The 55,805-nt window shown below is 62.2% G+C and carries 57 protein-coding genes and 2 tRNA genes (1 of these 59 only partly in view); 19 read left to right on the top strand and 40 right to left on the bottom strand.

Translation table 11 applies throughout. The features are described from left to right. The 3 genes from LPB73_RS08300 to tuf form a co-directional block, all read right to left on the bottom strand. On the bottom strand, positions 1-944 hold the 5' portion of the coding sequence (locus tag LPB73_RS08300; protein WP_231080279.1) for an ArnT family glycosyltransferase. The gene continues 529 nt to the left of window position 1, outside the view; 944 of the gene's 1,473 nt are visible here — the first part of the coding sequence; it begins with the start codon at positions 942-944; its stop codon lies off the left edge, out of view. Between the two features lie 443 nt (positions 945-1,387). Then, positions 1,388-1,463 (bottom strand) — tRNA-Trp (locus LPB73_RS08295). A 382-nt stretch (positions 1,464-1,845) separates the two neighbouring features. Beyond that, a complete protein-coding gene (tuf, locus tag LPB73_RS08290; protein ID WP_184517871.1) occupies positions 1,846-3,036 on the bottom strand; it encodes an elongation factor Tu in 1,191 nt (396 codons plus the stop codon). 174 nt (positions 3,037-3,210) lie between these two features. On the opposite strand from tuf, the gene LPB73_RS08285 reads away from it, so the two are divergent. After that, positions 3,211-4,434: a serine hydrolase domain-containing protein gene (locus LPB73_RS08285; protein ID WP_231080278.1), complete on the top strand. Its 1,224-nt coding sequence runs from the start codon at positions 3,211-3,213 to the stop codon at positions 4,432-4,434. Between the two features lie 177 nt (positions 4,435-4,611). Here LPB73_RS08285 and LPB73_RS08280 read toward each other — a convergent pair whose 3' ends face one another. Then, positions 4,612-5,379, bottom strand: coding sequence for an SDR family NAD(P)-dependent oxidoreductase (locus LPB73_RS08280; RefSeq protein WP_231080277.1), 768 nt, complete (start codon positions 5,377-5,379; stop codon positions 4,612-4,614). A gap of 42 nt (positions 5,380-5,421) precedes the next feature. Then, the gene (locus LPB73_RS08275; RefSeq protein WP_231080276.1) at positions 5,422-6,159 is read right to left on the bottom strand and encodes a histidine phosphatase family protein; all 738 of its coding nucleotides are present in this window, start codon (positions 6,157-6,159) and stop codon (positions 5,422-5,424) included. A gap of 135 nt (positions 6,160-6,294) precedes the next feature. On the opposite strand from LPB73_RS08275, the gene LPB73_RS08270 reads away from it, so the two are divergent. Further along, a complete protein-coding gene (locus LPB73_RS08270) occupies positions 6,295-7,080 on the top strand; it encodes an SDR family NAD(P)-dependent oxidoreductase (protein WP_120293134.1) in 786 nt (261 codons plus the stop codon). 29 nt (positions 7,081-7,109) lie between these two features. Here the strand turns inward: LPB73_RS08270 and LPB73_RS08265 are convergent, their stop codons facing one another. The 5 genes from LPB73_RS08265 to LPB73_RS08245 form a co-directional block, all read right to left on the bottom strand. Next, complete coding sequence (locus tag LPB73_RS08265; protein ID WP_231080275.1) at positions 7,110-8,351, bottom strand: MFS transporter; 1,242 nt, start codon at positions 8,349-8,351, stop codon at positions 7,110-7,112. 119 nt (positions 8,352-8,470) lie between these two features. After that, positions 8,471-9,382: a DMT family transporter gene (locus tag LPB73_RS08260; protein WP_256461283.1), complete on the bottom strand. Its 912-nt coding sequence runs from the start codon at positions 9,380-9,382 to the stop codon at positions 8,471-8,473. A 162-nt stretch (positions 9,383-9,544) separates the two neighbouring features. Further along, positions 9,545-10,456: a DMT family transporter gene (locus LPB73_RS08255; RefSeq protein ID WP_231080273.1), complete on the bottom strand. Its 912-nt coding sequence runs from the start codon at positions 10,454-10,456 to the stop codon at positions 9,545-9,547. Between the two features lie 119 nt (positions 10,457-10,575). After that, positions 10,576-11,637 (bottom strand): phosphotransferase family protein, encoded by a 1,062-nt coding sequence (locus LPB73_RS08250; protein WP_068731551.1) that lies wholly within the window; start codon positions 11,635-11,637, stop codon positions 10,576-10,578. A 22-nt stretch (positions 11,638-11,659) separates the two neighbouring features. Further along, positions 11,660-12,895, bottom strand: coding sequence for an acyl-CoA dehydrogenase family protein (locus LPB73_RS08245; RefSeq protein ID WP_120293126.1), 1,236 nt, complete (start codon positions 12,893-12,895; stop codon positions 11,660-11,662). 269 nt (positions 12,896-13,164) lie between these two features. Here LPB73_RS08245 and LPB73_RS08240 point away from each other — a divergent pair, with 269 nt between their 5' ends. Together LPB73_RS08240 and LPB73_RS08235 are read left to right on the top strand one after the other, a co-directional pair. Beyond that, a complete protein-coding gene (locus LPB73_RS08240) occupies positions 13,165-13,836 on the top strand; it encodes a TetR/AcrR family transcriptional regulator (protein ID WP_231080272.1) in 672 nt (223 codons plus the stop codon). A gap of 85 nt (positions 13,837-13,921) precedes the next feature. Continuing rightward, positions 13,922-14,653 (top strand): YkgJ family cysteine cluster protein, encoded by a 732-nt coding sequence (locus LPB73_RS08235; RefSeq protein WP_231080271.1) that lies wholly within the window; start codon positions 13,922-13,924, stop codon positions 14,651-14,653. A gap of 114 nt (positions 14,654-14,767) precedes the next feature. Here the strand turns inward: LPB73_RS08235 and LPB73_RS08230 are convergent, their stop codons facing one another. Further along, the gene (locus LPB73_RS08230) at positions 14,768-15,001 is read right to left on the bottom strand and encodes a hypothetical protein (protein ID WP_231080270.1); all 234 of its coding nucleotides are present in this window, start codon (positions 14,999-15,001) and stop codon (positions 14,768-14,770) included. A gap of 196 nt (positions 15,002-15,197) precedes the next feature. Here LPB73_RS08230 and LPB73_RS08225 point away from each other — a divergent pair, with 196 nt between their 5' ends. Beyond that, on the top strand, positions 15,198-15,812 hold the full coding sequence (locus tag LPB73_RS08225) for a hypothetical protein (RefSeq protein ID WP_414716904.1): 615 nt from the start codon (positions 15,198-15,200) through the stop codon (positions 15,810-15,812). Between the two features lie 30 nt (positions 15,813-15,842). Here LPB73_RS08225 and LPB73_RS08220 read toward each other — a convergent pair whose 3' ends face one another. The 3 genes from LPB73_RS08220 to LPB73_RS08210 form a co-directional block, all read right to left on the bottom strand. Further along, a complete protein-coding gene (locus tag LPB73_RS08220) occupies positions 15,843-16,010 on the bottom strand; it encodes a hypothetical protein (RefSeq protein WP_158596884.1) in 168 nt (55 codons plus the stop codon). 509 nt (positions 16,011-16,519) lie between these two features. Beyond that, a complete protein-coding gene (locus tag LPB73_RS08215) occupies positions 16,520-17,647 on the bottom strand; it encodes a serine hydrolase domain-containing protein (protein ID WP_231080268.1) in 1,128 nt (375 codons plus the stop codon). Positions 17,648-17,910: 263 nt separating this feature from the next. Beyond that, a complete protein-coding gene (locus LPB73_RS08210; protein ID WP_231080267.1) occupies positions 17,911-18,813 on the bottom strand; it encodes a LysR family transcriptional regulator in 903 nt (300 codons plus the stop codon). 210 nt (positions 18,814-19,023) lie between these two features. Between LPB73_RS08210 and LPB73_RS08205 the strand changes: the two genes are divergently transcribed. From LPB73_RS08205 to LPB73_RS08190, 4 genes are all read left to right on the top strand, one after another. After that, the gene (locus LPB73_RS08205) at positions 19,024-19,494 is read left to right on the top strand and encodes a (2Fe-2S)-binding protein (protein WP_231080266.1); all 471 of its coding nucleotides are present in this window, start codon (positions 19,024-19,026) and stop codon (positions 19,492-19,494) included. Positions 19,495-19,504: 10 nt separating this feature from the next. After that, positions 19,505-21,754 carry a xanthine dehydrogenase family protein molybdopterin-binding subunit gene (locus LPB73_RS08200; RefSeq protein ID WP_231080265.1) on the top strand — a complete coding sequence of 750 codons (2,250 nt, stop codon included), beginning with the start codon at positions 19,505-19,507 and terminating at the stop codon, positions 21,752-21,754. 1 nt (position 21,755) lies between these two features. Beyond that, positions 21,756-22,592 (top strand): SDR family oxidoreductase, encoded by an 837-nt coding sequence (locus LPB73_RS08195; RefSeq protein WP_231080264.1) that lies wholly within the window; start codon positions 21,756-21,758, stop codon positions 22,590-22,592. Between the two features lie 71 nt (positions 22,593-22,663). After that, a complete protein-coding gene (locus LPB73_RS08190; RefSeq protein ID WP_231080263.1) occupies positions 22,664-23,080 on the top strand; it encodes an ester cyclase in 417 nt (138 codons plus the stop codon). A gap of 265 nt (positions 23,081-23,345) precedes the next feature. Here the strand turns inward: LPB73_RS08190 and LPB73_RS08185 are convergent. From LPB73_RS08185 to LPB73_RS08165, 5 genes are all read right to left on the bottom strand, one after another. Then, positions 23,346-23,419 (bottom strand) — tRNA-Gly (locus LPB73_RS08185). 1,152 nt (positions 23,420-24,571) lie between these two features. After that, entirely contained in the window at positions 24,572-25,366 is a 795-nt protein-coding gene (locus tag LPB73_RS08180) for a MetQ/NlpA family ABC transporter substrate-binding protein (RefSeq protein WP_414716875.1), read from the bottom strand. A 46-nt stretch (positions 25,367-25,412) separates the two neighbouring features. Beyond that, a complete protein-coding gene (locus tag LPB73_RS08175; RefSeq protein WP_068732062.1) occupies positions 25,413-26,078 on the bottom strand; it encodes a methionine ABC transporter permease in 666 nt (221 codons plus the stop codon). After that, positions 26,068-27,189: a methionine ABC transporter ATP-binding protein gene (locus tag LPB73_RS08170; RefSeq protein WP_231080261.1), complete on the bottom strand. Its 1,122-nt coding sequence runs from the start codon at positions 27,187-27,189 to the stop codon at positions 26,068-26,070. The genes LPB73_RS08175 and LPB73_RS08170 overlap by 11 nt, the downstream gene beginning before the upstream one ends. A gap of 207 nt (positions 27,190-27,396) precedes the next feature. Then, the gene (locus LPB73_RS08165; protein WP_231080260.1) at positions 27,397-28,359 is read right to left on the bottom strand and encodes an aliphatic sulfonate ABC transporter substrate-binding protein; all 963 of its coding nucleotides are present in this window, start codon (positions 28,357-28,359) and stop codon (positions 27,397-27,399) included. A gap of 423 nt (positions 28,360-28,782) precedes the next feature. Between LPB73_RS08165 and LPB73_RS08160 the strand changes: the two genes are divergently transcribed. The 3 genes from LPB73_RS08160 to LPB73_RS08150 all read left to right on the top strand — a co-directional run bounded on the left by LPB73_RS08160 (position 28,783) and on the right by LPB73_RS08150 (position 31,337). Beyond that, positions 28,783-29,691 (top strand): aliphatic sulfonate ABC transporter substrate-binding protein, encoded by a 909-nt coding sequence (locus LPB73_RS08160; RefSeq protein ID WP_231081107.1) that lies wholly within the window; start codon positions 28,783-28,785, stop codon positions 29,689-29,691. 33 nt (positions 29,692-29,724) lie between these two features. Further along, positions 29,725-30,540 carry a MetQ/NlpA family ABC transporter substrate-binding protein gene (locus tag LPB73_RS08155; protein ID WP_374725652.1) on the top strand — a complete coding sequence of 272 codons (816 nt, stop codon included), beginning with the start codon at positions 29,725-29,727 and terminating at the stop codon, positions 30,538-30,540. Positions 30,541-30,662: 122 nt separating this feature from the next. Beyond that, positions 30,663-31,337, top strand: a complete 675-nt coding sequence (locus LPB73_RS08150; RefSeq protein WP_231080259.1) for a peptidoglycan recognition protein family protein — start codon at positions 30,663-30,665, stop codon at positions 31,335-31,337. 3 nt (positions 31,338-31,340) lie between these two features. On the opposite strand, the gene LPB73_RS08145 is transcribed toward LPB73_RS08150, so the two are convergent. Beyond that, positions 31,341-32,162: an aspartate dehydrogenase gene (locus LPB73_RS08145; RefSeq protein ID WP_231080258.1), complete on the bottom strand. Its 822-nt coding sequence runs from the start codon at positions 32,160-32,162 to the stop codon at positions 31,341-31,343. A gap of 314 nt (positions 32,163-32,476) precedes the next feature. On the opposite strand from LPB73_RS08145, the gene LPB73_RS08140 reads away from it, so the two are divergent. Then, positions 32,477-33,313 carry a siderophore-interacting protein gene (locus LPB73_RS08140; RefSeq protein WP_231080257.1) on the top strand — a complete coding sequence of 279 codons (837 nt, stop codon included), beginning with the start codon at positions 32,477-32,479 and terminating at the stop codon, positions 33,311-33,313. Positions 33,314-33,344: 31 nt separating this feature from the next. Continuing rightward, the gene (locus tag LPB73_RS08135; protein ID WP_231080256.1) at positions 33,345-34,823 is read left to right on the top strand and encodes a GH1 family beta-glucosidase; all 1,479 of its coding nucleotides are present in this window, start codon (positions 33,345-33,347) and stop codon (positions 34,821-34,823) included. A gap of 1 nt (position 34,824) precedes the next feature. Here the strand turns inward: LPB73_RS08135 and LPB73_RS08130 are convergent, their stop codons facing one another. From LPB73_RS08130 to LPB73_RS08110, 5 genes are read right to left on the bottom strand one after another with little or no spacing between them, the layout of a single operon-like run. Further along, entirely contained in the window at positions 34,825-35,670 is an 846-nt protein-coding gene (locus tag LPB73_RS08130; RefSeq protein WP_231080255.1) for a phosphodiesterase, read from the bottom strand. Next, on the bottom strand, positions 35,670-36,731 hold the full coding sequence (locus LPB73_RS08125) for an ABC transporter ATP-binding protein (protein ID WP_231080254.1): 1,062 nt from the start codon (positions 36,729-36,731) through the stop codon (positions 35,670-35,672). Before LPB73_RS08125 ends, LPB73_RS08130 begins: the two co-directional genes overlap by 1 nt. Beyond that, on the bottom strand, positions 36,728-37,513 hold the full coding sequence (locus tag LPB73_RS08120; RefSeq protein WP_231080253.1) for an ABC transporter permease: 786 nt from the start codon (positions 37,511-37,513) through the stop codon (positions 36,728-36,730). Before LPB73_RS08120 ends, LPB73_RS08125 begins: the two co-directional genes overlap by 4 nt. A gap of 3 nt (positions 37,514-37,516) precedes the next feature. Further along, positions 37,517-38,332 (bottom strand): ABC transporter permease, encoded by an 816-nt coding sequence (locus LPB73_RS08115; RefSeq protein ID WP_089264758.1) that lies wholly within the window; start codon positions 38,330-38,332, stop codon positions 37,517-37,519. Between the two features lie 42 nt (positions 38,333-38,374). Continuing rightward, on the bottom strand, positions 38,375-39,382 hold the full coding sequence (locus LPB73_RS08110) for an ABC transporter substrate-binding protein (RefSeq protein WP_231080252.1): 1,008 nt from the start codon (positions 39,380-39,382) through the stop codon (positions 38,375-38,377). 210 nt (positions 39,383-39,592) lie between these two features. Here LPB73_RS08110 and LPB73_RS08105 point away from each other — a divergent pair, with 210 nt between their 5' ends. After that, a complete protein-coding gene (locus LPB73_RS08105; protein WP_120293092.1) occupies positions 39,593-40,006 on the top strand; it encodes a hypothetical protein in 414 nt (137 codons plus the stop codon). Positions 40,007-40,014: 8 nt separating this feature from the next. Here LPB73_RS08105 and LPB73_RS08100 read toward each other — a convergent pair whose 3' ends face one another. After that, complete coding sequence (locus tag LPB73_RS08100) at positions 40,015-40,284, bottom strand: hypothetical protein (protein ID WP_231080251.1); 270 nt, start codon at positions 40,282-40,284, stop codon at positions 40,015-40,017. A 171-nt stretch (positions 40,285-40,455) separates the two neighbouring features. Beyond that, entirely contained in the window at positions 40,456-40,704 is a 249-nt protein-coding gene (locus tag LPB73_RS08095; protein ID WP_089264761.1) for a hypothetical protein, read from the bottom strand. A 220-nt stretch (positions 40,705-40,924) separates the two neighbouring features. Here LPB73_RS08095 and LPB73_RS08090 point away from each other — a divergent pair, with 220 nt between their 5' ends. Further along, entirely contained in the window at positions 40,925-42,070 is a 1,146-nt protein-coding gene (locus LPB73_RS08090) for a GGDEF domain-containing protein (protein WP_231080250.1), read from the top strand. A 73-nt stretch (positions 42,071-42,143) separates the two neighbouring features. Next, complete coding sequence (locus LPB73_RS08085) at positions 42,144-42,416, top strand: hypothetical protein (protein ID WP_231080249.1); 273 nt, start codon at positions 42,144-42,146, stop codon at positions 42,414-42,416. Between the two features lie 8 nt (positions 42,417-42,424). Here the strand turns inward: LPB73_RS08085 and LPB73_RS08080 are convergent, their stop codons facing one another. Genes LPB73_RS08080 through argE form a run of 4 tightly spaced genes read right to left on the bottom strand, consistent with a single transcriptional unit; the run spans position 42,425 to position 45,701 of the window. Next, positions 42,425-43,033: a glutathione S-transferase gene (locus tag LPB73_RS08080; RefSeq protein ID WP_231081105.1), complete on the bottom strand. Its 609-nt coding sequence runs from the start codon at positions 43,031-43,033 to the stop codon at positions 42,425-42,427. A gap of 8 nt (positions 43,034-43,041) precedes the next feature. Further along, entirely contained in the window at positions 43,042-43,467 is a 426-nt protein-coding gene (locus LPB73_RS08075; protein ID WP_231080248.1) for a GlcG/HbpS family heme-binding protein, read from the bottom strand. A 48-nt stretch (positions 43,468-43,515) separates the two neighbouring features. Next, positions 43,516-44,526: an NAD(P)H-quinone oxidoreductase gene (locus LPB73_RS08070; RefSeq protein ID WP_231080247.1), complete on the bottom strand. Its 1,011-nt coding sequence runs from the start codon at positions 44,524-44,526 to the stop codon at positions 43,516-43,518. Beyond that, a complete protein-coding gene (argE, locus tag LPB73_RS08065; protein WP_231080246.1) occupies positions 44,523-45,701 on the bottom strand; it encodes an acetylornithine deacetylase in 1,179 nt (392 codons plus the stop codon). Before argE ends, LPB73_RS08070 begins: the two co-directional genes overlap by 4 nt. A gap of 39 nt (positions 45,702-45,740) precedes the next feature. Here argE and LPB73_RS08060 point away from each other — a divergent pair, with 39 nt between their 5' ends. Further along, positions 45,741-46,394 (top strand): DUF1028 domain-containing protein, encoded by a 654-nt coding sequence (locus LPB73_RS08060; RefSeq protein WP_231080245.1) that lies wholly within the window; start codon positions 45,741-45,743, stop codon positions 46,392-46,394. A gap of 11 nt (positions 46,395-46,405) precedes the next feature. Here the strand turns inward: LPB73_RS08060 and LPB73_RS08055 are convergent, their stop codons facing one another. The 7 genes from LPB73_RS08055 to LPB73_RS08025 form a co-directional block, all read right to left on the bottom strand. Then, positions 46,406-47,554, bottom strand: a complete 1,149-nt coding sequence (locus LPB73_RS08055; protein WP_231080244.1) for an ABC transporter ATP-binding protein — start codon at positions 47,552-47,554, stop codon at positions 46,406-46,408. Next, the gene (locus tag LPB73_RS08050; protein ID WP_089264767.1) at positions 47,538-48,353 is read right to left on the bottom strand and encodes an ABC transporter permease; all 816 of its coding nucleotides are present in this window, start codon (positions 48,351-48,353) and stop codon (positions 47,538-47,540) included. Before LPB73_RS08050 ends, LPB73_RS08055 begins: the two co-directional genes overlap by 17 nt. Then, positions 48,350-49,204 (bottom strand): ABC transporter permease, encoded by an 855-nt coding sequence (locus LPB73_RS08045; RefSeq protein ID WP_093762116.1) that lies wholly within the window; start codon positions 49,202-49,204, stop codon positions 48,350-48,352. Before LPB73_RS08045 ends, LPB73_RS08050 begins: the two co-directional genes overlap by 4 nt. Before the next feature lie 78 nt (positions 49,205-49,282). Continuing rightward, the gene (locus tag LPB73_RS08040) at positions 49,283-50,320 is read right to left on the bottom strand and encodes an ABC transporter substrate-binding protein (protein WP_116661736.1); all 1,038 of its coding nucleotides are present in this window, start codon (positions 50,318-50,320) and stop codon (positions 49,283-49,285) included. A gap of 175 nt (positions 50,321-50,495) precedes the next feature. Then, positions 50,496-50,906: a RidA family protein gene (locus LPB73_RS08035; RefSeq protein ID WP_231080243.1), complete on the bottom strand. Its 411-nt coding sequence runs from the start codon at positions 50,904-50,906 to the stop codon at positions 50,496-50,498. 11 nt (positions 50,907-50,917) lie between these two features. Then, positions 50,918-51,421 (bottom strand): flavin reductase family protein, encoded by a 504-nt coding sequence (locus LPB73_RS08030; protein ID WP_231080242.1) that lies wholly within the window; start codon positions 51,419-51,421, stop codon positions 50,918-50,920. Then, the gene (locus LPB73_RS08025) at positions 51,418-52,878 is read right to left on the bottom strand and encodes a 4-hydroxyphenylacetate 3-hydroxylase family protein (protein ID WP_089264772.1); all 1,461 of its coding nucleotides are present in this window, start codon (positions 52,876-52,878) and stop codon (positions 51,418-51,420) included. Before LPB73_RS08025 ends, LPB73_RS08030 begins: the two co-directional genes overlap by 4 nt. A gap of 91 nt (positions 52,879-52,969) precedes the next feature. On the opposite strand from LPB73_RS08025, the gene LPB73_RS08020 reads away from it, so the two are divergent. Beyond that, on the top strand, positions 52,970-53,917 hold the full coding sequence (locus tag LPB73_RS08020; RefSeq protein WP_068732018.1) for a LysR family transcriptional regulator: 948 nt from the start codon (positions 52,970-52,972) through the stop codon (positions 53,915-53,917). Here the strand turns inward: LPB73_RS08020 and LPB73_RS08015 are convergent. Beyond that, positions 53,885-54,814 (bottom strand): 2-hydroxyacid dehydrogenase, encoded by a 930-nt coding sequence (locus LPB73_RS08015; protein WP_231080241.1) that lies wholly within the window; start codon positions 54,812-54,814, stop codon positions 53,885-53,887. The two genes, LPB73_RS08020 and LPB73_RS08015, sit on opposite strands and share 33 nt — an antisense overlap. Beyond that, positions 54,811-55,266 carry a type II 3-dehydroquinate dehydratase gene (locus tag LPB73_RS08010; RefSeq protein WP_089264774.1) on the bottom strand — a complete coding sequence of 152 codons (456 nt, stop codon included), beginning with the start codon at positions 55,264-55,266 and terminating at the stop codon, positions 54,811-54,813. Before LPB73_RS08010 ends, LPB73_RS08015 begins: the two co-directional genes overlap by 4 nt. Between the last annotated feature and the right edge of the window lie 539 nt (positions 55,267-55,805).

The following is a 55,805-nucleotide window of genomic DNA, read 5'->3' as shown; positions in this document are numbered from 1 at the left end:
AAGAGATCGTGTTTCGGCCGCCGACGTTGACGTAAAACGATTGTGACTGAGGGTACGATCAGTATCGAGGCCGGCAGAGTTTCGACAATGATGCTTTTCAGAAAGTCAGTATGGTCGTGCCACCAGTCAAGCTCAACGACGACTTTAAGGCGCGAGTGCGCTAGCCACAGATCTATATCGCCCTTCTGCTGATGCACGGCGAAATACCATGCTGCGATGACCAAACCAGCAAGCAGGTTGGTTATGAGGAATGCAGGAATCTGCTTTCGATCTTTAAGCAGTAAATAGACGCCTACACCGAGCCCAAAATAAGCGGCCGGTTGAGGGCCTTTAGTCAGCCCTGCCAACGCTACCAGAACTGCGACGCTCAGCCACCGCGAGACATTCATAGACTCTTTGCTGGTGCCGATCCACCAAACATAGAAGGCCGCGAACAGCAGCACAGAGAGGACGATCTCGGGCTCTGCATTGATGAACTTTGGGGCAACGAGAGGCATCGAGATCCAGCTGAAGGCACCGAATATCGCTGCGGCCTTGCCGGCCTGCGTTTTGACCAGTAGGTAGACCAAGAATGCGCCGGCAAGAAAGAACGCTAAGTGAGGAATGCGTAGCGACCACAAGGTAACTCCACCGGTTGCCTCACCGACCAAGCCGGTAATCCATGAAAGAAGAACGGGACGTTCAGGGAAGCGCTCGCCATAGATGAATGGCGTGATCCAGTGGCCATCTTCAGCGGCGCCGCGCGCTAGGGCAATGATGCGACCTTCCTCGAGATTGGACGCTCGGATGATAGTTGCCGGGATTGCTTGGACGAGAAACAAGCCGGCGACCCAAAGCAATGGCCACGGGGAATTATCGAGCGATCTAGCCTTCGCCAGCATCCACTGGCCCGGTCGAAAAACTTGGTGCCAGAATTGAATCCGGCTCGCGCTATCACCGGTCATTGATATCCCCATGCCCTACGTGGCACGTCAAACACAACCAGAGGTCGCGGGCAAGGCTTCGTTACGGCTGGTGCGCCTAATTACAATAGTTCACGACCGTCGCTGCTCTTGTGGCGGGCGGGTCCCAAAGGTGAAGGCGATGGCCTGATCGGCCCAGGGATCACGCTGCGCGGCCTCCGGCACACGTGGCGGTCATCCTGCGGGGATCAGCTACGACGGGCGAACCATTGCCGACGCTCTTGGAGAGGCCACCATTGAGATGGCCAGGCACTATGCCAAAGGAGCCGACCTCAAGCCGAAGATGCGTGGCGTGGTCAGATCTCTTGAGGCGGAATGGGACAAACGGAAAACGAAAACTGTCAAACCGGGTCTATGAACCTGTCAAACCTTGAGCGACAGAACGCCGGACGAGAAATATTTATGTTACTATTCAAGTACTTAAATGGCAGGGGCGGTAGGGCTCGAACCTACGACAACCGGTTTTGGAGACCGGTACTCTACCAACTGAGCTACACCCCTACAGGAAAACGGCGCACCGTCATTTCCGCGCCGTTTGAAGCATATGCGACGCCTGATTTGCAAGAGGCGAAGCGAACACCACCCCTTAAACCCGATTATTTTGCGGCATCTGCCGGCAACCGTTTGGCTGGCATCGCGCATTCACGATTCAGGCCAGTACCGGGGGCGTTTTCAAAGACGCAACGTGTCGGCGGGTTGCCGCAGACCTTGTCGAGATTTTTGAAGCCGACGCATTTTTGGTCCGGCCCTCGATAGCCGGGACCGCCCTTGCACCCGCAGCCCTCACAAGCAGGGCGTTCGGGGCATGCCGCGTGGCCAACGGACATCGGCCACGCGGATAATACCGTGAATGCGAGCACAGAAACGAGCGCTCGCAGCCACATTACTCGATGATGCTAGCGACGACGCCTGCACCGACGGTGCGGCCGCCTTCACGGATGGCGAAGCGCAGCTTTTCTTCCATCGCGATCGGCACGATCAGGTGCACTTCCATGGCGATGTTGTCGCCCGGCATCACCATTTCGGTGCCTTCCGGCAGATGCACAACACCGGTCACGTCGGTGGTGCGGAAGTAGAACTGCGGACGGTAGTTGGTGAAGAACGGCGTGTGACGGCCACCCTCTTCCTTGGTGAGGATGTAAGCCTCGGCCTTGAACTTGGTGTGCGGCTTCACCGAACCCGGCTTGCACAGCACCTGGCCGCGCTCGACGTCTTCACGCTTGGTGCCGCGCAGCAGCGCGCCGATGTTGTCGCCGGCCTGGCCCTGATCGAGCAGCTTGCGGAACATTTCAACGCCGGTGCAGATCGTCTTCTGCGTGGCGCGGATGCCGACGATTTCGATTTCCTCACCGACCTTGACGATGCCGCGCTCGACGCGGCCGGTCACGACCGTACCACGGCCCGAGATCGAGAACACGTCTTCCACCGGCATCAGGAACGGCTGGTCAACCGGACGCTCCGGCTGCGGGATGTAGCTGTCGACATTCTTCATCAGTTCGAGAATGGCGTCGTGACCGAGCTTCTGATCCGAGTTTTCGAGAGCGGCCAGCGCCGAACCCTTGATGATCGGAATATCATCGCCCGGGAAGTCGTACTTCGAGAGAAGTTCGCGGACTTCCATTTCCACGAGCTCGAGCAGTTCCGGATCGTCGACCATGTCGCACTTGTTCAGGAACACGACCAGCGCGGGAACGCCGACCTGGCGGGCGAGCAGGATGTGCTCGCGGGTCTGCGGCATCGGGCCGTCAGCGGCCGACACGACCAGGATGCCACCGTCCATCTGCGCGGCGCCGGTGATCATGTTCTTCACATAGTCGGCGTGGCCGGGGCAATCGACGTGGGCGTAGTGGCGGTTGGCGGTCTCGTATTCGACGTGAGCGGTCGAAATGGTGATGCCGCGGGCCTTTTCCTCGGGCGCCTTGTCGATCTGGTCGTAAGCGGTGAACGTGGCACCGCCCGTCTCTGCCAGCACCTTCGTGATCGCCGCCGTCAGCGACGTCTTGCCGTGGTCAACGTGACCGATCGTACCAATATTGCAGTGCGGCTTGTTACGTTCAAATTTTGCTTTGGCCATAGATCCACCTGTTAAGCCACGCCCGTGCGCAGCACCAAACCGGCGGCTGGTTACAAGGGAAAACGGCCCTGTTCAAGCCCGAACTTCTGGGCCAAGCTCGTCCAACCATGCCGGCGAGCCCCCTATGTAAGCCGGCAAATGACAAGATCAATCAAAGCACTATCGGGAGCCCCCATGAACGCCCAAACTGCCGCAAAACACGCCATTTCCCTCGAGACCCCCGAGCTGCCGCAGGCCCGGCCGGAAACGCTGGGATTGTCATCAAACCGTCTTCAAATCATGTCGGACGCGTTCAAGCGCGAGATCGACAAGGGCACCACGCCGGGCGTCACCATGCTGGTCTCCCGCCGCGGCCAGATCGGCTATTTCGAGGCCTTCGGCAAGCAGACTCCAGACGGCGGGACTGCGATGTCGCGCGATAGTCTGTTCCGCATCTTCTCGATGACCAAGCCGATCGTGTCATTGGGCATCATGCAGCTGGTCGAGAACGGCCATATCCTGCTCAACGACCCCCTCGCCAAATACATCCCCGCATTCGCCGACACCAAGGTCGGCGTCGAGCGCAACGGCGCGCTCGAACTGGCGCTGCCGCTGCGCCCGATCACGATCCAGGACCTGCTGCGGCACACGTCGGGCATCTCCTATGAGATCACCGGCAACGGCATGGTGCAGCGGATGTACCAGAAGTCGAATCTGCGCAATCGCGACATCACCAATGAAGAACATGCCAAGATCGTCGCGGGTCTGCCGCTGATCTGCCAGCCCGGCACCGAATGGAATTACAGCCGCTCCACGGATATTCTCGGCCGCGTCATCGAGGTCGTGTCCGGCAAGTCGCTGGGCAACTATCTCACCGACAACATTCTGGCGCCGCTGCAGATGGCCGAGACCGGATTCCACACCGCGACATCCAACAAGGATCGCATCGCGCACCCCTTCCCCACCGATCCCTGGACCGGCGAGAAAATCGCGCTGTTCGATCCGCTCGAAATTCCGAAGATGGAATCCGGCGGCGGCGGACTGGTATCAAAGACCATGGACTATGCGCGCTTCTGCCAGATGCTGCTCAACGGCGGCACGCTGGACAGCAACCGCGTGATCGGCAGCCGCACACTGCACCTGATGGCGTCTAACCATCTGACGCCCAGCGTGAAGCTGGAAACACATCTCGTACCGCCCGGCCACGGCTTCGGGCTCGGCTTCGCGGTGCGCACCGACGATGGGCTGGCACCTTACGCAGGATCGAAAGGGCAATTCTTCTGGAGCGGCGTCGCCGGCACGTTCTTCTGGATCGATCCGCAGGAAGAGCTGTTCGCGGTGTTCATGTCGCAGGGCCCCGGCCAGCGGGAGTATTTCAGGACGCTGATCCGGAGCCTGGTCTACGCGGCGGTGGAGTGACGACGTAGTCGTCATTCCCCGCCACTCCAATTGGAGTGACTGAGGATGAGCGCAAGTCGGCATAGCCGACTGAAGCTCAGACCCGGAATCCCGATGTGTTCATCACTTCGAGATTCCGGGCTCAGTCCCGCCGCCTTCGGCGCCGGTCCCGCCCCGGAATGACGGGCCTGCGGCCCGTCAACTAATCGTAGCCCCGCCGTCGATCACCATGGTCTGGCCGGTCATGAAATTCCCGGCTGTCGATCCGAGGAACACCGCGGCGCCCGCGATCTCATCGGGGATGCCGATGCGCAGCAGCGGCGAGCGTGCGGTGGAGGCCTTGAGGTTCTCCGGATTGTCCCACAGCGCTTTCGCAAAGTCGGTCTTGATGAGGCCGGGCGCGATGCAGTTCACACGGACATTGAACTTGCCGTATTCGCAGGCGAGATTGCGCGCGAGCTGCATGTCAGCCGCTTTCGAGATCGCATAGGCGCCCAGGATCGTCGAGCCTTTCAACCCGCCGATCGACGACACGATGATCACCGAGCCGTCCTTGCGTTCGATCATGTCCGGCACGACCATGCTGGTCAGCCAGTTGTTGGCGACGATGTTGTTGTCGAGAATCTTGCGGAACTGATCGTCGGAAATGCCGGCCAGCGGCCCGTAATACGGATTCGATGCGGCGTTACACACCAGCACGTCGATCTTGCCGAACGCCTTCTTGCTCTCGTCGACGAGGTTCTGCAGGTTCTCCTTGCTGGAGATGTTCGCGGCGATGGCCACCGCCGTCCCCGCGCCGAACTGCGCGTTGATCTCCTTCGCCACCTCGTCGCAAACATCCTGCTTGCGCGACGAGATCACCACCTTGGCGCCGTGCTCCGCCATGCGCTCGGCAATGGCGCGGCCAATGCCACGCGTCGAGCCGGTGATGACGGCGGTTTTTCCGGTCATGTCGAACAGGTTCATGTCTCTCTCCCCTTGATCCGGCATGAGCCGGTTGTTTTTGATTTACGCCAGTTTCGTCGGTGTCACTTCCGGCCCCGCCGGCTGATGCATCGCTGCATGCGACGGATCGGCGATCCAGGGCTGCTGGTTGACCATCGGGATGCGCCAGCCACTGTGGCCGTCGCTGGCGAGATGATCGAGCCGCGTCACCGAGCAGTTGTCGATGGTGAAAGCGAGACCGCGATCCGGCTGATCGTTGAGCGCAAGACCGATGGCCGCCTTGATCGTGCCGCCATGCGCCACTGCAATAATATCCTTGCCGGCGTTCTCGACATTGATGCGCTCGATGCCACGGCGCACGCGGTTGTAGAGGTCCATGAAGCTTTCGCCATTCGGCGACGGTTCATCGATGGGCGCGAACCAGTAGCTGCCGACATTGATGGGACGGCTGGCGAAGAACGCGGCGCGGTTCATGCCCTGCCAGTCGCCGAGATGCTGTTCGGCGAAATCCGCTTCATGCGGCATCGCGTCGGGCTTCGGAAATCCTGCGGCCCAGATCGCACTCGCCGTCTGATGCGTGCGCTTGAGATTGCTGGCGACCCAGACGGCATTGCGTGGCAGGATCTTGCCGACCGCATCGAACACCACGCGGTCGCTGCAGTCGCAGTCCATGTCCTTCTGGCCGTAGATGTTGCCGCCGTCACTCCGCACCGGGGCGTGTCGCACCCACCACCACCGCGTCGCCGTCACACCTTGAGGGACTGTATGCTGCGCCACGAACGGTTTCTCGGCGTTGGACATCGTGACCACCCTTCAATACTGTTTCATCCGTCCTACGTCAGAGCGCGAAGCGCCTCAAGCATCTTCGCAGCTTGGCACGCATCATTGAATTCCATATGGCGGCACGCCGCACAAAAAACATACAGGGAGAGAGTTATGGGCCGCCTCGCAGGCAAATCCGTCATCATCACCGGCGCAGGCAGCGGCATCGGCCGCGCCGCAGCGCAATTGTTCTCGCTGGAAGGCGCCAAGCTCATCATCGTCGACCGCAGCGAGAGCGTGCATGAGACCGCCAAACTTGTGAGCGATGCCGGCGGCACCATTGAAGCGATCACGGCGGATGCCGGTTCCGAGAGCGATGTGAAAGCCTATGTCGAAAAGGCGCTTTCAAAATACGGCAAGCTCGACGCGATCTGGGCCAATGCCGGCATATCAGGCGGCCTCGTGCCGCTGCTGGAGCAGACCGTCGAGCAATGGCAGGAGATCCTGCGCATCAATCTGATCGGGCCGTTCCTCGCAATCAAGCATTCCATGCCGCATATGGTGAAACAGGGGCACGGCTCCATCGTCCTCACCGCCTCTGTCGCAGGCCTGAAGTCCGGCGCCTCCGGCCATCCCTATGCGTCGAGCAAGGCCGGCGTCATCAGCCTGGTGCAGACCACGGCCTATTCGCTCTCCGGCACCGGCGTGCGCATCAATGCGGTGTGCCCCGGCCTGATCGAGACCGGCATGACCAAGCCGATCTTCGACAATGCCAAGGAGCGCGGCACGCAGGGCAAGATCGGCCAGCTCAATCCGCTGAAGCGCGCCGGCCAGCCGCATGAACTCGCGGCGATGGGATTGTTTCTGGCGAGCGACGAAGCGTCCTATGTGAATGGCCAGGCGATCCCGGTGGACGGCGGCCTCACGGCCTCGATGCCTTACGCGGGCAAACCAATCTAAGACGGAATGCGGGATGGGTTTGGCTTCGCTCAACTCATCCTGCGATCCAGAACAACTGCTGCGTTCGTCGCCCGCGGGGCGGCCAGCACAGCAAGCGCCGAGGCCACCTGAATGGCGACGCCGATGAAAATCGGTGTCGCGTAGCCGCCCGTAAGGTCGCGCAGAAGCCCCATGGTTGCCGGCCCACAGGCATTGATCACGCCGGCAATCCCGATGGACAGCCCGAGCACCACGCTGAACGCGTTCGACGGGAATTCGCGCTGAACGATTAGCGCCGGCAGCGTGATCAGATTGCCCATCGAAAAGCCGAACACCGCGCAGGCAAGGTATAGCCCGGTCGTGCTGGTCGATAATCCCAATACGCTCAGTGCCGCAGCCTGGCTGAGGATCGATACCGCGGCAGCGCGGCGTGGGTCGACGCGGTCGGCAACGAGACCAAGCGTAATGCGCCCGACCAGCGACATGGCCGTTGTGAGCGAGACCGCACCGCCCGCCGACTGAAATCCGATTACCGGCGTCAGGATCGATATCTGATGCACGATGAACGCAACCTGCACCAGGATTGCGAACGTGAATGGTGCGGTCAAGCTCCAGAAGCCGGGATCGCGCAGGAGGTCTGCACGTGACAACGGCGGAGCCGCATGTACAGCTTCGGCAATCCGCCGTTCCCCTGCGCGCGGGAATCGAACCATGATTGCCACGACCGGCACGAGCACGATCGCCAACACGGCGGCGGCGATATCCAGCGCGTGACGAAATCCGGTCGCTTCGACCAGCAGGACCAGACCGGGCATCAACAAGATGCCACTGAACGTCGCCCCGGTGAAGGTGAGACTGATCGCCAGGCCGCGCTTGCGGTCGAACCACGCACCGACGATCGCCGCAGCGGTGATCGTCCCGAGGCCGACCCAGGCCAGCGCGAGCACGACAAAGCCCGCATAGAGATGCAGCAGGGAGTCCGCCGATGCCAGCAATACAAGACCTGTCGCAAGCGCGGCGACGCCCACAAGGACCAGACGGCGCGGCCCGATCCAGCGCAACAGATCGCTGACGAACATCGATAGCAGGGAGCCCAGTACGAGACAGAGCGTACTTCCCGTTGCGATTAGCCCGGTCGGCCAATCGTTGAGGCGGCGGAGTTCGGCGACATAGATGCCCTGCCCGTACAGGCCGAAACCGAAGATCGAGATCTGGACCAGAAACAGGGCGGCAACAATCCGCCAGCCCATATAGCGCAACGACGTCTCGTCAGCCGGATCGGTCTCGGCCATCGCATGCGTTTGCATTTCCCCACCGCCGCGCTCAATGCGTCCCCATAGAACGCTACCTATGATTGCGGCGCCATGCCATCGCGGCGTATCGGCGCGCGGTCAAGAAATAACGCAGACAGTTACAATCCGTCAGGCGGAGCGTTCGACGAATTCGTCGCCAGCAAACGGTCGCGGACGCGCTCGCGGTGGAACGTGTAGATGCCGGACAGCACGATCACGCTCGCGCCGAGCACCATCATGGCGTCGGGCACATCACCGAAGACCAGATAGCCCAGCAGCATCGCGTAGAGCATCTGCGAATAACGCATCGGCGCGACCGACGAGACATCGCCGACGCGCAGCGCGAGGATGACGCACTGGAATCCGATCAGCGTCATCACTGCCGCCAGCGCCAGCAAAGCGAGCGAATAAAACGATAGCGCAGTCCAGTCCCCGTGCAGCAGGGTGAACACTGCCCCAGCCAGGGTCACCGCAACGGCGGTGAGAAAGGTCACGAACAGCGTGGGAATTTCGGCCGGGATGCGTTTGGTGACGAGATCGCGCGTGGCGTAGAACAACACCGACAGCAGCGCCACCAGCGTGAACTGGCTGAACCCCTCGGCGCCCGGCCGCACGATGATCAGCACGCCGACAAAGCCGGCGGCAATCGCCAGCCATCGGCGCCACCCCACCGGCTCGCCCAGGATCAGCACCGCGCCGCAGGTCATCACCAGCGGCAGCGATTGAACGATGGCGGTCACATTGGCGAGCGGCAGCGCGCTCACCGCGACCAGGAACAGCGCCGAGCCGCCGATCTCCCCGGAGATGCGCAGCGCCACCGACGGCACGAACAGCAGCCGCAGCGGCCGTAGCGCGCCCTGATGCACCGTCAGCGCACCGATCATGACGCTGGCGAACAGCCCGCGCAGCATCATGACCTGGCTGAAATGCATCTGCACGGTCAGAAATTTGGCGATCGCGTCGTTGACGCTGAAAGTTGCCATGGACACAGCCATCAGCAGGCTGCCGCGCAGATTGGGAGAGAGAGGCAAGACGATCCTGGGTGAGTTACGGTCAGAGCGGACAGGCTCCGAACAGAGCAAGACTCAGGCCAAATGATTGCGCCTCGTGTGCACGAAGACGGACGTGCGAGCCAGATGGCTCACGCGTCCCTGCCATTCACTGCGCGCCGGACTGATGGCCCGGCGCCAAGCCTACAACCCATCCGGCGGCATGCTCGGCGCACTGGCCGCCGGCAACCGGTTGCGAACACGCTCGCGATGAAATGCATAAATACCGGACAGCACGATAACCGACGCGCCGAGAACCATCGGGCCGTCCGGCACATCGCCGAACACGAGGTAGCCAAGCAACATGGCCCACAGCAGTTGCGAGTACCGGAACGGCGCAACAGCGGAGATATCGCCGGCGCGCAGCGCCAGGATCACGCACTGATATCCAATCAGCACCAGCACAGCGGCAAGCGCCAGCAGGCCGAGCGACCGGTTCGAGGGCGGCGTCCAGCCACCGAGCGGAACGAGCAGGATGGCGCCAACGATCGTCACAACGATCGTGGTCAATAACGTGACGAACAGTGAAGGGATTTCGGCCGGAATGCGCTTGGTCGCGAGATCGCGCACGGTACAGAACGCGACCGACAACAACGCCAGCAGCGAAAACTGGTTGAAGCCCTCCACGCCGGGCCGGACCACAATGAGAACGCCGACGAAGCCCGCAGCGATCGCCAGCCAGCGCCGCCAGCCCACCTGCTCACCGAAGATGAGTGCCGCACCGAGCGTGATCGCGAGTGGCAGTGATTGAAAGATCGACGATACGTTCGCAAGGGGCAGATGTGCGAGCGACGCCAGAAAAGTCACGGTGCCGCCGATCTCGCCGAATACGCGCAGCGCCACAGACGGCACGAACAGGATGCGCAGCGGACGCAGGGCCTTCCGCTGGGTGGCGAGCGCGCCGATCAGCACGACGGCGAACAGACCGCGCACCAGCATCACCTGGCCGAAGTTCATGTGCAGCGTCAGGAATTTCGTGAGCGCGTCGTTGAGGCTGAAGCCGGCCATGGCTATGGCCATCAGCACGCTGCCGCGAAGACTGGGAGAGAGAGACAAGTGCGTTTCCAGGTCGATCGACGCAGCAGCACTTGCTGCGGCCGGCCCTCTTAGCGGGGCATCTCTGAAGCGATCATGAAAGAGGCGCGATCCCCAGTCGGTCGCGCCTCTTCAATCGTTTATTTCGCGCCCGCGAGCTGCGCGTATTTCCACGACGCCTGCGCCAGCGGCACGGTGCGCTTGGCAGACTCCATCGCCTTGGCTGACGACGCGGTGCCATCGCGAACACGACCGGCAATGCCCTGCAGAATGCCGGTGAGCCGGAACAGGTTGTAGCAATAGTACCAGTTCAGATCCGGCACGCTCTTGCGGCCGGCCTTGTCGCAATAGATCTTGGCGGCCTCGTCCATGGTCGGGATGTTGAGCGCCTTGAAGTCGAGCCCGTCGAGGCCCGGCATGATCCACTGCATCAAAAGATAGGTGAAGTCGGCCATCGGATCGCCCAATGTCGACAACTCCCAGTCGAGCACCGCCTGCACCTTCGGCTGCGTCGTATGGAACACCATGTTGTCGATGCGATAGTCGCCATGCACCACCGACACCCGCTCCTGCTCCGGCACGGAGGTCGGCAACCATTCGATCAGCCGTTCCATTTCCGGAATGAGCTGCGTCTCCGAGGCGCGGTACTGCTTGGTCCAGCGATCGACCTGACGCGAAAAGTAATTGCCGGGACGGCCGAAATCGCCGAGCCCGATTTTCTCGGGATCGTAGCTGTGCAGTTGCGCCAGCGTCTCGATCTTCGCCGTGAAGATCGCGCGGCGATCTTCCTTCGGCACCGTTGGCAGCGCCGGATCCCAAAATATCCGGCCGTCTTCCATCGACATGATGTAGAACGCCGAACCGATGACATTGTCATCGGTGCAGAGTGCGTAGGCCTTGGCGACCGGGAAGCCCTGCTTACCCAATGCCGCAATCACCTTGTATTCGCGATCGACGGCGTGCGCCGATGGCAGAAGCTTGCCGAACGGCTTGCGCCGCATCACGTAGGATTGCTTCGGCGTATTCAGCCGATAGGTCGGGTTGGACTGTCCGCCCTTGAACTGCAGGACGGTCAGCGGCCCCTCATAGCCTTCCACATGCTCGCGCATCCAGGCTTCGAGGCTCATCTCGTCGAAGCGATGCCGCTCCTCCACTGGCCTCGTGCCGTTATACTCGTCGTCGCGCTTCACACCATCGGTCACGTCAGTCTCCGCTTAGCGTTTCTTAGTGCTTTGCCTCATTGGCATACTTGCGCAGTTCGAGCCGCGCAATGGCACGGTTGTGCACCTCGTCCGGACCGTCAGCGAGACGCATGGTGCGCATCGACGCATAGTCACGGGCGAGACCCGCATCATCGGACACGCCGGCGGCGCCGTAAGCCTGGATCGCATTGTCGATGATCTTCAGCGCCATATTCGGGCCGGAGACCTTGATCATCGCGATTTCGAGCTGGGCGGTCTTGTTGCCGACCTTGTCCATCATGTCGGCGGCCTTGAGGCAGAGCAGACGGTTCATCTCGATATCGGTACGGGCTTCAGCGATGCGCTGCTCCCAGATCGAATATTCGATGATCTTCTTGCCGAAGGCGGTGCGCGACGACAGACGGCGCACCATCTTCTCCAGCGCTTCCTCGGCCTTGCCGATGGTGCGCATGCAGTGATGGATACGGCCGGGACCGAGACGGCCCTGCGCGATCTCGAAGCCGCGGCCTTCGCCGAGCAGGATGTTGCTGGCGGGAACGCGGACATTGTCCAGCTTCACCCGCGCATGGCCGTGCGGCGCATCGTCGAAGCCGAACACCGGCAGCATCTTCTCGATTGTCACACCCTTGGCATCGCGCGGCACCAGGATCTGCGACTGCTGCTGATGCTTCGCCGCGCTCGGATCGGTCTTGCCCATCACGATCATCACGGCGCAGCGCGGATCGCCCATGCCCGACGACCACCACTTGGTGCCGTTGATGACGTATTCGTCGCCGTCGCGCTTGATCGAGGTCTCGATATTGGTCGCGTCCGACGACGCGACATCCGGCTCGGTCATCAGGAAGGCGGAGCGGATCTCGCCGTTCATCAGCGGCTTCAGCCACTTCTGCTTATGCTCTTTCGAGCCATAGCGCATGAACACTTCCATATTGCCGGTGTCAGGTGCCGAGCAGTTGAACACTTCCGAGGCCCAGCCGATATGGCCCATCTGTTCGGCGAGCAGCGCATATTCCAGATTGCTCAGTCCCGCGCCGTGGAATTCGTCGTCTTCATGCGACGACGGCGGCATGAACATGTTCCACAGGCCTTCGGCCTTCGCCTTCTTCTTCAAGTCCTCGACGATCGGGATCACCTTCCAGCGCTCGCCCGCTTCGTCCTGCTGACGATAGATCGGCACGGCGGGGCGGACATGCTTGGTCATGAAGGAGGACACGCGCTCGAGCCATTCGCGCTGGCGGTCCGACATATTGAAATCCATGGGGCGATCCTCGCGTTTTTTAGAATTGTTGGCGGCACTGTTGTCCCGTCGCTGGATCACCGCAAGAGCAAATTTGTCTCTGCTGATGCGGCACAGATCCGCGCGGGGGCGATGGCGTTGAGCAGATGCAATATGCCATCAGGCGCACATTGACATTTCCCGACGCTCAAACGATAGTTTCATACACGCGTTTGAAATGCAATGACCCCGATCCGCGCCACTTGCATGGGGCCATGTTGCAAAAGGACCGTTTTGATCAGGACGATCGCATGGCAGCAGACCACACACGGACGGCGATCATCACCGCAGCCGAACGGCTCTATGCCGAACGCGGCTTTGCGGATGTGACCATGCGCGACATCGTGGCCGCGGCGGACGTCAATCTCGCGGCGGTGAATTATCATTTCGGCAGCAAGGACGAGTTGATCGCCGAACTGTTCGTGACGCGCAGCCTCGCCACCAATCGCGAGCGCCTGCGCGAATTGAAGGCGGCGGAGGAAGCCGGCGACGGCCGCGCCGACATCCATGCGATCTTCGCCGCCCTGGTCGGCCCGACGCTGCGCGGCTGCCTCGGCCCCGAGAAACAGCGCTCGGACGCCGCGCGCTTCATGATCCGCGCCTCGATCGAATCCGTGCCGCCGATCCGCAAGATCAAGAACCGCGAGGTCGATCACCTCAAGCGCTTCGCCGCGGCGATGCGCCGGTCCCTGCCCGATCAGGACCCCGCGGATATCTTCTGGGCGCTGCATTTTGCGCTGGCCATGGCGCACCAGACCATCCGCGACAGCGAACGCCTGACGCGCATGTCCGACGGGCTGTGCGACCTCAACGATGTGCAGGCGATCACCGACCGCGTGGTCGCGGTCGCGGTCATGGCGCTGACGGGGAAGCCGGCCAAGGCGGCGCTGAAGGAACCGGCCAAAGCGAAAGCGCGCGCCTGAACGGTAAAGCCCGGTTCCCGCTGCAGATTGCTGGTGACGTCCCGCCGATTCGCGGCGTAGGACGGGAGCGGATCGGGACCCCAGCATGAGCGCACAGGACGCCATCGACTTCGTGTCGGACAATATCGCGGAAGTGGGCACGCTGATGCGCTCGCTGTCCGGCCGCTATGAAGGCATCTTCGGCAATCTGCGCGCCGCCTATGGCGTCGCCTTCGAACAGGCGAACAGCATCGCGGACGCCGCACGCGATGCGACCGCCATTGCGGACGCCGCCACGACAGCCATTCGCGACAACATCCCGAACCAGCCCGGCAATGCCTGCACCAGCGGCTGCGCCGCCTGCTGTCATCTCTATGTCCAAGTGCCGCCCGGTACCGCGACGGTGATGGCGCAACATATCGCTGCGCATTTCACGCGGGACGAACAGGCGGCACTCCGCACCCGCCTCGAAGTCGCCGCGGCTGCCGCACGCGATGCCGCCGACGTCATGAAACTTCGCATGCGCTGCGCGCTGCTCGGTGCCGACAATCGCTGCACGGTCTATGAGGTCCGCCCGCTGACCTGCCGCGCCTTCACGTCACGTTCAGTGGCACGCTGCCACGACGTGGTGTTCGGCGATGTGCCCGAGGGCACCGGCGTCGAGCAGAACGCCGCGCATTTCCGCATTCACATGGAAGCGACCTTCGCGCTGGAGCAGGCCGCGCGCAATCGCGGCCTGCCAGATGCGCAGAAGGGACTGGCGCAGGCTTTGCTGGATGAGATGGGAACCATCGCTGAGCCTGCGCCGGAAGCGAAGCGCCATACCGGATCGTCATAGCGCATGCGCGACTTCGCTCACGATCAACAGCCGACATGATCGATGAGTATTTCCGTCCCTTCGTCGCGCGACTCTACGTTCATATCCAGGGGCTGACGCCCTCCCCGCCACCGGCTATCGGCGCCGCGATTTGCGTGAGTGCTGGACTGGCGCAGGCGCAGCCGGCTGCGACACGAGTGAGCCCGATTGGTTTGTGACGTAGCCGCGCGATTCCTGCAGCCGGCGCTGATAGCCCGGCGAGTTCATGAAGCTGCTGCCACCGCCTCGGGCAGATGCCGCGTCAGCGAGCGCGAGTTCAGCAACGGCAGCCAGGACGAGCAGCGCAGCCTTCTTCGAAATAATGTTCATTGTTCGAACCTCTCCGACCTGAGCAAGCAGAGCAAGGCAAAATCGTTCCGACAATCACATGGCACATGGAATGAGGCTGCGGGAGCGCACCAGTGTTCCCGATCACCGCACCGTGATCCTCGCCTACGTAATCATCGCGATCCCCGAACGTAACGCTATCGGCACCAAGCCAGAGCGTTACGTGAAAGGACGAAATATGAGAGCGTTTTCTGCTGTAATCACCGGGCTGGGCATTGCCCTGCTGAGTGCAGCCAGCATTTCCGCCGCAAGCGCAGCCGAGACGGTTCGCGTGCGCGGCACGGTCGAGAGTGTCGACGGCGCGAAACTGACGGTCAAAACCCGCGAGGGCAATTCGACGGCGATCAAGCTGAACGACAACTGGAAGGTCACCGGCGTCGCCAAGGCGTCGCTCAACGACATCAAGCCCGGCGACTTCGTCGGCATCGCCTCGCTGCCCAAATCCCGCGGCGGCGACGGCGCCCTCGAGGTCCTGATCTTCCCGGCGGGCATGAAGGGCACCGGCGAAGGCAGCTATCCCTGGGATCTGAAGCCGAACAGCACCATGACCAACGCCACCGTCACCAACGCCGTCAAGGACGTCGACGGCCGCAACGTCACTGTGACCTTCCACGGCAAGGAAAAGACCATCTCGGTCGCGGATGACACCACGGTCGTGACCTTTGCGGCTGCCGCGCAAGGTGACCTGAAGCCGGGCATGACAGTGTTCGTGCCGTCGCAGAAGGCGGACGACGGAACGCTCACCACCGGCAACGTGGTCGCCGGCACCAACGGCGTCGTGCCGCCGATGTAGCCCGCGCGAAGCGCGCATTGCGCCGGGGGATCAGTCGAGCGGTTTGTCGTCGTCGGTCGGAGGCTCTGCCTCCGGCGAGCAGATGTCGCCGCCGCCGAACTGATCCTCCGGAGCGGGGTGATCTCCGAGAATCGTGAGCGGGTCCGGCTTTTCGCCCGGACCTTCCGGGGCCCGCTCAGCTGGCTTGCGAACATTCATGCTGGTGCCTCCCTTTGCAAGCCAACGCGGCCCCGTGCAATCCGTTGCATGGGAGGCGACGTCTGCGTTCTGAATGGGAGCGTCCTAGATCCGCGCCGCGATCAGTTGCCGGATGCGCAGAAGGGACTGGCGCTGGCCTTGCTTGACGAGATGACGGGTTGATACGGGCCCTGCTCGATGCCGGACGCAACGACTGGCCGGAGAGCTATTTACCGCGCATTAAGCATAAACTGCCATCTTCCCATCGAAGCTGCCGACATAGGTGCCTCAGATGATTTCGGAAGCACAAATTTTACGTTTGATTGCCCTGCCACTGGCAGGTTGCGCCTTCCTGATCGCCGTTTATCTCACGACCGGAATCGGCTTGAGATAAAGCGACGCGGAAGCCGAGCAGCGGCTCATCCGGAAGCGGAAGAATGCGCTATCCCGCAACGCCCCGCCTGCGTTGCCTCCCTTGCGCGGCACCGCCAAGGTGCGAGCTTTAAAGCTCCACGTCCGAACGAAGCGTCCTAGCTCCGCGCCGCGATCAGTTGCCGGATGAACTCAGGCGCCTTCGCGCTGGGCAGCCACCGCGTCACCGCGATCATGTCGGCGTCGCGATCGATCCAGATCATGTTGCCGCCAGCGCCGAGCGCATAAACCGCCGTGTCCGGCGCATTCTTGTTGGCATGCGGCCCGCGGTTCAGCCACCACAGGAAACCGTAATTCGGCTGCTGGGACGACGGCGCCCACATCGCGTCGACCCAGGCCTGCGACAGCAGCCGCTGGCCATTCCATTCGCCGCCCCGCGCCATCAAGAGGCCGAAGCGCGCATGGTCCTCCGCGCCGATGAACATGCCGCCGCCCCAATGGCCGCCGCCCGGCACCGACTGCATCCGCTGCCCGTCGATCTCGACAAAGGAATTGTCATAGCCGACCCAGCGCCACTCCCCGGACGCGCCGATCGGATCCATGATGCCCGCACGCAGCACCTCCGGCAGCGGGTGCTTGAACAGGTGCAGAAGGCAGAGCGACAGCAGGTTCACGCGGACATCGTTATATTCGTAGAAGCTGCCCGGCGTTTGCCACTCGCGCAGCTCGCCCTTGCGGCTGTTGTCCGCATTTGGCGCGACCAGACGGTTGTGATCGATCTGGTCCGGCTTGCCGAACAACTCGCCGCGCCATTCGCTGGTCTGCTCCAGCAGATGCCGCCAGGTAACCCTGGCGTTATGCACATCCGCAAACAGCGGCCCGGGCACGCGCTTGGCTACCTGCTCGTCGATATCCCCGATCAGCCCGTCATCAACAGCTAGTCCCGTCAGCACGGCGAGATAGCTCTTGGCGATGGAGAAGGTCATGTCCGCCCGCGCGATCTCGCCCCACGACGCCAGCATGCGACCATTCTGCAGCACTAGGCCCGCCGACCCGCCGCGCTCACGCACGGGACCCAGCACCGCGCTCCATGGCCCGGTTTCATTCCAGTCCACATTCGGCGCGTAGCGGCCGTCGTCGTAATAGAAGCCACGCGGCCACGGCGTTTCATTGGCCTGCGCGAAGGCCACGGCTGCGGCGAGCTTGTCCGGCGCGTAGCCGGCCTGTTGCGGATCGACCTTGTCCCAAGCGCTTCCGCCGGCCGGGAAATAACGTGTCTCTGTCATGGGGATATCAAGCTCGCTTTGGACTACAGGCGACGGTTATTGACCGGAAGGGAGGCGGCGGCAAGCGACGGCGGCGCGAGTGATCTTGGGGAGCATGCGTAGTGCGGATGAACGCAGCGATATCCGGGTTTTTGCCGACGAACCCGCCAGCATGTCGCATGCAGGCTACGCTCGCTCAGCTCTTCAAATGACGAATGGAATAACGGCCTAAACAACAAAGTACTTTACCGTGTACGCGTGGTGCGCCCCCCGCAAAACGCGGCTCATCCGGATCGAGGGTTGTAGCGAAGCGCTGCGATGAGTGCAGAAAGTGCGGGCGGCGTCTGTCGCCGACTGGGGTGATAGAGATAGTAGCCCGGGAAGGTCGGGCACCACTTCTCCAGAATCCGCTTGAGCCGCCCGGCCTTGATATCAGCCGCCACCTCATCATCGTAGGCGTAGGCGATGCCATGACCCGCCAGGGCTGCCTCGCGGATCAGGTCGCCGTTGTTGAATGCGAGGGGACCTTCAACGCGAACCTGGAATGGCCGCCCCTTGTCCTCAAAGTCCCAGGCGTAAAGCCCACCCGCCCTGATGCGGCGGTAGTTGATGCAACGATGGCCCGCGAGTTCGCGCGGCGTTCGGGGCACCTTATGGTCCGCGAAATACGACGGCGCGCCGACGACGGCCATCCGGATGTCCGGACCGATCCGAACCGCGACCATATCCTTTTCGACGATGTCGCCGAAGCGAATGCCGGCGTCGATGCGTTCCGCGACGATGTCGGTCAGACTGTCTTCGACGAGCATGTCCACCCTTATGTCGGGATGCGCCGCAAGGAAGCGTGGCAGCACGGGCATCACGACCGTCGAGACCGCATGTTTGGTCGCCGTGAGGCGGACAGTGCCGGATGGTTTCCCGCGCAAAGCGCCGACCGCATCCACCCCGGAGGCGATGTCCTCCAGTGCCGGCCGCAACGAGCGAAGCATGGTCTCGCCCGCTTCGGTCGTCGACACCGAGCGCGTGGTCCGCGACAGCAGCCGCACCCCGAGCCGCGCCTCCAGCGACTTCATGGCGTGGCTCAACGCCGACTGGGACATGCCGAGTTCGGCCGCCGCGCGGGTAAAGCTGCCCTGCCCCGCGACGACCGCGAAGGCGGCCAGGTCGTACAGATCGTCTCGTTTCATTTATGCACCAGATACATAAGCCCTAGCGGATTATAGCGGCTAATCGATATCGGCGGCCAGTGCTATCTGGTCATCAGCGCGCCCGAATGGACCGGTCCGGACGAAGGCCGATGCGGACCATCCGAAGGTCCGGAACGTCGGCATTTCGGGCTCAAGAAATCGCCCCTGTTCAACACCCCTCGAGACAAACAGCCCGCAAGGAGCAGACGTATGAAGCTTGTTGTGAACAACCGCGAGTTCGCGATCGATGCCGATCCCGCGATGCCCCTGCTTTGGGCGTTGCGCGACATGATCGGGTTGACAGGCACAAAGTTCGGCTGCGGCGCTGCCCAGTGCGGTGCCTGCACGGTGCATCTGGACGACCAGGCCGTCCGCGCCTGCATCACGCCGATTTCCGAAGCCGAGGGCAAGAAGCTCACCACCATCGAAGCCGCGACCAATGGCACCGACCGCGTCGGTGCCGCCGTGCATGCAGCATGGGTCAAGCACGACGTGGCGCAGTGCGGCTACTGCCAAAGTGGCCAGATCATGAGCGCGATCGCCTTCCTCAAATCGCAGCCCCGCGGCAAGCCGCCGACGACGGCCGAAATCGACGCGGCCATGGACGGCAACATCTGCCGCTGCGGAACCTATACCCGCATCCGCACCGCCGTGGCCGACGCCGCCCGCACGATTGCCTGAAGGAGCCGCCATGTTGCCCAACATCGACTATCCCGATCTGCCGCGTGCCGCGCAGCGCCTGATAGCGCGCGGTCAAACCGACGAAGCCGTCACGCTGCCGCGCCGCAGTTTCCTGAAGCTGGCCGGCGTCGGCGGGCTCGCGCTCGGCGCCTTTCCGCACCTGGTAATGGCTCAGGCGGCTAGCCAAGGGACAAGCGCGCTCAAGCTGACCGAACAGCCGTCGGCCTTCGTGCAGATCGCTTCCAATGGTGAAGTGACGGTGACGATCAACCGGCTGGAGTTCGGACAGGGCGTGCAGACCGCATTGCCGATGATCCTGGCGGAAGAACTCGACGCCGACTGGAGTCTGGTGCGCAGCCGGCATGGCTCGAATGACGGTGCCTATATCGACCCGCGCTTCGGCATTCACATCACCGGCGGTTCCAATTCGATCAAGAACAGTTTTACGCAGTATCGCGAACTCGGCGCGCGCGCACGCGCGATGTTGCTCGGTGCCGCAGCGGCGCGCTGGAAGGTGGACGTCGCCACGCTGCGCACGCAGGCCGGCACGGTGCTGGGCCCGAACGGCCGCAAGCTGGGTTACGGTGAATTGGCCGAGGCCGCCATGGCTCAGCCGGTACCCGAGAAGATCACGCTGAAAGACCCGAAGGAATTCCGCATCATCGGCCGCCCGACGTCGCGTCTCGACGCGCGCGCCAAGAGCAGCGGGCAACAGAATTTTGGTATCGACGTTCGCCTGCCCGGTCAGTTGACCGCCGTGGTCGCGCGCCCGCCAGTGTTCGGCGCGCGGCTGGCTTCAGTGGACGAGCGCGCGGCGCGCGCCGTCACGGGTGTGAAGGCCATACTGCGCGTGCCGCTGGATGGTGGCGCCGAAGGCGTTGCCGTCGTAGCCGACGGATATTGGCAGGCCACGCAGGGCCGCGAGGTGCTTAAGCTGCAATGGGATACTTCTGCCGTCGAGAAGGTAGATAGCGAACGGCAACTGGCCCAGTACCGCGAGCTGGCGACGCGCCCGGGTCCGCGCAAGTTCGATGCCGACATGGCGCCCCTTGATACAGCGCCACGGCAACTGGAAGCGGAGTTCGTATTTCCGTATCTCGCCCATGCGGCCATGGAGCCGCTGAACTGCACCGTTCAGCTTTCCGAGGGCAGAGCCGAGGTGTGGACCGGCAGCCAGTGTCCTGGTCTCGACGGCGCCGCGGTCGCGCGCGTACTGGGTCTCAAGCCCGAGCAGGTGGCGGTGCATGTGCAGATGGCGGGTGGCGGCTTCGGCCGGCGTTTTGCGAGCAGCAGCGACTTCGTGGTCGAGGCCTGCGAGATCGCGAAGGCCGCGCGTGCGGCCGGCCTGAACGCACCAATGCGCACGCTGTGGAGCCGCGAAGACGACATGCGCGGCGGCTACTACCGCCCGATGCATTTGCACCGCGCACGCATCGGCTTCGACGAACGCGGCAAGGTTCTGGCGTGGGACCACGTCATTGTTGGCCAGTCCATCACCACGGGCACCGTGTTCGGCGGCTTCCAGGTGAAGGACGGCATAGACGCCACCGCGACCGAGGGTATGCGAGATCCTTACCCGGTGCCGATGCGCCTCACCGTGCAGCACCCAAAGCTCAACGTGCCGGTGCTGTGGTGGCGCAGCGTGGGCTCCACCCACACCGCCTTCGTCATGGAGACCTTGATCGACGAGATCGCGCGCATCACGGACCAGGACCCCGTGGCCTACCGAATGGATTTGTTTGGCGACAAGCACCCGCGCCACCGCGCCGCGCTGCAGTTGGCAGTCGACAAGAGCGGCTACGGCAAGACGCGCCTGCCCGCCGGTCGTGCCTTTGGTGTGGCGGTGCACGAGTCCTTCCAAACTGTCGTGGCCTATGTGGTGGAAGCCTCGGTGCGGGACGGCCGCGCGGTGCTGCATCGCGTAACCGCAGGCGTTCACTGCAATCTGGCCATCAATCCACGTACCGTGGAAGCGCAGTTGCAGGGTGCGGCGGTCATGGGCCTGTCGATGTGCCTGCCGGGTTCGGCTATCACGCTCAAGGACGGCGTCGTCGAGCAAGGCAATTTCAGCGACTTCACTGTGACGCGCATCTCCGACGTGCCTGAGTTCGATGTCCACATCGTGCCCAGCGCCGATCCGCCCACCGGCATGGGCGAACCCGGTCTGCCACCGCTGGCGCCCGCGTTCGCCAACGCCATCGCACGGCTGACCGGCAAGCCGCAGCGTCAGTTGCCCTTCAACATCGAAAGCAAGAGTTAACATGAGCAAGGTCTGGTTCATCACGGGTGCAGGCAGCGGCATTGGCGCTGCCACTGCCAGGGCGGCATTGAAGGCTGGAGACCGCGTCGTCGCGAGTAGCCGCAATCTCGACAAGGTCCGCAATGCGCTGGGCGACGTCGCGGGCGACAGCCTCGCGTTCGTCCACCTGGATGTTGCCAATGAGGCACAGGCGAAACCTGCCGTTGATGCGGCGATCGAGGCGTTCGGACGCATCGACGTTCTCGTCAACAATGCCGGCTACAGTCTGCTCGGAAATTTCGAGGAGCTGAGCACCGTCGAGATCGAAAAACTGATGGCGACCAATTTCTATGGCGTGATGCACGTGATGCACGCGGTCCTTCCGGTCATGCGCAAACAGAGGTCGGGCCGGATCATCAACATCAGCTCCCTCGCAGGCATAGTCGGATTCAAGCACTGCGGGGCCTATAGCGCTGCAAAATTCGCGATCGAAGGCCTGTCGGCATCGGTGGCCCACGAGCTCGAGCCGTTCGGCATCAAGATCGTGGCGGTCGAACCCGGCTTCGTCCGGACGGACCTCCTCGATGCACACCACGCCAAATATGCCAGCAACTCCATCGAGGACTACGCAGCGGAGGGCAAAGCCGAAGCCATGTGGTCGGGCTATCACGGCACGCAGCAAGGTGACCCCGCCAAGCTCGGCGACGTCCTAGTGAAAATCGCCGGCATGGACAATCCGCCAAAGCAATTCGTCGCCGGCAGCGACGCCCTTGCAGTGGTCAAGCCGGCGCTCGAAGCACGCCTCGAGGAACTGCGTGCATACGAGGACCTGTCGAAATCGACGGACGGAACGTTCTGAAGTCACGAGAAGAGTCGAATAGGCTACGACGTTTTCAGCTCATAGATCATTGCAACCTGGAAAGGCGACCCATGACGACGGCATCGAATAAAGCGCTCATGCAGCGCTTCACGCAATTCATCAACACCGCGAGCGAGGAGTTGGCTGGAGAGCTGATTTCCCCGGACGCAATATTCTATGTTCCCGGACGGGCCGATCCGATGCGCGGCCCCACCGGCTATCTCGCAATTATCGGGATGATGCGGGGAGGCTTCCCGGACATCCAGTGGACGCTAGAGGAAACGATAGCAGAAGACGACAAGGTCGCTGCACGATTCACTATGCGCGGCACGCATAAAGGTACCTTCTACGGCGTTCCAGCCACTGGAAAGAAAATCGAGGTGAAGGCAATGAACATCTATCGCTTTTCCAATGGCAAAATCCTCGAAGAGCACGGGCAGCCGGACCTCCTTGGGCTACTGCAACAGATCGGCGCAGTGCCGACATAGGCATCCGCCGGCATGCGTTTCAATCGCGTACGAGGGGTACGGTTCCCGAGGCATGATCGAAGCGGGGGCGGAATTTCGGAGAGTGCCGGGGCAAATCCGCCGGCGCATCAGCGCATGACAATGCAACGCCACGCCTGGCACGAGCCGAGCTTATTGGAAACGATCATCACAAATAGGAACAGTCTGCAGCCGTGACGCCTTGAAATGTCGGAAGGGCGTCAGAATAGGAGTTCAGAACTCCTGGCTAAGTCCTTTAAATCATTTTTGGAGCGGGTAGAGGGAATCGAACCCTCGTATTCAGCTTGGAAGGCTGCTGCTCTACCATTGAGCTATACCCGCGCGCGGCATCAGGTAACACGTCACGCGGCGGGTCTCAACCTCATGTGAGGTCACGTCCCCTGCCCGCTGCGACCGGCAGATTGCGTTTGGATTTCAAGGGGATGGCGTGTGGAAATGGGATGTCCGGCTGTAGGCCGGCCGCAGATGCCGGGCCACCCTCTTTGTCATTCCGGGGCGCACGAAGCGGCGCAGCCGCGTAGTGCGAACCCGGAATCTCGACATGTTTGGCGCGGGTTGAAGACTCCCATGCTGGGATTCCGGGTTCGCGTCCGGCAAGTGCCGGCCACGCCCCGGAATGACGAGTGTGGGGCGGCAGAACATCATCCAAACATTTTTTCCTACTCTCGGTTGACAATATCCCTACAAGGACTATTATCTCCATCGTCCGGCCCCGATGAGAGGGGCGAGCGCGATCGTCACGTTCGCGGGGCTGGATGCGGTGGACGCCGGAGATGCGGCGTCACGCGGTTCATGGGGAACGTCTGTCTTCGGGCAGGACGGATCTGCGCCAGCACTGCCACTGGCAAGGAGACGGCTCGCCTTGAGATGGAAAGACCCCTGGACAGTGTGACGGACGACCAAATCGAAACGCGTCCGGCCTATTCGCTTGAGGCTCCCTTCCCATCGCCTTGGGACTTTAATTCGCGATCGGAGCGTTCGTCGAGGCAAAGTGCAAGCAACCGAAAAAACACCGCAGGCGGAACGTCGGGCAATCGCTCGGGCTTCCGAAAGTCCTGATGCATACCCCTTGCGGAAGACCGCATTCGCATCAGGCCCAAGGGTGCATCGGGCACCCGGCGTTCCGCACGCCCTCTTTTCGGAGAGGGTCGAAGGAATGCTCATAGCTCGGACGCCATTGGCGCCGCGAGAATGCGAACGTGTGGCTCTTTGAAATTTTGGAGATGCGATGGCGCGACGGCGCCAGAAATATCCCTCCCTCGCGCGAAGCGAAGCTTCGCTAGGCGGGGAGGGTCGGCCGATAGGCCGGGGTGGGGGTACCACACGGTACGTCGCTTGTGGAAACACCCCACCCGTCTCGATGCTCGCTGAACGCTCGCATCGATCCACCCTCCCCGCGTCGCGTGGCTGCGCCACGCTAGGGGGAGGGAAAAGAAAGAACGCCTCGCCTGCTCGCCGAAGCGCTCGCTGCCTTTACCAGGTCGCGAGCACCGAGCCCTTGAACTTCTCGTCGATGAACGCCTTCACCTCGGGCGACTGATAGCTTTCCACCAGCGTCTTCACCCAGGGCTTGTCCTTGTCCACGGCACGCACGGCGATGATGTTGGCGTAAGGACCCTTCGGGTCCTCGCGCAGGATCGCGTCCTTCACGGGATCGAGGCCGGCCTGGGTGGCGTAATTGGTGTTGATCCCTGCGACGTCGACGTCAGGCAGCGTGCGCGGCAGCTGCGCGGCATCGACTTCGGTGATCTTCAGCTTCTTCGGATTGTCGGTGATGTCGAGCAAGGTCGGCTTGAAGCCGACGCCGTCCTTCAGCTTGATGATGCCCTTGTCGCGCAGCAGGATCAGCACGCGGCCGCCATTGGTCGGATCGTTCGGAATCGCCAGCGTGGCGCCTGACTTGACCTCGTCCCAGGTCTTCACCTTCTTCGAATAGATGCCCATCGGGAAGTTGATGGTGTTGCCGACAGCGACGATCTTGTATTTGCGGTCAGCGACCTGGTTGTCGAGATAGGGCTGATGCTGGAACGAGTTGGCCTGCAGGTCGCCGGCTTCCAGCGCCGCATTCGGCACCACGTAATCGGAGAACTCGACGATCTGGATGTCGAGGCCCTTCTTGGCGGCGACGGCCTTGGCGGCTTCCAGCACCTGCGCATGTGGACCGGGAGTCACGCCGACCTTGATGGTCTCGGCTGACGCAGCGCCGGTGAGCGCGGCGAAAGCGAGGATGGAGAGAAAGTAACGACGAAGAGACATTGTGTTTTCCATTGTGAGTAAACGAGTGTGAGCGGGCCCGCTGACGCGAGCGACCGTTTCAGGAATGTCGCGTGCGCTTGTCGAGGCGGCGCGAGATGAAGTCGCCAAGGCTCTGCACGCCCTGCACGAGGCAGATCAGCACGGCGACGACCGTCGCCATGACTTCCGGCATGAAGCGCTGATAGCCGTAGCGGATGCCGAGATCGCCGAGTCCGCCGCCGCCGACGGCGCCGACCATGGCCGAATAGCCGATCAGGCTGACAGTCGCGAGCGTGAGCGCGAGCGTCACCGCAGGCATCGCTTCGGGCAGCAGCACCTTCCAGACGATCTGCAGTGGGCTCGCGCCAAAGGCGCGCGCGGCTTCGACGAGGCCCTGATCGACTTCGCGGATCGCGCCTTCGATGACGCGCGCAATGAACGGCGTCGCGGCGATGGTCAGCGGCACCACGGCGGCGCTGGTGCCGATGGAGGTGCCGGCGATCAGCCGCGTCAGCGGCACGATGGCGACGACGAGAATGATGAAGGGCGTCGAGCGCGTGGCATTGACGACGAGGCCAAGCAGCCGATTGACGTTCGGCGCCGGGAACAGCTCACCGGCGCGGCTGGTCGCGAGGAAGATGCCGAGCGGCAGTCCTGCCAGCGTGCCGAAGATGCCGGCCAGCGCCACCATGGTGAGCGTGTCCAGCGTCGACCACAGGATCATGTTGATCAGTTCAGGCGACATAGCCGAGATGCTCCACGGTGTTGCGGGTCGCGGTGAGATCGGCGATCAGTTTCGCCTGCAATTCCGGCTCGGCCGCGACGGAGGCGATCAGCGTGCCGAACGGATGGTCGGCGACATATTCGATCTGGCCATGCATGATGTTGAAATCGACGCCATAAGCGCGCGTGAGCCTGGAGAGTACGGGCTCATCGGCATCGGCGCCGGTGAAGGCGATGCGGATGACCGCCTGCCGGCCCGGTGCGTAGTCGGCCAGCAGCTTGCTTTGCAGCCATTCCGGCACATTGCCGCCGGTGACTTCGCCGACGAAACGCTTGGTGGTCGCATGGGTCGGCTTGGAAAAGATTTCGTAGGTCGTGCCCTGCTCGATGATCTGGCCACCTTCCATCACGGCGACGCGCTGAGCCAGCTTCTTCACCACGGACATTTCATGGGTGATGAAGAGGATGGTGAGATTGAGATCGGCATTGATCTGCTTGAGCAGCGCGATGATCTGCGCGGTGGTCTCGGGATCGAGCGCGGAAGTCGCCTCGTCCGACAGCAGCACTTTCGGCTTGGTAGCGAGCGCGCGTGCGATGCCGACGCGCTGCTTCTGGCCACCGGAGAGTTCGGCCGGATAGCGGTCGCGCTTGTCGGCGAGGCCGACCATGTCGAGCAACGGCTCGACGATTCCCTTGATGTCTTTCCGCGGCGTGCCGGCGATTTCCAGCGGCAGCGCGATATTGTCGAAGGCGGTGCGCGACGACAGCAGGTTGAAATGCTGGAAGATCATGCCGATGGAGCGGCGCGCCTGACGCAACGCCTTCTCGTCCAGCGATCCGATGTCGAGGCCGTCGACGGTGACCTTGCCATGGGTCGGCTGCTCGAGCCCGTTGATCAGGCGGATGAGCGTCGACTTGCCGGCGCCGCTCTTGCCGATCACGCCGACAATGGCGCCTTCGGGCACCACGAGGTCGATAGCGTCGACCGCCTTCACCTCGGCGGAATCCTTCCGCGACGGGAAGATCTTGCTGACGCCATCGAAGGAGATGATGGCACGCCCTTGTTGGCCAGGATCTTGCGGATCGAGAACTGGCACGGGCGCTCCGGTCGGCTTGGACAGGGGAGCGTTCATTGAATGACGTTTCTGCGCAGTTGTGAAGCACGGGGCCGGCCTGCGTGTCGCGGGCGCCGTGGCTGCAACCTACTGATTTCGGGCAACATTTCAACCGCACCGCACAAATGAGGAAAATCCAGCGGTTTCAATGGCCTGCGGGAGTAAAAGAGTGCCGGGAGACGGCTGGTGACAGCGCTAATCGTCTCCCGGCGAGTTTTCGGGAGATCAGGAGCCCGGGGCCCAGGTCCAGACGATGTCCTTCACGTTGATCGCCTTGGGGATCAGGCCGAGCTTGTGGAAGCGATCCGCCGTTTCCTGCTGGGTGGCAATGATCCGGTCATTGATCGGCACCACCGTGTAGTTCGACCGTTCGACGGCGCGCGTGGTGGCGGTCTTGTCGACACCGGTCGCCTCCTGAAGCTTCGTTGCGACCTCCGGCCGATTGGCCTCGGCCCACTTTCCTTCATCGGCAAAGGTCTTGTTGAACAGCGCGACGATGTCCGGGTGTCTGGTGGTGAAATCCTTGTTGGCGAGAAAGAACGAAATGGAATCCTGCACATCCTTGGAGAAGGCAATCACCCGCGCCTGTTTGCCCTCGGCGAGCGCGAGATACGGATCCCAGATCGACCACGCGTCGATATTGCCACCGGCGAATGCCGCCACCGCGTCGGCGGGGCCAAGATAGACCGGCGTGATATCCGCATAGGTCAGTCCGGCCTTCTCCAGCGCGGCGATGATGGTGTTATGTGCGCTCGATCCCTTGCCGAAGCCGACCTTCTTGCCCTTGAGATCGGCGAGCGTCCTGATCGGCGAATTGTCGGGAACGACGATGCCTTGATTGTAGCCGCGCGACGGGATGGCGGCGATATAGACGAGATTGGCACGCGCAGCCTGCGCGAAAATCGGCGGCGCGTCGCCGGCATAGCCGAAGTCGACATTGCCGGTGTTGATCGCTTCGAGGATCGGCGGCCCGAACTGGAATTCGACCCATCGGACGCTGATGCCCTTTTCCTTGAACACCTTCTCCAGCGTCGCGCGCTGCTTCACCGCCGGGAAGATGCCGGCTTTCTGAAAGCCGATGCGGATTTCCTTCAGCTCCTGCGCCGTTGCTGGCGATGCGATGAGCCCGGCTGACAGCAACAGTGCTGCGGAGAGACCTGCGACCACAGATCGTCGGGAATAGGACATGCGCTGTTGCTCCATTTGCGCCCGGGGGATGCAAGGGCGTGATGGTCAAACGCTACGCGCGATTGCGAAGATTGTGCTTTCAAAGGTCGCGGGCAGTCTGCAAGTTTTGCAATCCGAAGGTCAGCTCCGGGAGCAGCTTCATCTCCGCCGCAGGGAAATAACCTGCTCTTCCGGAGCCACCCGGAAGGCATGCATAGAACGTTTCCGCTGCACAACAAGGCCATCGCAGCATGCCTGCATCGCCGCGCCCGGAACTACAGTTGGCCATTTCATTGACGGAAACGCGCCGCTCTCGCACCTTTGCTGCTCACGAAACACCATCAGCAAAGCAGCCCCAACATGCTTCCGATTCACATCGCCCGCTTCATCGAACGCTTCGTGTTCCGGCGCACCCGGGCGCTGCAACTGGCCGCCGTAGCCTCCATGCTGTCGGTCTCATTCGCTTGCGCGCAGACGCCGGACACGGTGCGCATCGGCTATCAGAAATCGTCGACGCTGATCGCCGTGCTGAAAACCAATGGCGAATTGGAGAAGGCGCTCGCGCCGCTCGGCGTGAAGATCAGCTGGCATGAATTCACCAGCGGCCTGCCGTTGCTGGAGGCCATCAACACCAACAATGTCGATTTCGGCGCCGATGTCGCCGACACCGTGCCGCTATTCGCGCAGGCGGCCGGCGCCAAGCTCGCTTACATCGCCGAGGAAGCCGCCTCGCCTGCCGCGCAGGCGATTGTGGTGCCGGCGGAATCGCCGCTCAAGACGGTCGCCGATCTCAAGGGCAAGAAGGTCGCGGTGACCAAGGGTGCCGGCAGCCACTTCCTGCTGCTCGCCGCACTGAGCAAAGCCGGCCTCACCTTCAAGGATATCTCGCCTGCCTATCTGCCGCCGGCCGACGGGCGCATCGCCTTCGTCGGCGGCAATGTCGATGCCTGGGTGGCATGGGATCCGTTCCTCACCAGCGCGCAGCGTCAGAGCAATGCGCGCGTGCTCGCCGATGGCAGCAACGGCCTCGCCAGCTACAAGCGCTACTATCTGTCCTCGGCCGCCTATGCCGACAAGCGCGGTGACGTGCTGAACGTCATTTTCAAGAAGCTCGATGAAACCGGCAAATGGGCCAAGGCCGAGCCGAAGGAAGCCGCCAAGCTCCTCTCAAGCCTGTGGGGCATCGACGCCGCCACCGTCGAGGAAGCCAACAGCCACCGCTCCTACAAGGTCGGCGCCGTCACCAAAGCCGGCCTGTCCGAGCAGCAGATCATCGCCGACGCCTTCTTCAACGAAAAGCTGATCCCCGTGAAGGTCGATGCTAGCGACGTGAATATCTGGGCGCCGAAGTAATCCCATTCTGACATTCCCCGAAAGACAACGACAATGAAGACCGCCCTCTCCGCCATCGCCGCCGCGATGCTCGCACTCGTCTCCTTTGGTGATCATGCCGACGCGCAGTCCGCCACCAAGCCTGAACTGAAGGTCGGTTTCGTACCCGGCCCCTATATCGACGGCTTCAAGAAGGGCGTCGAGCCCGAGCTGAAAAAGAAGGGCTACACCGTCAAATACTATGAGTTCTCGACGGGCCTGGAAGCCAACACCGCCGTGTTCAAGAACGATATCGACGCCAATGTGATGCAGCACACGGTGTTCCTCGACAGCTATAACCAGCGCCAGAAGACCGATCTCACTGGCATCATCACGGTGCCGACGCCGCCGATGGGTCTCTATTCGACCAAGCACAAGACGTCCGATGCCGTGAAGGCCGGCGCCACCGTGGTGGTGCCCAATGATCCCGTGAATCTGCAGCGCGCGCTGTGGATCCTGCGCGATCTCGGCTGGATCGAGATCAAGGACAATAACCCCGTCGATGTCACCGAGCTCGACGTGATCAAGAATCCAAAGGGCATCAAGATCGTGCCGCTGGAAAACGCGCAGGCGCCGCGCGCCCTCGGCGATGCCGACTTCGCCGCCGTGCAGGGCAATTTCGCGATCTATAGCGGGCTGAAGCTGACCGAGGCCTTCGCGCTGGAAAAGATGACCAAGCCCTACACCAATGTCGTGGCCGTCCGCCGGGGCAATGCCGAGGCGCCATGGGCGAAGGACATCGTTGCGGCCTATCAATCGGACACGTTCAAGACCGCGATCCGCAACGACAAGTTCTACGCCGGCTTCACCCTGCCCGAATACTTCAACTGAGCGCAACCTACGCGCGCAGGCTGTCCTAGCGCGACAATCATACCGAACCGCGGATTTGACTCCCAGCGCGGCTCGGTTACGCTTTCCGGAGGCGTTATGAGACGCCTTCGGAAACGAGGGACATGAGAGATCGGATCGTCGGGGTATTGCTGGCTTTGTGCGCGATCGCCACGCCGGCGACCGCCCAGACGCTGTCAAGCTTCGAGATCGCCGCCCGCTCCCGCGGCACCCCCGACATTCCCGGCCTCAACATGGTCTGGCTGAGGCCATGGACCGATCTCCGCCACGCCCGTGAATGGCGCAACATCGTGGTGCATCAGTCGGAAGGCGCGGTCGGCTCCGCCTGGCGTAACGCTGTCGCGCAGATGCAGAAACCCGATCGTCGCGGCGTCGCCATCTGGATCGAGACCGACGGCACGGTTTACTGGTCGACGCCCGAATGGGCGGTGCCGAACCATCTCAACCGCGGCAACCGCAACGACAACAAGTATATCGACAACAGCGGGACCTATCAGCAGATCGACAATGACTCATCGATCGGGGTCGAGTTCGTCGGCAACTACCCCAATGTCCGCAAGCCGCCGACTGACGCGCAGATCGCAGCCTGGCGCGTACTCGTCCGCGTGCTGCAGGCCCGCTACGACATCCCGAATGAGCGCGTCTTCGCCCATAACTGGATCGACTACAAGGATCGCCGCTACTGCGAAGGCTGCGAGCTTGCCAGGATCGCCCGGACCCAGGGAATCGAGACTGCGCAGCAGATGGCCCCTGCGCATCAAGTCGAAAGCGGCAAATAGGCCTTACGTCCCGACGCGCAGTGCCGCGCGTTGCTTCCGCAGATAGGCGATTACCGACAGCGCGGTGATGCGGCCGGTCTTCGGGTTCTCCGACGGGATGTTTTCAATCTGCATCGAGAACCGTGCGGAATCCGAATCCACCTCGACACGATGGACGTTGCGGGTCAGCGCCGGATCGGCCCAGATCTCCAGCGTCGTGGCATCAGGCCCCGCGCCTGCAAGCGACAGCGCGACGGCGACGTTGAGATTGGCGGGAAAGCCCTTGGCGGCTTCGCGCGCCGTGCCCTCGAAAATCTTCATCGGTTCGGTGATGCTCTCGATGTCGATCTTGTTCTCGACGATATAGGGCGCGCCGGCGAGGCCCTTCACCGGCTTGCGCGTTACCATGCGGACCGAGTTGATCTTGCCCTCGGCTGCAGCCGTCACCGCGTCGAGGCCGATCAGCGCCCCGGTCGGCACCACGATCTGACCGCCGTTCTGCTTGGCCAGCGCAACGAGATCCTCATTGAACAACAGCGCTCCAGCGCTCAGCACAATCGCGGTCTTGCCCTTGCTGACGAACGGCTTGACGATCTCGGGCAGCAGCTTGGCCGGCGCACATTCGATCACGATATCGGCGACATCCACGAGATCCGCGATCGGCAGCACCGGCGGCGCCTTGCCGAGACCGGACAGGAACGCCTGATGCTTCTCCGGATTCTGCACGGCGACCGCCGCCAGAACCAGACCGTCGATGCCGCGGTCCAGGGCTTCCGCCACCTTGCGGCCGATCGGGCCAAGGCCAACAATGGCCACGCGCGTGGCAGACTTTGCTTCAGTGCTCATCAGGTCTATCTCGTCCAATGATTTCGGGGCCACGCCGCCATATCCGGAAACGGTTCTCCCCCGGAAAGGCCGCAATGTCCATGCGGTGACGTCAGCCAGTTTAGAAGGCTTCCGGCCTCACGCCATCGTGCAGCACGTGCGACAATCCCGGGCTTGCACGTAAAAGGACGTTTCGCTACCTCTGCCGTGATTGCTGTCTCGGCGAGGCCGCACGTAAGCGTTAACGTGAACCAACGCGCCGATCGAACCTGATCCAGGCTCGACCTGCGCGACATCGTGTCAAACAGGCCGATCTGGATTCTCCGGGAATCCATATGACCGACACATCTTCAGACACCATTTCCAACGACCTTCATCGCATCACGCGCGTTCGCCACGAGTTGAAACGCCGCCTGCTGACCGTCAAGCGCGTGACGTCGGTGACGCCGCATATGAAGCGCATCACCCTCACGGGCGACGACCTCGATGGCTTCGTCAGCGCGTCCTATGACAACCACGTCAAGGTGTTCTTCCCGCGCCCCGGCGAAGCCGAGCCCCTGATGCCCGCCTTCAGCGAAGGCCGCGTGCTGGTCGATGAGAGCGCGCGGCCAATCGCGCGGGACTACACGCCGCGGCGCTATGACGAAGCCGCGAAAGAGCTCGACATCGATTTCGCCATTCATGATGCGGGGCCTGCCACGACCTGGGCCACCCAAGCCAAGCCAGGCGATAAAGTCGGTATCGGCGGCCCGCGCGGCTCGTTCGTGGTGCCGGACGACTTCGACTGGTACCTGCTGATCGGCGACGAAACTGCCCTGCCCGCCATCGGCCGCCGACTTGAAGAACTGCGTCCTGCCACACGGGCCATCGTGATCGCGGAAGTCGCCGATGCTGCCGAGGAGCAGATCTTCGCATCCAAGGCCTCCGTCACCATCAACTGGTTGCATCGTGGCCAGCAGAGCGCCGGTTCGACCACCCTGATGGAAGATGCCCTGCGCAGCCTCAAACTTCCCGTTGGCGACGGCTACGCCTTCATCGCCGCGGAATCCGAAGTCGCCAAGCGCCTCCGCAGGATTCTCGTCGACGAGCGCCAGCATCCCAAGGTGTGGGTCAAGGCGTCTGGCTATTGGAAAGGCGGCGCAGAGAACTATCATGAACCGCATGACGATTGATCGTCACATCTGCAGATAGCAGGGAGTACCGGTGTCCCATCGTTTCACGCGCCGCGATTTTGCCGGAGCGGCCGGCGCGCTCGCCGCCGGCCTCGCCGTCCCGACTGCGCAGGCTGAGGCTCAAACAGTCTCGGCCACACCGGCGGCGCTTGCCAACGGCCGGCGTTTTCCGGCGGATTTCGTCTGGGGCACCGCAACGTCGGCCTATCAGATCGAGGGTGCCGTCGCGGCCGAAGGCCGCGGCCCCTCAATCTGGGACAGCTATTCGCACACGCCGAACAAGATTCGCGGCGGCGGCAACGGCGACCACGCGGTGGATCATTTCCGTCGCTACAAGGAAGACATCCAGCTAATGAAGGCGTTGGGCGCGAAGGCCTATCGCTTCTCCATCTCATGGTCGCGCGTGTTTCCGACCGGCGTGGGCACGCCCAATCCGCAGGGGCTGGATTTCTACAATCGTCTCATCGACGAGTTGCTCGCCAACGGGATCGAGCCATTCGCCACGCTGTATCACTGGGATCTGCCGCAGGCGCTGCAGGATCGCGTCGGCGGCTGGGCGTCATCAGATACGCCGAAGGCGTTCGGCGACTATGCCGGCCATGTCGCGCAGCGCATCACCGACCGCGTCAAAAACATCTTCACCATCAATGAATGCGGGACCTTCGTGGATTTCGGCTATGGCCACGGCCCAGTCGAGCTCGCGCCCGGCCTGAAGCTGCCACAGCCGCAGCTCAACCAGGTTCGCCATCACGTCGCACTGGGCCATGGCATGGCCGTGCAGGCGATCCGCGCCAATGGACGCGCCGACACCAAGGTTGGCCTCGCCGAGAATGTCGCATCCTGCGTCCCGGCCATTGAGACGCCCGCCAATATCCGCGCAGCCGAAGTCGCAACGCGCGAGATGAATGGCGGCTACATGACCGTCATTCTCGAAGGCAGATACACCGATGCGTTTCTCGCCTATGCCGGCAAGAATGCGCCGAGCTTCACCGCCGAAGAACTGAAGATCATTTCTTCCCCCGTCGATTTCGTCGGTCTCAACGTCTACATGCCGCAATATTATGTGGTAGCGAGTGGCGATCAGCACGGCTTCGCGCTGGTGCCGTTCCCGACCTCGTTCCCGCGCATGGATTCGGACTGGCTGCGGATCGGGCCGGAAGCGCTGTATTGGGCTCCGCGCAATGTCGCCAAGGTCTGGAACGTCAAGCAGATCTATATCAGCGAGAACGGTACATCGGCCGCCGACCGGCCGGCCGGTGACGGCAAGATCCACGACCTCGACCGCGTCATGTATCTCAGGAACTATCTCACGCATCTGCAGCGCGCGACGTCGGAAGGCATCCCCGTAAAAGGGTACTTCCACTGGAGCCTGATGGATAACTTCGAATGGTCGGATGGTTATGAAAAGCGCTTCGGGCTGTATCACGTCGATTTCGAAACGCAGAAACGAATGCCGAAGCTCAGCGCGGAGTTCTATCGCAGCCTGATCGCGGCCAACGCGCTCGTCTAGCTCAGAGCAACTTCCCGTCAGCGCCGAAGAACGGATGCGGGCCGTCGAAGTCGCCGATCGGCACCTGATGCGTGACCAGATGGCCGCCCTCCTCGCCATCCGGAAACCAGACATGCAGGTGGAAAGCGGGCGGTTCGACGCGGAAGGACGGCGGACGCAATTCGGCGATGTCGAGATCGACCGCATGGTTCGGCGCCGGGCAAATGGTCGCAACCGTCCCGGCGAATGTCGTCAGTGTCGCGCGATGGACGTGGCCGGCGGCGACGATCTTAACGCGCGGATACTTGCGGACCATGGTAGCGAGCTTATCCGCATTGAACAGGTCCTGCACGTCCATATGGGTGATGCCAGTGCGGAACGGCGGATGATGCAGGAACAACAATGCCGGCCGCTCGCGCGACGATGCCAGCTTGGCATCCAGCCACGCCAGCGTTGCCGCTTCCAGCGCGCCATGCGGCTTGCCCGGCACATGCGAGTCCAGCAGGATGATATCGAGCGGGCCAACCGTCCGCGCCTGATCGAGCGGGCCCGACGACTTGGCATAGGCCCAATCGGGAAATGCCGCGCGCATCATGTCGCGGGCATCGTGATTGCCGGGCACGCCGATGAACGGAATCTTGAGCGGCGCCAGCAGCCGCCACAGATGCTCGTATTCGCCCGGCGTCGGCGTATCCACGAGATCGCCGGAGATGACAACGAGATCGGGCCGCGGATCGAGTGCGTTCAGCTCGGCGACGCAGCGCTCCAGCGCCCACGCCGTGTCGACCTTGCCATAGGCCAGTTCGCCCGGCGCCTTGATATGCAGATCGGAGATCTGCGCGATGATGGTGGGCTTGAGCTTCGACATCAGTCTTCTTTCGGCAACACGCGAACCGCTTGAGGCGTGACCGACAGGCCGACGCGCTCCCCTGCACGCACATTGATGGTGTTCGGCGCGTCCACCGTCAACGGCTTGTTCGCCGCACCCGTCACCACGAGGCGCTGGCGATCACCGATAAAGGCGACGCTTTCGACCATGCCGCGCAGGAAGGCGTCCGCCTCGGCGACAATTCCGATGGTCTCCGGCCGGATCATCGCCGCTGCCGCAGCGTTGTCGGCGGCATTATTGAGCGCCAACCAGCCTCCGGGCAGCATCAATCGACCGCCGCTCACCGGCCCCTCGACGATATTGGCTGCACCGACGAATTCCGCGACGAAGCGGTTCTGGGGAGCAAAGTAGATCTCCCGCGGCGTGCCGATCTGCGCGATGGCGCCCTTGCGCATCACCACAATGCGGTCGCCGAGCTCCATCGCTTCGGCCTGATCGTGCGTCACATAGATCGCGGTGATCCCGAGCGAGCGTAGCAGGCTGTTGAGTTCACTGCGCAGCCGGTCGCGTAGCGACGCATCGAGCGCCGTCAACGGCTCGTCCAGCAGCAGCACGCGCGGGCGCACGGCCACCGCACGCGCCAGCGCGACGCGCTGACGCTGGCCGCCAGACAATTGATCGATCCGGCGGTTTTCTAGCCCGCCGATATTGGTCAGCGTCACCATCTCGGCGACACGCGCCGCGCGCGCGGCCTTGTCGACGCCGCGAATCTTCAGCCCGTAGCCGATATTCTCGGCCACGGTCATGTTGGGAAACAGCGCATAGGACTGGAACACCATGCCGACATGGCGCTGCTCAATTGGCACCGCGGTGATGTCGGTCTTGTCGAACAACACACGGCCACCCGCATCAGGCGTCTCCAGCCCGGCGATGATCCGCAGCATGGTGGTCTTGCCGCAACCGGAAGGGCCGAGCAGCACCAGCGTCTCACCACTAACGATATCCAGCGAAGCCGGCGCCAGAGCCTGCGTATCGTCCGGAAAGGTCTTGCCGCAGTTCTGGATATGGACGGCCGCGCCGTGGCCTGCGATCCCGCTCATTTCTTTTCGCCCTTCTCGGCAAACATCTGCATCGCCACCAGAAGAGGCACAATCATGATGAAAAAAATCAGTGTGTAGGCCGATGCCACTTCGAGCCGCATCGACGCGTAACTGTCGGCGAGGCCGACCGGCAGCGTCTTGGTGAGCGGCGTGTGCAGCATCCAGGTCAGGTTGAATTCGCCGAGCGACAGCGTCACCACCATCAGCGATCCGGCGAGAATGCCGGGCATGGCGTTCGGCACGATGACATTGCAAAACCGCGTCCATGGCGAGGCGCCGAGCGAGGCAGCGCCCTCGTCCAGTGTCTTGATGTCCACCGAAGCGAACACCGCCATCACCGAGCGCACCATGAAGGGCATGGTGAAGATCACGTGGCCAGTGAGGATGAAGACCCACGACTGCCTGAAGCCACCGAAGCCGCCATAGGTGAGCAGCAGCGCCAGCGCGATGGCCAGGCCAGGGATTGCCAGCGGCAGCGTGATGATCTCCTCGATCACGCGCGACAACCTACCGCCCTTCACGTGTAACCCATAAGCCGCGGGCACGCCGACAACCAACGTCACCGCCAGTGTCGCGAAGGCGATCAGAAACGACAGCCCGATTTCACCGGCATAGAGGTTCCAGACCTGCACCACCCATTGCAGCGTGACGCCCGACTGGATGCCGCGAAAGTAGTTGACGGTGACGCCGGCGGAAATCGACAACACAACGGGCACGACGAGAAACGCCGCAACGAGCAGTGTAAATCCGAGCTGGCCGGCGAAGATGAGGCGGTCGCGCATGGCTTACCCCGCCGCCGCGACAGCGCCGCCGCTCATTGAGCGGGCCAGCGCGAGGATTGCCCAGGCGATCACGCCGAGTCCGATCGACAGCGCCGCCGAGATCGCAAAATTCGCCGCCAATGTGAACTCGGTATAGATCAGCATCGGCAGCACATCGATATTGGTCGCAAGCGTGAAGGCCGTGCCGAACGCACCCATCGCCGTCGCGAAGGCAATCGCGCCCGAGGCGACGAAAGCCGGCCCGAGCGCCGGCAGCACGACATCGCGCTGGACCGCCCACGGGCTCGCACCGAGTGAACGCGCCGCCTCCTCCAGCCCGATATCGAGCTTCTGCACCGCGGCCATCACCGTGAGGATTACGCGCGGGATCGAGAAATAGAGATAGCCGAGAAACAGACCGAAAATCGAATAAGCGAACACGACTTTCTCGCCCGTCACCGCGGCGGTGATGGCACCGATCAGACCCTGACGTCCGGCCAGCAGAATGATCAGGAAGCCGACCACGACCCCGGGAAATGCCAGCGGGAATGTCAGCATCGCGATCAGCACGGCGCGGCCGGGAAACCGATGACGCTGCAGAAAGAGGCCGGCGATGGTGGCAATCACCAGCGTGGCGACGGTCGTCGCCGCAGCGAGTACGACCGTATTGATCAGCGTGGCGCGATAGCGCGGCTCGGTGATGATCGCGAGATAGGCGGACACGCCGCGCGATCCACCGGCACCGACGGCGAGCAATTGCGCCATCGGCAAGAGGAAGAAGGCTGCTGTCACCACCACGAGCGGCAGCAGGCAGATCCAGATGAAATTACGATGCGACATGAAATTATGGTGCCCCTGCCCCCGCCGGGGCACCATTGTGCATCAACGGACTTCGGCGAGATAGCGGTCGCTGAAGCCTTTCTGCGCCAGCTCCATCTTGCCCCAGTCCACGCTCTTGGCGCGGGCATATTCGCTGTCCGGCAGGAACTTGGCCTTCACGGCTTCCGGCAGTTCAATCTTGCGGGCCGGACGGAGGTAAGCATTGGTCCAGATCGCCTGACCCTTGTCGGACAGCAGATAATCCATGACCTTCTTGGCCTTGTCCTTGTGCGGCGCGTTCTTCACGAGACCGACCACATACGGAAACACGACCGAGCCTTCGCAGGGAATGACGAATTCGAAACTGCCCTTCTCGGAATACTTGGCGCGATAGGCATTGAAATCATAGTCCAACAGGATCGGCATTTCGCCGGATACAACCCGTGCGTAGGATGTCTGCTTAGGCACGATCGCGTCGTTCTTCTTCAGCTCCTTGAAGAACGCGATGGCCGGATCGAAATTCTGGTCCGAACCGCCGAGCGCGAGATTGACCGCAACAGCGCCGACATAGCCGACGGCGGCCGAGGTCGGATCGAGATAGCCGACCATGCCCTTGTAGTCGGGCTTGGCGAGATCCTTCCAGCACTTCGGCACCGGCTTGCCAGCGAGGGCATCCTTGTTGACGAAGAAGCCGAGCGTACCGGAATGGATCGTGGTCCAGTAGCCTTCGGAGTCCTTCAGGCCGGCATCGACCTGATCCCAGCCAGCGGGCTTGTAGGGTTCGAGTGCATCCTGCGCCTTGGCCTTCATACCGAAAGTGACGCCAAAATAGCCGATGTCGCCAACCGGATTGGCCTTCTCGGCGAGGATCTGAGCCAGCGCCTGGCCGGAATTCTTGTTGTCATGCGGCATCTCGATGCTGAGGTCGGTCTTCACCGCCTTGATCATCGACGCCCAGTCGGCCCATTCCGGCGGACAGTTGTAGCAGATGACATCCGCAGCACGGGCGGGCTGCGATAGGGCGGCGAGCGCCAGCGCGGACAGAGCAAATACCAAGCGGAACGGTTTCACGGCGATCGTCTCCATCCTGACGCAGGCTTTAAGGCCGGCGCATAGAAGTCTGAGGGGAATGCGTGACGCCCCACTATAGGCCGCGGATGAAACTTTTGCGACAAAGCCAACCCGCAGCGCATTTGTGCACCGCAATGACCGCGAAGCCCATCGACAACACCCCGCGGAGGATGTGAAATCACGTGTCGCCGCTGATATTGGACCGTTGATGTGAAAGAGACGCCCGAACGCGATCGAGGCCTGCTCGGTCTGGTCGAACGACTCATGAGGAGGCCAGGCGATCCCGAACCGATCAGGCCTGAGCCAGACGCGGACACCAGAGACGGTTTCGATCCGGTCGTCGCAGAGGAGAATCCAGCGGCATCGCTGGAGCCGCAACTTGCGGTCGAGAGCACCCGCACGCTTGGCCGGTCGGAAATCGCGGATGTGATCCTGCGCGCGCTAAGGGGTATCGATGGCTGTCCGACAGCCGGCTTCGAGGTGGTCGTCTATGGCACGCGCCCATGGAACGCCATGTTGCGCATCACGCCGGCCGCCGGCGCGGTGCCTGACGCGCGTGCCTGGCGCCAGCGGGTCCAGGACATGGTTCAGCTGTTGCGACATCAATACGAGTTGCGCGAATAGACCGGAGGCTAGCCTTCCATGCGCACCAGCACGACCTCAAACGGCACGCCGGGGCGTTGCTTGACGACACCTCTGCAGGACGCCGTCGTGGTCTTGGATGTCCCGACCAGATCAATCTCGACCTCGTCGATGCCGAAGATCGTTGGCTGGCCGTCCGCATGCCGGCGGGTCGCAATCGTCGCCGTGAAAGCATCGCCGTTCTGGATATAGGAACCGCTATAGGCGATCACCGTATCGCCGCCCGACAATCGACCATCAGCGAGCGTGATAATCCCCATGCCTTCCTTCTCGGGAATACGAAACCACGCCGAATAACGGCCATCCGGGAGCATGACAAACCTGAACTGTAAGTTGCGGTATAGCCAATTACCACCAACCCATCAGAAAGACGTTAACCAGATCGATCGCATTGAAACGATCGATCTCGCCTTCCCCAATGTAATGCCACGCTACTTGCCGCCCCCGATATTGCCGCCCTTGATATGGCCGAGCGAGTTGCTGCCATAGGCAGAATTGCCGTGATTGCCGCTCATCGCCGCATTGCCACGAAAGATCGCGGGACCTCGCATCTGGCCATAGGCCCCGTAATATCCGTGGTGCGCTTTGTAGCCACGATGGACTTTCTTCGCAGACGCCGCCGTCGCCGTGAAACTCGCGATCATCAGTGCAGCTGCCGCCGTCGCCAGAATCTTTTTCATGTTCAACCCTCTGTGACACCCTGCAAGAAAACGCCGACGGCTGCGTCTCGTTCCGGCACAAATCGTCGCAAAAAACGGCTTACGACGATCTCCGGACACCCCCTTCCATCGGTCCGGTAACGCTTTGCTCACCATACAAAATGGGTGGCCCCGACCGCGATCGGTGGTAAGTGGGTGCTGCTTATTGCGCATCAAATAAATTACACCGCGTTCGGACATCATGTTGCTAGATCAGTCCTCCATCTTCGCAGCGATCGGACTCTCGAGCGCGGCGCTCGCGCTCACATTGCTCGCCACCTGGCTCGTCGCGCGATCCGAGACCTATCTGCTGACTTGGTCGATCGGTCTCGCGACCACGGTCGTTGCCGTCATCATCTATGCAGGCTTCGAACAGTATGATTCGAGGCTACAGCTCGCTGCATTCGTATTGCTGCTTGTCGGCTTCGGAGTGATCTATGCGGGCACCACGCAATTCTGCTCGAATGAGGCTCACTGGATCCGCGCCGCCCTCGTCACCACTGCAGGGCTCGTTCCGATGATCATCGGCTTTGCGCTTGGTTACACCGGCACCGGCACGATGGCCGCGAATTTTGGCACGGGCCTTCTCGTTGCGCTCTCGGCCGCGCAATATTGGCACGCGCGCGCCGAAGCACCGCTGCTGATGGTCGCAAATGCGCTACTCTATCTCGTCACCGCCGCATCGTTCGTGGCTTGCGGTGCCGAACTCTTGCGTACCGGACAATTCGTGCTGACCGATCGACCGATGAATTGGGCAGAACAGTTCAATTCACTGATGGTGATCGTCGGTCTGACCGGGATCGGTGCACTGTCACTGACAATCAACCAGATCCGGACGTCGAACCGGCATAAATCCGATGCCATGACCGATCCTTTGACCGGCCTGCTCAACCGGCGCGCGCTGTTTGGCGAAAAGGTAACGGATACAGCATCCAACACTGCAATTCTGGTGATGGATCTCGATCACTTCAAAACGATCAACGATCAGTTCGGCCACGCCGCCGGCGACCGCGTGCTGCGGGCCTTTGCCGAAGTCATCTTCTCGAACATTCGCGCCGAAGACGTTGCCGCGCGTCTGGGCGGCGAGGAATTCTGCATTGTCCTAGCCGCGTCGAGCCCAAAAGCGGCGGCCGCTGTCGCCGAGCGTATTCGATCGACGCTGGAAGCTAAGACCTTCCCGACCTCCGCCGGTGTTATCCATGCTACGGTCAGCGTAGGGATCGCTATCCGGTCATCTGAACCGGAAACATTGCAGGCGTTGCTCAGCCGAGCAGATGCTGCGCTCTATCAAGCCAAGGCGGCAGGCCGGAATCGCGTGCAAATTTCGGACTTCCATCTGGCCGCCTGAGCCACGCGACGCCCGGTTCCACGAAAAATTAAGCACTGGATGGCAGCGTAAGGTTTTTCGGCAGAATGCCCCGATGCCCGGTCAGAAAACCATTGCCATAGAGACGCTCAATCTGCTGCGCGCCTCAGAACCACTTCCCAACGACAGCCACCTCAAGGCGGCGTCGATCGTCGCTTTTCCGCTCGGCCCCATCGAGGTCGAGCAAATCACGCCGCGGTTCTTCGCCTCCTTCGCCATCGAGAGCCTGCTGCGCTCGATCTGCTATCGCGAAGAACAGTGGTTGATCGAAGCCCGGCACAGCCATGCGATGCGGATGACGCTGAACTGGGTCGAGGCTGAAAGCTGACGACCGAATTACCCCTCGGCCGGAAACGTATCTCGCAGTGACGGCCGCTCCGACACGGCAGCGAACCAGTCGGCCAGCGCCGGGCGCGATCTGCGCCAGTCGAATGATGCGAAACGGAAATCCAGATAGCCGAGCGCACAGGCGATGGTGAGGCTGCCGATGCTGATGCGGGTACCAAACACTGCGACGTCGTTTTCCATCTGGTCTAGGGCCGCAGCGATCTTGGTCATCTGACCATCGATCCACTCCGCCGATCTGATCTCGTCGCTACGGCACGTATTCTCATAGCGCGTGAGTAGCGCCGCATCGAGCAAGCCATCACCGAGCGCCTGCTCGGTGAGCACCTTCCAGCGCTCAGGCCCGCGCGGAAACAGCGAACCGCGTCCGAAGTCGTCGAGATATTCGCAAATCACCCGGCTGTCGAACAGCAGCGTACCATCCGCCAGCTTCGCCGCCGGCACCTTGGCGAGCGGGTTGAAACTTGCGATCCGCGCGTCGCGCTTGAGCGGATGCGCGGCGCTGGGCAGCTTCACGATACGATCGGCGATCCCGAGCTCGATCGCACAGGCCATCACCTTGCGCACATAGGGCGATGTCGGCGCGTAGAACAGTTCGATGCTGTCGCTCATGGCTTCTGATCCTCCGCGTCGATGGCGGCCAGCGCGGCACGCGCGACTTCGACATCCTGCGCGCCGGTGCCCGACCCGACGCCGACCGCCCCGACACATTGGCCAGCAATCACGATCGGCAATCCGCCTTCGAGATTGGTCAGGCGGCCGCCGCCTGCGATAGCCAGCTTGATCTCGTCGGCGGGATTGAGCCGAGAGGTCGGCTGCCGATGCGATGCGGCCGTAATAGCCTTGGACATCGATGTTTCCCGCGACAGCAATTTGGCGCCGTCCATGCGGACGAAAGCCAGCAGATTGCCGCCGTCGTCGACGATCGTGACGTTCTGTGCCACGCCAAGCTCCTCCGCCTTGGCGACGGCACCCGCCAGCGCTTTGAGCGCGCCTTCATGTGTCAGCTTGAGAGAGGGTTTAGTCATCGCCATGGGACTGCTCCTGTATCGATATGCGGCTTTTGCGCTCGACATCGCTGCTCATGCGGCGGCGCCAGCCGGCAGCAGCAGGACCTTGCCGATGTTTTCATTGGCTTCCAGAATGCGGTGAGCTTGCGCTGCATCTCCGAGAGGCAACTGGCGCCAGATCAGCGGCCTCACCTCGCCGGATGCCACCAGCGGCAGCACCTCGGCACGGAGCGCGGCGGCGATTGCGGTCTTCTCCTCATCGGACTTCGGCCGCAGCGTCGACGACGTCAGATATAATCCCTTCCGCATCACCAAACCGAGATCGATCGGCACCACGCCGCCTTCCATGAAGGACAGGCTGACATGCCGTCCGCCCGGCGCCAGCGCATCGAGATTGCGCGCCACATAGGAGCCACCGACGATGTCGAGCACGACATCGACGCCGCGCCCGCTTGTGGCGTCGCGCGTTGCGACAACGAAGTCGTCGGTACGATAGTTGATGGCGACGGCGCCGAGCGCTTCCACCGCCTTCTTCTTGGCATCGCTGCCCACGGTCGCGATCGCCGTCGCACCGCGAGCGATGGCCATGCGGATCGCGATGGTGCCGACGCCACTGGCACCGCCATGCACCAACACGGTCTCACCCTTCGGCAACCGGCCGCGTTCGAACAGATTGTGCCAGACGGTGAACAGCGCTTCGGGCAATGCCGCCGCCTGCTCCATCGTCAGCCCCTCGGGCACCGCAAGACAATGCGACGCCTTGGCGATGCAATAGCGCGCGTAACCGCCGCCCTTCACCAGGGCCATCACCGCCTGCCCCAGCAACGCAGCGTCGCCTCCGACCACGCGGCCAGCGACTTCGAGCCCGAGCACGTCAGTGACACCCGGCGGCAGCGGCACGGCACCGCTCCGCTGCATCAGATCAGGGCGATTGACGCCGGCTGCTGCGACCTCGATCAACACTTCGCCAGGACCGGGCACCGGCACTGGTCGTTCGACTTGGGTCAGAACGTCAGGACCGCCTGCTTGCGTCGCGATGATCGCCTGCATAGTCGACATGATCGTCGACACTTCGTTCTTCATGATACGCGTATCCACTCTTCACTCGGCCGACGCAGCAAATCCGCCAGCCTGTCCATCATCACGTTTGCGGCTGCGAGTTCGTCGAAGCCGATCCACTCGTCGGCTTTGTGCCCCCGCGCCATATCGCCGGGTCCGCAGACCAGCGTCGGGATGCCCGCCTCTGCGTAGAGGCCGGCCTCGGTGCCAAAGGCGACTGTGGTTGCCGGTTGCGTATCGCCTGCCATTACTGCGACCAGACACGTCATGGAGGCATCGGCGGCGGTCTCAAGCCCGGGATAGGCCGACAGTTCCTCGGAGACGATGTCAGCCTCCGGTGCATTGGCGCGCAACCGATCGCGCTCGCGCGCAACCACCTCATCGACCCGCGCAAGAATCTCGCCGGCGTCACGGCCTGGCATGGTGCGGATCTCGTATTCCAGCACGGCGCGTTCCGGCACCAGATTGACCATGCTGCCGCCATGCAGCGAGCCGACGTGAATGGTCGTGTATGGCGGATCGAATGCCGCATCGCCGCCGCGCGCGACTTCCTCATCAGCGAAGCCCCGCAGCGCATGCGCGATCGCAACGCCCGCATCGACCGCATTGGCCGCACGATGCGGCATCGCCGAATGGCCGGTGCGACCGGTGACGGTCAGGCGCCGCGCGACCTTGCCCTTGTGCGCGCGAACGACGCGCATGGTGGTTGGCTCACCGACAATGGCGAGTGCCGGCGGTGCAACAGACTGCATAAGCACCCGTACGAGATCGGGCGCGCCGCGGCATCCGACTTCCTCGTCATAGGAAAACGCCAGATGCACGGGCGCGGCCGTTGCCGCCTCCTTCAACCGCGGCACGGTCGCGAGCACCACGGCCAGAAAGCCCTTCATGTCGGTGGCACCGCGACCATAGACGCGCTGATCGCGAATGACGCCGGCGAATGGCGGCACAGTCCAGGTCTGCCCTTCCACCGGCACGACGTCCGTATGCGCTGACAGGACCACGCCAGGACGATCCACGGGACCGATAGTCGCGAGCAGCGACGCCTTGCGGCCATCAGGCGACGGCACGCGCCGTGCGGGCACGCCGGACGACGCAAGTATCTTCTCGATATAGGTGATGACATCGAGGTTCGAATTCGAACTTATACTTTCAATACTGATCAGCTCGCAAAGTATTTGAGCTATTCGATCGATCATCTATACTCCAAATACTTTTACGATTGCGGGAGCATCACGATGACCTATTCCATCTCGGCACGCTGTCCGGAGACCGGCGCGTTCGGCATTGCCATTACGTCGTCCAGCATTGCCGTGCCGGCGCGTTGCGCTTGGGTGGGACCTCTGGGTCTGGTGGTGTCGCAGAATGTCACCGATCCCGCACTCGGCCCGACCGGCCTTGCACTGCTGCGTCAGGGCCTCGGCGCGGGTGCCGTCCTCAACAATCTCACGCTCGGTACGCCGCAGCCCGCATGGCGACAAGTCGGTGTGATCGATCGCTACGGCCAGGTGGCGTGGCATTCCGGCGCGCAGGCGCTGCCGATCGTCGGCATTGCGCAGGGCCATGGTTGTCTCGCGATGGGCAATCTGCTGGTCGATGAAAAAGTCCCGAGCGTGATGATCGCAAAGTTCGAAGCCACGGCCGGACAGCCGCTGGCGGAGCGATTGCTGTCGGCGCTGGAAGCCGGTCTCGACGCCGGCGGCGAGACCGACGACGAACATGCGGCGGGCCTGCATGTCGCCCACATGTTTGATTGGCCGGTAGTCGACCTGCGGGTCGACTGGCACGACGCTCCGATCGGCGAATTGCGTGCGCTGTGGGAGCGCTATCGACCGCAGCAGAAGGACTATGTCGCGCGCGCGATGAATCCGGGCGCCGCGCCGTCGTTCTAGACGCGGCCGCCTCACGCCACCTCACCTCGCGGAAATGCCACGATATCGTCGGAGCCGATGGTCAATCCGATCTCGGCTCCGACCGGACAGGACGACAGCGCTGCAATACCGGGCGAACGCAGCAGGATGCGCTCCCGCGCGCTGCCGGGCGCGTCGATATAGAGATCGACATGGCCGCCTTGAAACACCTGCGTCGTCACAGTGCCGGGCAGTGATCCCGAAGCGCCACGCGCCGTGACGGCGAGATGCTCCGGCCGCACGAAGACGTCCACGGCATCGCCGATCGAGAGCGCGGCAATCGGCGCCGCAGGAACTTCGGCGCTGATGTCGCCGACCGAGACGACAGCGACATCTTCGCGCTTCTCGACAAGACGCCCGTTGAGGATATTGGCGTCGCCGACAAAGGACGCGACGAAGCGATCCGCCGGACGGCGATAGATATCGTCGGGTGCCGCGATCTGGCGGATGCGCCCGGCCGACATCACGGCGATACGATCCGACATCGACAGCGCCTCACCCTGATCATGCGTCACGAAGATCGTGGTGACGCCGAGCTCACGCTGGATCTGCTTGAGCTCGACCTGCATCGAGCCGCGCAGATTCTTGTCGAGCGCCGAGAACGGCTCGTCGAGCAACAGCACCTTCGGCTTGATCACCAGGGCCCGCGCAAGCGCGACGCGCTGCTGCTGACCGCCTGACAGCTGTTTGGGCTTGCGATCGGAAAAGCCTGACAGCTTGACCAGCGCCAGCGCCTCGTCGACGCGGCGCGCGATCTCCTTCTTGTCGACGCCACGGGTCTTCAATCCGTAAGCCACGTTCTTGGCGACGCTCATATGCGGGAACAGCGCATAGTTCTGGAACACGATGCCGATCTCACGCATATGCGCGGGCGTCTCCGTGACCAGATCGCCGTCGATGAAGATCTCGCCATTATCGGCTTCGAGGAAGCCGGCAACCAGATTGAGCAGCGTCGTCTTTCCGCAGCCCGATGGGCCCAGCAGAGTCATGAACTCGCTCGGCCGGATCTTCAGCCAGGCCTCATGCAGCGCCATGGAATCGCCGAAGCGCTTGGTGACGCCGTCGAGCTGCACCGCCGGACGAATCTTGTCGCTCGCCGCGGCTGGCGTGTGTGCCGTCATTGGATCAGTGCGCATCAACATTCAGGATTTTCCCGAGGCCCAGGAAGGAATTGGCGATCGTGAGCAAGGTTGCGGTCACGACGATGTAGATGACCGACAGCGCGGCCAGCGTGGGGTCCGCGAATTCGCGGACATAATTATACATGGCGACCGGTAGCGTCTGCGTGGCCTGGCTGCTGACGAACAACGTCGCCGTGAATTCGTTGAAGGACAGGATCGCCGCGAACAGCCAGCCGCTGAGCAAGCCCGGAATCAGCAGCGGGATCGTCACGGTAAACAGGATCCGCAGCGGCGTGGCACCGAGACTGGACGCGGCCAGCTCCAGGCGCGTGTCGAGATTTTCCAGCGAGATGTAAGTGCTGCGCATCACGAAGGGCAACACCATCACCACATGGGCGAAGATGACGAGCGGAAAGCCGCGTCCAATCCCCGTCTGCGAGGCGAGGATGAGAATGCCAAGACCGACGGTGTAATGCGGGATGATCAGCGGAGACAGCAGAATGCCTTCAAGGAAATCCCTGAGCGCGAATTTATAGCGATGAATGGCAAAGGCAAAGGCCGATCCCACGACCACCGCGATGCTGGATGCCCAGACCGTCACCGTCAGGCCATTCCAGAACCCCTTCGCGAAATCGGCATAGGAAAACGCACGATAGAACCAGCGCAGCGACCATGACTGCGGCGGAAATTGCAGGATCGCACGATCGTTGAATGCCGAGATCGCTACGACAACGCCGGGCAACAGCACGAATAGGAGAATGGCGGCGACGAGGACGCGGCCCGACCAGCGCAGCGCGAGGGTTGCAGGTGAGCGCTTCATGTGGTGCCCGCCATACGTTCGAGCGGGCTCGCGGCTTTCTTCAGCAGCGCGATCACAGCCAACGACAATGCGAGGCCGATGATGGAGAGGCTGGCGGCAAAGGGAAAGTTGAACGACGAGAAGCCAAGCTGATAGATCAGCGTCGACACGGTGGCGACGCGGCCGCCGCCGATCAGTTGCGGCGTTGCAAAGGCGCTGAAGGTCCAGGCAAAGGCGGTTGAGAAGCCGGCAACGATGCCGGGCATCGACAGCGGCAGCGTGATGGTCATGAAGATGCGGATCGGACCCGCGCCGAGACTTTCGGCCGCCTTCTCGTAATTGCGATCGATATGCGACAGCGCCGCGGCCAGCATGATGACCATGATCGGCATGGTCACATGCACCAAGGCCGCAATCACGCCGCCCGAGGTAAACATCATCCGCAACGGGCGATCCACCAGGCCGAGCTTGAGCAGCAGCGTGTTCAGAAATCCGTTATTGCCGAGCACGATCATCCAGGAATAGGTCCGCACCACCTCGCCGAGAAACAGCGGCGTCACCGACACGATCAGGATGAAGGAGCGCAGCGCGGAGCTGTTGGTGCGCGTCAACGCATAGGCTAGCGGATAGGCAAGCAGCAGCGTGAACACCGCCGTCTCGAAACAGATCAGCACCGTATTCCAGAATGCCAGTGCGTAAAGCGGCCGCAGCATGGCTTCGAAATTGGCCCAGGTGAAGCCACCGACTTCGAGCGTGCCTGGAATATAGGCCCGCACGCTGTACTGAAACACAGCCAGCATCGCCGCGATCAGCCCCACAGCAACGAGGCCGGCCGGCGAGACAAACCATCCCAGAAATGGACGTGTGTTCATGGACAAACTCGAAGTGGGCGAACGTGACGTCATGGACCGCGATCCGGCGGTAGCAGCCGGATCGCGACTAGAACTCTTTTACGGAGCCATGATGTTCTCGGTGAACCACTTGCGCCAGGTGCCGGTCTTCTCGGCACGCAGCTTGGCGTCGATCACCAGCGTCTGCTTCGCCCATTGATCCGCGGTCGTGAACACGCCCGGCAGTGCTGCGATCTCGGGCTTGACCTTGGCGTTGTCCACCACCGGGCTGCCCTTCTTCAGTTCGGCGATCTTCGCCTGCACTTCGGGATCGAGCGCGGTGTTGATGAACTTGTAGGCCAGCTCCGCCTTGGTCGAGCCCTTGGTGATGCCCATCGTGTCGACGCCGAGCACGGCGCCTTCCTTCGGAATCGCCAGTTTGATCGGCACGCCCTGGGCCTGCATGTAATAGGCGTTCATCGACAGCACGACCTGCACCGGAGTTTCACCCGTCGCGAACAGTTGCTGGCTGTTGGCATCGTTGGTGTAGAACGCCTTGTAGTTCGGCTTCAGCGCCTTCATCTTGGCTTCGCCGACTTCCCAATTCGACGCATCGCCGCCGGACAACTTGGCCGCAACGACCATCACATGGCTCGGATCGAAATCGGGCGACGAGATCATGCCCTTGAGCGCGGGATTCCACAGGCCTTCCCAGCTTTCGAAGCTCACGCCCTTCGGCAACTGATCGGGCAGATAGCCGATGGTGTAGACATAGGCCCACGAGCCGATGTGATACGGGCTGATCTTGGCCTGTTCGACCAGATGGCTGGCGTTCGGGATCTTCGCCATGTCGAGCTTCTCGAACAGATTGTCGTTGGCATAGAGCCAGCCGACATGGGCCGTCGTGAAGGTAACGTCGCTCTCGGGCTTGGCAGCAGCGAGCTTGGCCTGATTGAGGCGGTCGATCGTGCCGCCGGTGATGTATTCGACCTTCACGCCGGTGTCGGCGGTGAATTTCTTGGCGATCGCTTCATCGATCAGATCGCGGAAACTTCCACCCCAGGTGCTGACCACCAGCTTCTCCTGGGCGGATGCCTGCCCGCCGATCGCGAGCGTCGACAGCAACATCAATGCAGTAAACTTCAAGGCGCGCTTCATCTCGAAACCTCACAAGGATTATGACCCAGAAAGAAAAGCAAGCATCGTGCCAGATGATTGATTTACCTAAAGAATTTCCGCCGGACGGGCGCGCGCATCCGCACTCATCGATCATGCGAAGGATGAAGCCGCAAACGTCCGATTGATCTCTGTAGTGCCGGCGAAAAACGCGTCGTTACGCCGGAATTTCCGCGATGATGTCGATTTCCATCAGGTATTCAGGCTTGGCGAGGCCCTGAACGATAATCCCCGTCGAAACCGGATAGACGCCCTTCAGCCATTTGCCGACGACGCGATAGACCGGCTCGCGATAGGCGCGATCGGTGATGTAGATGACGATCTTCACCACGTCCTCGAGCTTGGAGCCTGCCTCTTCAAGCAGCACCTTGGCGCATGTCATGGCATTCTCGGTCTGCACAGCGGCATCGCCGATACCGACGATCTTGCCGTCGAGATCCATGGCCGTCTGGCCGCGCACATAAACGGTGTTGTTGGCGCGCACGACCATGCAGACATCGTTGTCGAGCGACTGCTCGGGATAGGCTTCCTTGGTGTTGAACTTGCGAAAACGCTGATGGGTGGTCATGGAGCAAATCCTCAGGCGGCGAGACGACGGAATGTGCGATCGGAAAAGATCAGGGGCAGCGCAGCTTGGTTGCGAACGTTCAGCACCTCGCCCGCGACGATGCGATGCGAGCCGAAATCGAACACGCTGGCGACGCGGCAATCGAAATTGCACAGCGCGCCATCGAGCGCAGGCGCGCCGGTGAGCAGTTCTGACCAGTCACCGGCGAGAAAGCGATTGTCGCGCAGCTCAGGGATCAGTCCCGCAAAGCTGCTGGCGACACGCTCCTGCGCGTCGGACAGCACATTGGCGACGAACACGCCATTGGCGAGCAGCTTTTCGAGACCGCGATTGTCGCGGTGAACGCTGAACACCACCGACGGCGGCTCCATCGACAGCGAGCACAGCGACGACACCGTGACGCCTGCACGTCCCGCTTCGCCATCCGTTGTCACCACTGCCACGCCCGAGGCCGTCATCCGCATGGCGTCGCGGAAGATATCGACCTCGACCAAGGGATGCGCCGCTGCGCTCATGATTTCACCCCGTCGATACGGTCGGACAGCCCGGCCGACTTCTTCACGAAATCCAGCGGCCCGGCAAAGTCGAAGCTGTTATAGACCGCCGCCAGATGATTGAAGTGCGGCGCCTGTGCGAATTGCACGAAGGTCAGGCGATGACCGGCATAGTCGGAGTTCAAGAGATCGCGCGCAAAAGCGAGCAGCTTGCGGCGATCGTCGGCCTGCCACTGGTCGTTCAGGGAATAGAACTTGTTGAGCCACTTGCCTGATCCCTCGGCCTCGAACGCATCGGCATTCGGGGTGATGCAGATCTGGCCGCCGCACAGCTCGCGGGCGATATGCATCATCGCCGGAAGCTGCGAACAGGCGAACACGCGGCCGGCATAGAGCATCGACTGCTGCGGCATCAGAAGGCCGCCCGGGCTCTTCTCCGCCATGGCGATCGAGGCGGTGAGATGCGCATTAATGCCTTCGCGGTAGCAGACCAGATCGGCCAGCTTCTCACGCACCGACTGCAGCTTGTCGAGACCGGTCTGCTTGGCGTTCCACATCGCCGCGCCGATCATCATGTCGGCGGTGTAAAGGAGACGCAGCACGTAGGGGAATGCCGAGTAGCGATGCAGCGTCGAACGCACGAACTGCGCAGCGCGGGTATGGCGATAGAAGAACACGTCTTCCCACGGGATCAGCACGTCGTCGAACACCACCAGCGCCTCGACCTCATCGAAGCGATTTGCAAGCGGATAGTCCTTGGCATTGGCGCTGCTGCGATTGGCGAAGCCGCCGCGGCAGATATGTTTCACGCCCGGCGCGCCCATCTTGACGATGCAGCCCACCGCGTAGTCGGACAGCTTCTCATTGGCCCAGGCGCCGACAGTCGGCTTCAGATAGGCCTGATCGGCATAGGCCGCAGCGGTCTCGTATTTCGCTCCACGGATGATGATGCCGGCATCGGTCTCACGCGTGACGTGAACCATGAGATCCGGATCCTGCTGCTGCGGCGGCAGAGAGCGGTCACCCTTCGGATCGGTATTGGCCGAGACGTGGAAGATGTCCTTCTCGATCACGGCACGGATGTGATGATCGATATTGGCGGCGAAACGCGGATCGATCTCGGCCAGCACGTCGCGCCCGTCGGTCAGCGACCACATCTCGCCGATGGTCTCATCGCCGACGCGGGTGACCACGCCGCCGATATCCTTCATCACGTGATCGACGGCCTTGATCTTGTCGTGCCAGTCCTTCTGTTCCGTCGGCGGCTTGTAGAAGACCGAATGTGTCTCGTTGTCTTCAACGTAAGTGAGGTCGGCGGCGTAACGCTCTTCACGCGCCATGTCATACATCCGGGCCTTGACGTCGATGATCGGCTTCAGCGCCGGGTGCGTGGTCACGTCCTTGACGCGCTCGCCATCGATCCAGACCTCGCGGCCATCGCGAATGCCCTGTTTGTATTCTTCACCCGTGCGGATCATTGATCGGCTCCTGTTCGACTGGACGACAGGGTGCCGAAGGGCCTATCATAAAGAAAATATTTTTATCTTTGGAGTTGCATAGGAAAACACGATGAGGTTTTCACTCCGGGCCCTGCGTTATGTGGTTGAGACGGCCGATGCGGGCAGCGTGACAGAAGCCGCCAAGCGCCTGAACGTGTCGCAGCCCTCGATTTCGGCCGCACTCAGCCAGCTGGAGGCCGAACTCGGTGTCCAGATCTTCATTCGCCATCTCGCCAAGGGGGTAACGCTCTCCCCCGCCGGCCAGCGGTTGGTAAACGACGCGAGACTGCTGCTCGCGCATGCGCGCGATTTTGCCCAGAGCGCCCAGTCGCTTGGCAGCACCCTGCACGGCGAGATCGTGGTCGGCAGCTTCTCGACCCTCGCCACGCGCTTCATGCCAGGGCTGCTGTCCGGCTTTCGCGAGCGCCAGCCGGGCATCTCGGTAAAACTTGAGGAAGGCGACCAGCAGGAAATCATCGACGGTCTGGTCTCCGGACGGACCGAACTCGCGCTGTCCTACTCCTTCGCTGTTCCTGACGAGATCGTCGGTGAGAAATTCTGCGAGCTGCCGCCCTATATCGTGCTGTCGGCGGATCACCCTTTGGCAAACAGGTCGTCGATCAGCCTGACCGAAATGCGCGACGAGCCGTTCATCCTGCTGGATCTGCCGCATTCGCGCGACTACTTCGCCAGCCTGTTTACGGCATCCGGTATCGAGCCGCGCATTTCCTTCCGGACCCGGTCATTCGAGCTGATCCGCGGGCTGATCGGAAATGGTCAGGGATATTCGATCCACAATGCCGTACCGCGCACCACCATCGGCTATGACGGCAGCCGCGTTGCTGTGGTGCCCATCACCGAAAAGCTTCCGGCCACGCATGTGATGGCGCTGCGTCTGAAACGCCACGCGCTGCGCCCGGCGGTGCAGACATTCGCCGACTACGCGCGCGACGCCTTTGCCGTTGGCGGCCAATTCGCGCCGGGCTCAATAGCCCCGGCGCGGATCGACGCGGCTTAGCAGCTCCTGCCCGGACCGCAGCCGGCGTACATTCTCGCCGATCTGCTGTGCCGCGGAACCCGGCAGCGCCACCGATGCGAGATGCGGCGTGATCAGCACGTTGTCCATCGCCCAGAGCGGACTTTCGGGCGACAGTGGCTCGGAGGCAAACACATCCAGCGTGGCTTCCGCGATATGGCCCGAACGCAGCGCCTCGATAAGTGCCGGCTCATCGACGATGCTGCCGCGCGAAACATTGACGAAGACCGCGCCACGCTTCATCTGCGCCAGGCGCTCGACGTTCAGCAGCCCACGCGTCTGTGGCGTCTGCGGCAGCATGCAGACGAGAATGTCGCTATCGCCCAGGATATCCGGCAACGCGGACAGGCCGGCCGATGTCTCGATGCCCTCCACCGATTTCAGCGTGTTGGACCAGCCACGCACGCGATAGCCTTGCCGGGCGCATTCGAGCGCCGCTGTCAGTCCGAGTTCGCCGAGGCCGAGTACGCCGACCGTGATGGTCTCTGGATCGCGTGGATGAATATAATGCCAGCGGTGCTCACGCTGCGCCCGCTCGAACGCGGGGATGTCGCGCGCATGACGCATCACTGCGAACAACACATAGCCAGCCATCATCCGCGCCATCTTCGGATCGGACAGGCGCGTAATCGGAACCTCCGGCAGGTCGTCACGCCCGACCAGCGCGTCAACGCCGGCGCCAAGATTGACGACGAGACCAAGATTCGGATAGCGCGCAAAGAAGCCATGCGGCGGCTTCCAGACAAGTGCCTGCCGTACGCTGGCGGGGTCAGTGATATCGTCAGCCTGACGAAGATTGATCCCCTCCGCGGCCAGCGCCGCACGCCACGTTTTGAAGTCATCGAGGACGCTGTAGAACGCCATCACCTCCGATGTCATTGCGCGGCCTTTTCGGCGATCAGGCGCGATACCGCCGTCAATGCCAGCTCATAGCCCAGCGCGCCGAGCCCGGCGATGACTCCCGTTGCAGCACGCGACACATAGGAGTGATGGCGAAACGGCTCTCGCTTCCAGATATTGCTCATATGCGCCTCGATGATCGGGCCCTCGAAAGCGAGCAACGCATCGAGGATGGGTACCGACGAGTAAGTGAGACCGGCGGCATTGATGACGATCCCCTCGGCCCTCTCCCTCGCCTCCTGAATCCAGTCAACCAGAACGCCTTCGTGGTTGGATTGGCGGAAGTCGACCGTCAAGCCGAGCGAAACTGCATGGTCTTCGCAACGCTTCTTGATCGAGACGAAACTTTCGCGGCCATAGGTGCCGCTTTTGTCCAGCCCATAAAGATTGGCATTGGGACCATTGAGGAAATAGACGGTGGGAGAACTCATGGCCGCGCTTTCATGTGTCTGGAGGGCAATCGGGTATTCTTGAGAGGCAAGACCGAACCGGGAGAAAATACCAACGAACGAGCGACGTCGGGTGATCCCAGATGCTCAACCCTTCGCCAACAGGGCGCTTGCAGCTACGCATCGATGCAGCGCACCCGCAAATTGAACCTTAGAGAGACCTGCCTCATTGCAGAAATCAAAAGAACCTATGCGGTTCGACGGATTTCAGTATGGTTCAGAGGTTGCTCTTGCCGTAGGTGAAAAGCCCGGAAGCGGCGCCGTTCGTCGCCCGGTAAAAATATGCAAGCCGATCAATTGAAGAAAACCGGCCGAAAAAATCGGTCCGGATGACATGCGGTGCCCGGTCGGCATCCGGCTAGAGCGTTTTCGAGCGAACTCGGTTCTGCTTCGATCAGAACCGAAAAGGCTCTAGTGCATTGGCGCGTGTTTCAAGGAATCCCTGATTTCGCGCCAGATGTTCACACCCCAATTTCTCGCTCTTTGGGTCAACACGTTTTTCAAGATTCACTCCCGCTACT

The sequence above is a fragment of the Tardiphaga sp. 37S4 genome (assembly GCF_021044645.1).
GTDB lineage: Bacteria > Pseudomonadota > Alphaproteobacteria > Rhizobiales > Xanthobacteraceae > Tardiphaga > Tardiphaga robiniae.
This window is presented reverse-complemented; position numbering and strand designations above follow the sequence as displayed.

Bases quoted from the DNA above. Each gene is read 5' to 3' on its own strand.
- LPB73_RS08045 (WP_093762116.1), bottom strand. From the start codon at position 49,204: ATGAACACACGTCCATTTCTGGGATGGTTTGTCTCGCCGGCCGGCCTC.
- LPB73_RS08215 (WP_231080268.1), bottom strand. From the start codon at position 17,647: ATGACAGAGACACGTTATTTCCCGGCCGGCGGAAGCGCTTGGGACAAG.
- LPB73_RS08170 (WP_231080261.1), bottom strand. From the start codon at position 27,189: ATGAACGCTCCCCTGTCCAAGCCGACCGGAGCGCCCGTGCCAGTTCTC.
- LPB73_RS08195 (WP_231080264.1), top strand. From the start codon at position 21,756: ATGAGCAAGGTCTGGTTCATCACGGGTGCAGGCAGCGGCATTGGCGCT.
- LPB73_RS08280 (WP_231080277.1), bottom strand. From the start codon at position 5,379: ATGAACCTGTTCGACATGACCGGAAAAACCGCCGTCATCACCGGCTCG.
- LPB73_RS08100 (WP_231080251.1), bottom strand. From the start codon at position 40,284: ATGGGGATTATCACGCTCGCTGATGGTCGATTGTCGGGCGGCGATACG.
- LPB73_RS08140 (WP_231080257.1), top strand. From the start codon at position 32,477: ATGACCGACACATCTTCAGACACCATTTCCAACGACCTTCATCGCATC.
- tuf (WP_184517871.1), bottom strand. From the start codon at position 3,036: ATGGCCAAAGCAAAATTTGAACGTAACAAGCCGCACTGCAATATTGGT.
- LPB73_RS08245 (WP_120293126.1), bottom strand. From the start codon at position 12,895: ATGGATTTCAATATGTCGGACCGCCAGCGCGAATGGCTCGAGCGCGTG.
- LPB73_RS08270 (WP_120293134.1), top strand. From the start codon at position 6,295: ATGGGCCGCCTCGCAGGCAAATCCGTCATCATCACCGGCGCAGGCAGC.
- LPB73_RS08240 (WP_231080272.1), top strand. From the start codon at position 13,165: ATGGCAGCAGACCACACACGGACGGCGATCATCACCGCAGCCGAACGG.
- LPB73_RS08150 (WP_231080259.1), top strand. From the start codon at position 30,663: ATGAGAGATCGGATCGTCGGGGTATTGCTGGCTTTGTGCGCGATCGCC.
- LPB73_RS08015 (WP_231080241.1), bottom strand. From the start codon at position 54,814: ATGACATCGGAGGTGATGGCGTTCTACAGCGTCCTCGATGACTTCAAA.
- LPB73_RS08085 (WP_231080249.1), top strand. From the start codon at position 42,144: ATGCCCGGTCAGAAAACCATTGCCATAGAGACGCTCAATCTGCTGCGC.
- LPB73_RS08145 (WP_231080258.1), bottom strand. From the start codon at position 32,162: ATGAGCACTGAAGCAAAGTCTGCCACGCGCGTGGCCATTGTTGGCCTT.
- LPB73_RS08160 (WP_231081107.1), top strand. From the start codon at position 28,783: ATGCTGTCGGTCTCATTCGCTTGCGCGCAGACGCCGGACACGGTGCGC.
- LPB73_RS08040 (WP_116661736.1), bottom strand. From the start codon at position 50,320: ATGAAGCGCGCCTTGAAGTTTACTGCATTGATGTTGCTGTCGACGCTC.
- LPB73_RS08120 (WP_231080253.1), bottom strand. From the start codon at position 37,513: ATGCGCGACCGCCTCATCTTCGCCGGCCAGCTCGGATTTACACTGCTC.
- LPB73_RS08130 (WP_231080255.1), bottom strand. From the start codon at position 35,670: ATGTCGAAGCTCAAGCCCACCATCATCGCGCAGATCTCCGATCTGCAT.
- LPB73_RS08200 (WP_231080265.1), top strand. From the start codon at position 19,505: ATGTTGCCCAACATCGACTATCCCGATCTGCCGCGTGCCGCGCAGCGC.
- LPB73_RS08010 (WP_089264774.1), bottom strand. From the start codon at position 55,266: ATGAGTTCTCCCACCGTCTATTTCCTCAATGGTCCCAATGCCAATCTT.
- LPB73_RS08075 (WP_231080248.1), bottom strand. From the start codon at position 43,467: ATGGCGATGACTAAACCCTCTCTCAAGCTGACACATGAAGGCGCGCTC.
- LPB73_RS08050 (WP_089264767.1), bottom strand. From the start codon at position 48,353: ATGAAGCGCTCACCTGCAACCCTCGCGCTGCGCTGGTCGGGCCGCGTC.
- LPB73_RS08225 (WP_414716904.1), top strand. From the start codon at position 15,198: ATGAGAGCGTTTTCTGCTGTAATCACCGGGCTGGGCATTGCCCTGCTG.
- LPB73_RS08230 (WP_231080270.1), bottom strand. From the start codon at position 15,001: ATGAACATTATTTCGAAGAAGGCTGCGCTGCTCGTCCTGGCTGCCGTT.
- LPB73_RS08180 (WP_414716875.1), bottom strand. From the start codon at position 25,366: ATGGAAAACACAATGTCTCTTCGTCGTTACTTTCTCTCCATCCTCGCT.
- LPB73_RS08235 (WP_231080271.1), top strand. From the start codon at position 13,922: ATGAGCGCACAGGACGCCATCGACTTCGTGTCGGACAATATCGCGGAA.
- LPB73_RS08070 (WP_231080247.1), bottom strand. From the start codon at position 44,526: ATGAAGAACGAAGTGTCGACGATCATGTCGACTATGCAGGCGATCATC.
- LPB73_RS08275 (WP_231080276.1), bottom strand. From the start codon at position 6,159: ATGTCCAACGCCGAGAAACCGTTCGTGGCGCAGCATACAGTCCCTCAA.
- LPB73_RS08125 (WP_231080254.1), bottom strand. From the start codon at position 36,731: ATGAGCGGGATCGCAGGCCACGGCGCGGCCGTCCATATCCAGAACTGC.
- LPB73_RS08095 (WP_089264761.1), bottom strand. From the start codon at position 40,704: ATGAAAAAGATTCTGGCGACGGCGGCAGCTGCACTGATGATCGCGAGT.
- LPB73_RS08090 (WP_231080250.1), top strand. From the start codon at position 40,925: ATGTTGCTAGATCAGTCCTCCATCTTCGCAGCGATCGGACTCTCGAGC.
- LPB73_RS08165 (WP_231080260.1), bottom strand. From the start codon at position 28,359: ATGTCCTATTCCCGACGATCTGTGGTCGCAGGTCTCTCCGCAGCACTG.
- LPB73_RS08115 (WP_089264758.1), bottom strand. From the start codon at position 38,332: ATGTCGCATCGTAATTTCATCTGGATCTGCCTGCTGCCGCTCGTGGTG.
- LPB73_RS08020 (WP_068732018.1), top strand. From the start codon at position 52,970: ATGAGGTTTTCACTCCGGGCCCTGCGTTATGTGGTTGAGACGGCCGAT.
- LPB73_RS08210 (WP_231080267.1), bottom strand. From the start codon at position 18,813: ATGAAACGAGACGATCTGTACGACCTGGCCGCCTTCGCGGTCGTCGCG.
- LPB73_RS08155 (WP_374725652.1), top strand. From the start codon at position 29,725: ATGAAGACCGCCCTCTCCGCCATCGCCGCCGCGATGCTCGCACTCGTC.
- LPB73_RS08030 (WP_231080242.1), bottom strand. From the start codon at position 51,421: ATGAGCGCAGCGGCGCATCCCTTGGTCGAGGTCGATATCTTCCGCGAC.
- LPB73_RS08055 (WP_231080244.1), bottom strand. From the start codon at position 47,554: ATGTTGATGCGCACTGATCCAATGACGGCACACACGCCAGCCGCGGCG.
- LPB73_RS08060 (WP_231080245.1), top strand. From the start codon at position 45,741: ATGACCTATTCCATCTCGGCACGCTGTCCGGAGACCGGCGCGTTCGGC.
- LPB73_RS08190 (WP_231080263.1), top strand. From the start codon at position 22,664: ATGACGACGGCATCGAATAAAGCGCTCATGCAGCGCTTCACGCAATTC.
- LPB73_RS08035 (WP_231080243.1), bottom strand. From the start codon at position 50,906: ATGACCACCCATCAGCGTTTTCGCAAGTTCAACACCAAGGAAGCCTAT.
- LPB73_RS08285 (WP_231080278.1), top strand. From the start codon at position 3,211: ATGAACGCCCAAACTGCCGCAAAACACGCCATTTCCCTCGAGACCCCC.
- LPB73_RS08205 (WP_231080266.1), top strand. From the start codon at position 19,024: ATGAAGCTTGTTGTGAACAACCGCGAGTTCGCGATCGATGCCGATCCC.
- LPB73_RS08220 (WP_158596884.1), bottom strand. From the start codon at position 16,010: ATGAATGTTCGCAAGCCAGCTGAGCGGGCCCCGGAAGGTCCGGGCGAA.
- LPB73_RS08265 (WP_231080275.1), bottom strand. From the start codon at position 8,351: ATGGCCGAGACCGATCCGGCTGACGAGACGTCGTTGCGCTATATGGGC.
- LPB73_RS08025 (WP_089264772.1), bottom strand. From the start codon at position 52,878: ATGATCCGCACGGGTGAAGAATACAAACAGGGCATTCGCGATGGCCGC.
- LPB73_RS08175 (WP_068732062.1), bottom strand. From the start codon at position 26,078: ATGTCGCCTGAACTGATCAACATGATCCTGTGGTCGACGCTGGACACG.
- argE (WP_231080246.1), bottom strand. From the start codon at position 45,701: ATGATCGATCGAATAGCTCAAATACTTTGCGAGCTGATCAGTATTGAA.